Raw genomic sequence first — 55,224 nt, forward strand, 5'->3', positions numbered from 1 at the left:
CATCATGTTGCGGCCAGCTTGCCTTTTGCTCGCGAATCCTCTATGGGTCAAATCCCGTGGTGCTGCGGTTTTCGATGTCCGCAAAAGGCGCTTATTCGCGACTAGTCGCAGCCTAAACGACGGGGGACGCCAACCGATGGCACGTTATATTTTCATCACGGGTGGGGTTGTTTCGTCGCTGGGCAAGGGTCTGGCCTCGGCCGCCCTTGGCGCTTTGTTGCAGGCGCGTGGGTTTTCTGTGCGGTTGCGCAAGCTTGACCCCTATTTGAACGTCGATCCCGGCACGATGTCCCCGTTCGAGCATGGTGAGGTCTTCGTGACCGATGATGGCGCGGAAACCGATCTGGATCTGGGCCATTACGAGCGTTTCACAGGTGTGGCCGCGCGCAAGACCGACTCGGTCAGTTCGGGGCGCATCTATTCCAATGTGCTAGAGAAGGAACGGCGCGGCGATTATCTGGGCAAGACGATTCAGGTGATCCCCCACGTCACCAATGAGATCAAGGATTTCCTGGCCGTCGGGTCGGATGAGGTCGATTTCATGCTGTGCGAGATCGGCGGCACCGTCGGCGATATCGAAGGCCTGCCGTTCTTCGAGGCGATCCGCCAGTTTTCCCACGACCGCCCGCGCGGGCAGTGCATCTTCATGCATCTGACCCTGCTGCCCTATCTGGCGGCATCGGGCGAGTTGAAGACCAAACCGACGCAGCATTCGGTCAAGGAATTGCAAAGCATCGGTATCGCGCCCGATATCCTTGTGTGCCGGTCGGAACATCCGATCCCGGAAAAAGAGCGTGAGAAGATCGCGCTCTTCTGCAACGTCCGCAAGGAATCCGTGGTCGCTGCCTATGACCTCAATTCTATCTATGAAGCCCCGCTGGCCTATCACCGCGAAGGGCTGGATCAGGCCGTGCTGGACGCGTTCCAGATCAGCCCCGCCCCGCGCCCCGATCTGACCCGCTGGGAAGACGTGATGGATCGGCTGGAAAACGCCGAAGGCGAGGTGCGCGTCGCCATCGTCGGCAAATATACCCAGCTTGAAGACGCCTATAAGTCGATCGCCGAGGCGCTGACCCATGGCGGCATGGCCAACCGGGTGCGGGTGCGCGCCGAATGGATCGACGCCGAAATATTCGAACGCGAAGACCCCGCGCCCTGGCTGGAAGGCTTTCACGCCATTCTGGTGCCCGGCGGCTTTGGCGAACGCGGCACCGAGGGCAAGATCAAGGCCGCCGAATTTGCCCGCACCCGGCAGATCCCCTATCTGGGCATCTGTCTGGGCATGCAGATGGCCGTGATCGAGGCCGCGCGCAATCTGGGCGGTCTGGCCGATGCGGGGTCCGAGGAATTTGACCTTGAGGCAGGTAAAAAGCGTTTTACGCCCGTGGTTTACCACCTGAAGGAATGGGTGCAGGGCAACCACAAGGTGGCGCGCAAGCTGGAGGATGACAAGGGCGGCACCATGCGTCTGGGTGCCTATACCGCGCATCTGTCCGATGGATCGCATGTGGCGCAGATCTATGGATCAACGGTGATCGAGGAACGCCACCGGCATCGCTATGAGGTGGACGTGAAATACCGCGACAAGCTGGAAGCGACCGGCCTGTGCTTTTCCGGCATGTCGCCCGACGGTCGCCTGCCCGAGATCGTCGAATGGAAGAACCATCCCTGGTTCATCGGCGTGCAGTTCCACCCCGAACTGAAATCCAAACCCTTCGCCCCGCACCCGCTGTTTGCCGATTTCGTGCGCGCGGCGGTGGAGGTGAGCCGGTTGGTTTGAACTTCAAACCATCACCCTGACGGCAACGCTTGCCCAATTGCGGCAGGACATTCGCTAAGGGAAACACCCGCTTGTGCTCAGCCTGCAACTGTTTACCAATCTTTGTGGGAGGATGCTGCGTTGCGGCTAAATCTGGGTATGAGTGCGCTGAGCCCCGGCGCATTTCGCAAGGGGCGCGCATCTTTCCCTGGTCCATCCAATATCGGAGTCTCCATGTCCATGAAATCCATCCTACTGGCCCTCGGCACCACGATCTGCCTGTTCCCTGTTGCCGCCTCGGCGGTCGAACTGAGCGGCGCGTCGCTTGATCTGGGATATTCCGCCTTTTCCGACGATAACGATATTTCGCGCTTTGCCGCCAAAGGCGCGGTCGAGATCGGCTTTTCGTCCAGTTTCGCCACTCAGATTGATCTGAGCTTTTATTCCTATGGCTCGACCAGCGATAACGGGTCGACCGTAACCGCCCATGCCATCTATCGCGCCAGCGATGTATCGGCGTTCGGCGTGTTCTATGGCCAGGACGATCTGGCCGGCACCGCCGATTACTATGGGCTTGAGGCGGGCTATGATCTGGGCGGGTTCGATGCCGAAATCTATGTGGCGGCTTTCGACGATACCGGCTCTGAGGGCACGCTGTTCGGTCTGTCGGCCCGCACGGGTCTTGGGCAAGGTTTCGGGCTGGGCCTGTCGCTGGACGGGGCCAGCTATAACCTGGGTCTGGACCTGACACGCCTGGCGGTTCAGGCCGATTATACCCTGTCGCCCATGACCACGCTTTACGCGGAAATCGGCAATCTTGACGCCAATGCCTTTGGTCTGTCGGGGTCGGAAACCTTCTTTGGGATCGGCGCCAGGATCAACCTTGGCACCACGCGCGGCGCGACTTTCAGCAATCGTGGCCTGCTGGCGGTGCTGCCTGGCCTGTAACGCCTTCGCGCGCGGGGAACTGCATGTATCGGGCGGGTGGTGATGCCCGCCCGATTGCCGGTCACGCCATCCCCCGCGCGTTCACGGTTTTGAAACAGGCCGGGCCTGTGCCCTTGCCTTGCGCGGCGGTTCGCGCCATATCGGTTGCATGTTCGCCAGCCTGCTTTCCCGCCTGATTCAGCCCCAACCCGACCGGTTGCCTGATGCCGATGCGCGTCTGGCCCTGGCAGCACTGATGGTGCGCATTGCCCGTGCCGATGGCGATTATGCCCAGGCCGAGGCCGACCAGATCGACCGGATCCTGCGCGCCCGTTATGAGCTGTCGCCCTTCGAGGCCAGCGCCCTGCGCCGCGATGCCGAAACCCTGGAAACCGAGGCCCCCGACACCGTGCGCTTTACCCGCGCGATCAAGGATGCCGTGCCGTATGAAGACCGCGCCCGCGTGATAGAGGCCCTTTGGCATGTGGTGCTGGCCGATGGCGTGCGCGACCATGAGGAAGACGCCCAGTTGCGCCTGCTGGCCAATCTGCTGGGCATCAATGACCGCGACAGCGCGCTGGCCCGCCAGCGGGTCGAGGCACGCCGCTGATCCGATAGGCCTTGCCGCCGCCGCGCTGCGGGCTTACCGTCATCAAAACAATCACATGAGAGACCCGATGCTGATCGGCATTCTGGAAACCGGCCTTGTTTCGGATGTGCTGCGCCCCGAACACGGCAGCTATCCCGACATGATGGAACGCCTGCTGGCCGGTCGCGGCTTTGCGTTTCGCACATGGTCGGTGGTGAATATGGAATTCCCCGCCTCCGTCCATGACGCAGAGGGCTGGCTTATCACGGGATCGCGGCACGGGGTCTATGAAGACCATGCCTTCATCCCGCCGCTGGAGGATCTCATTCGCGCGGCCTATGGCGCGCATGTGCCGCTGGTCGGTATCTGTTTCGGTCATCAAATCATGGCGCAGGCCCTGGGCGGGCGGGTTGAAAAGTTCAGCGGCGGCTGGGTCGTGGGGCGCAGCGACTATGATATCGGCGGCCAGAAGCTGGCGCTGAATGCCTGGCACCAGGATCAGGTCGTTGACCTGCCCCCCGGCGCGCAGGTGATCGGCAGCGGCGACAAGTGCCGTTTTGCCGCCCTTGCCTATGATGATCGCGCGTTCAGCGTTCAGCCGCATCCCGAATTCGATGCGGGCTATGTGCGGGGTCTGATCGAAAAGCGCAGCAAGGGCATCGTGCCCGACGATATTCTGGCCCGCGCCACCGCCGCCCTGCCCGCGCCCACCGACAATGCAAAACTGGGCGACATGATCGCTGATTTCTTTCAACAACCCCGCAAGGTGCCCCATGGCTGACTGGACCGACAACATGCCTGACGCCGCCCGCGCGTTCATTGCCGAGCGCCGCCTGGACGAGGTCGAATGCATCGTCGCCGATATCGCGGGCGTCGCCCGAGGCAAGGCGATGCCCGCGCCGAAATTCAGCCGGCAGACCCATTTCTATCTGCCCAATTCGATCTTCCTGCAGACCATCACCGGTGAATGGGCCGAGATCGGCAATCAAGGCTTTACCGAGCCCGACATGATCCTGACGCCGGACATGACGACCGCCACCGCCGCCCCCTGGACGGCGGACTGGACCTTGCAGGTGATCCACGACATCCACGACCAGAATGGCGTGCCGGTGCCGGTCGCGCCGCGCAACGTTCTCAAGCGCGTGGTGCAGCTTTACAACGACCAAGGCTGGGAACCGATCGTTGCCCCCGAGATGGAGTTCTTTCTGGTCGCCCGCAATATCGACCCCACGCAGCCCGTGATCCCGCCAATGGGCCGGTCTGGCCGGCGGGCGGCGGCGCGGCAGGCCTATTCGATGTCGGCGGTCGATGAATATGGTCCCGTCATCGACGATATCTATGATTTCGCCGAATTGCAGGGGTTCGAGATCGACGGCATCCTGCAGGAAGGCGGCGCCGGTCAGGTCGAGATGAACCTGCGCCATGGCGACCCGGTGAAACTCGCCGACGAGATCTTTTTCTTCAAGCGCCTGATCCGCGAGGCGGCGCTGCGCCATGATTGCTATGCCACCTTCATGGCCAAACCGATCGAGGACGAACCGGGATCGGCCATGCATATCCACCATTCGGTGGTCGACATGAAGACCGGTGACAACATCTTTTCCCAGCCCGACGGCACCGAAAGCCACGCCTTTCTGCATTTCATCGCCGGGATGCAGACCCATCTGCCCGCCAGCATCGCGCTGATGGCACCTTATGTGAACAGCTATCGCCGCTATGTCCCCGACTTTGCCGCGCCGATCAATCTGGAATGGGGGCGTGACAACCGCACCACCGGGTTGCGGGTGCCTGTGTCGGATACGAAATCGCGGCGGCTGGAAAACCGGCTGGCGGGGATGGATTGCAACCCCTATCTGGGTATCGCGGCCTCGCTGGCCTGCGGCTATCTGGGGCTGATGGAAGGCAAATATCCCAAGGACGAATTCAAGGGCGATGCCTATGCGTCGGACGAAGGTATCCCGCGCAACGTGTCCGAGGCGCTGGACCTGTTCGACACCCCCAACCCCCTGCGCGAGATCCTGGGCGAGGAATTCTGCACCGTCTATTCCGCCGTCAAGGCACTGGAATACAAGGCCTTCCTTCAGGTCATCAGCCCATGGGAGCGTGAGCATCTTTTGCTGAACGTCTGACGCATGAGCCTGCTGTTCACCAATGACCGGCGCGGCCAATACCCCGACAGCTGGTATGCGGCCACGGCCGCCCCGCCGGGCCCCTATGCCCCGCTGCGCGGCGAGGCGCGCGCCGATGTCTGCGTGATCGGCGCGGGGTTTACCGGGCTGTCGGCGGCGCTGCATCTGGCGCAGCGCGGGCTGCGGGTGGTGGTGGTGGATGCGCACCGGGTTGGCTTTGGCGCATCGGGGCGCAATGGCGGGCAGGTTCACAGCGGACAGCGGCTGGACCAGATCGCGCTGGAACGCATGATGGGTGACGGGGATGCCGCCCGGCTGTGGCATCTGGCCGAAGACGCCAAGGCGCTGCTGGCGCGCCTGATCGCCGATCACGCCATCGCATGCGATTACCGCCCCGGTGTGGTTCATGCGCTGCGCCGCGCGGGCGATGTGGCCGCCGACCATGCCTATGCCGAAAAGCTGCGGCTCGATTATGAATATGATCTGGTCGAGCCGCTGACCCGCGACGAGATGCGCGCGCTGGTCGGATCGCCCGTCTATCACGGCGGATCGGTGGATTGGGGGGCCGGGCATCTGCATCCGCTGGCGCTGGTCTTTGGTTTGGCGCGCGCGGCGGTTGCGGCGGGCGCTGTCATTCATGAAATGTCGCATGTGCATCACATCGCGCATGGGGCCAAACCCGTGGTGCGCACCGATACGGGCCGGGTGGTGTGTGACCATGTGGTGCTGGCCACCAACGGCTATCTGTGCGGTCTGGAACGGGGCATCGGTGCGCGGGTGCTGCCGATCAACAATTTCATTGTGGCGACCGAACCGCTGGGCGCGCGGGCGGCACAGGTTCTGGCCAAAGATGTCGCCGTGGCCGACAGCAATTTCGTGGTCAATTATTTTCGGATGACGCCCGACGGGCGGTTGCTGTTTGGCGGCGGCGAAAGCTATGGTGACCGGTTTCCGACTGACATCGCCGCGACGGTGCGCAAGCCGATGGCGCAGGTTTTCCCGCAACTGGCCGATGTGCGCATCGACCACGCCTGGGGCGGCACGCTGGCCATCACCATGACCCGTCTGCCCCATTTCGCGCGCCCGGCCGCCAATATCCTGTCGGCGTCGGGCTATAGCGGCCATGGGGTTGCGCTGGCGGTGCTGGCGGGGCGGCTGATGGCCGATGCGATGGCCGGACAGGCCGAAGGGTTCGATCTGATGGCCCGCCTGCCCACGCCGCGCTTTCCCGGCGGGGGGGCGCTGCGCACGCCGCTGATGGGGCTGGCGATGCGCTGGTTTTCGATGCGTGACCGGCTGGGAATCTGAGACCGGGCCGCGTGTTACAAAAATTCCATTAGGCACCGGCGACGGAATACTTTAATTTTTCCTGAAAGAGCAGTTCAGGAAAGGTAACAAAATGCCCCTGCCCCCGAATGTCTATGACGCCGAACCGATCCCGGATGGCGCGCGCGCCGAAATAGACCGGCTGTTGGCGAGTGGCGACCTGTTCCGCTATACCGCCCCCGAAAACGCGCCCGTCGCCCTGCTGGAGCGTGAATTCGCCGATCTGATGGGGGCAAAATATGCGCTGGCGGTGTCATCCTGTTCGGCGGCGCTGTTTTTGTCGTTGCGGGCGCTGGACCTGCCGCGCGGGGCGCGGGTTCTGGTGCCGGGCTTTACCTTTGCCGCCGTGCCCTCGGCGGTGGTTCATGCCGATTGCCAGCCGGTGCTGGTCGAGGTGGGCGAAAACTATCGCATCGACATGGGTGACTTCGCCGCCAAGCTGGATGACAACATCGCCGCCGTGATGATCAGCCACATGCGCGGCCATACATCCGATATGGATGCGATCATGGCCCTGTGCGATGCGCGCGGCGTGCCGGTGATCGAGGACGCGGCCCATTCGCTGGGCACGCAGTGGAGCGGGCGCAAGATCGGCACGATTGGCAAGATCGGCTGTTTTTCTTTCCAGTCCTACAAGATGATCAATGCCGGCGAGGGCGGCATCCTGATCACCGATGATGCCGATCTGATTGCCCGGGCGATCATCATGTCGGGCGCCTATGAACATAATTGGAAAAAGCACCCCGTGCTGCAAGACCGGTTCGCCACATGGCAGAACCGCCTGCCGCTTTACAACATGCGCATGCAGAACCTGTCGGCCGCTGTCATCCGCCCGCAACTGGGCGAATTGGCCCGGCGCGTGCAGGACGGGCGCGCCAATCACGATTATGTGGCGGGGCTTCTGAATGAAACGCCCTGGCTGCACGTGCCGCCGCCCTTGGCGGCCGAACTGCGCGCGCCGGATTCGATCCAGTTCAATCTGATGGGGTTTGACAGCGATGCCGATGCGCTGGCCTTTCAGGATGCGGCGTCGGCGCGCGGGATCAGCGTTCAGATCTTCGGCCTGTCGCAGGACAATGCGCGCGCCTTCTGGAACTGGCAATTCATTCCCGGCGGGACGCCCGACCTGCCCCGGACCCGCGCGATGCTGATGCGCGCCTGCGATGTGCGCCTGCCCGCGCGGCTGCAAAAACCGGATCTGGATTTCATCGCCGATGCGCTGATTGGCGCGACCTTCGCGGTGATGGAGGATCTGCGCGCCTATGGCACCTGATCGCGCCCCGGCACCAGCCTGAGATCGGGCTTGAGCCACGGTATTTGCGCCGTGGCCGGAGCCACGATCATTTCCTCCAGCAGCAGGCGCAGGCGCGCGGCCACACGGTCGGGAATATCCTGCAACACGCCTGCGCGTGCGCATAACGATATCCGGCGCGACAAGGGCGCGACCGGCAGCGGCAAGACATCCACCCGGTCGCGGAACCGTTGTGCCCGCAAATAGCCCAGCGGCGTCAGGATCGTCCAACCCGCCCCGCCCGAGACCATCGCCAGAATGGCGTGATAGCTGTCCAGCTCGAACCGATGCGCCAGCGTCAGGTTCTGGCGCGCCAGATGATCGGCGATCTGCCGCCCCATATGGTGACGCTGGGTATACTGGATCAGCGGCAGCGCCGTAAGCTGGGCCAGCACATCGCCGCCCGCATCAACGCGCCCCTTGGGCACCGCCGCCACGAAGGGTTCGTCGATCAGCGGATGCACCTCCATCCAGTCGGCAGGCGCGCCCATATCGGCCGCGACGATCACATCCAGCGCACGGCTGTTCAACAGGTCGAACAGGCGGTGACTGGCCCCGGTTTCCAACAGGAACTGGCAGCCGGTCAGCTCGTCCGCCAGATCAGTCATCAGGCGCGGGGTTACATCGGCATCGAAATCCTCGATCATGCCCAGCCGGAATTCGGTCAGGGCAGACAGGTCATGGGCGGTCAGCTCGGCCCGGGCCTGCTGGGCCTCGGCCAGGATACGCTGGGCGCGGCGCAGAAAGATGCGGCCTTCGGGGGTCAGCGCGACGGGGCGCGACGAGCGATCCATCAGGCTGGTGGCCAGCGCAGCTTCCAGTGCCGATATCTGCTGACTGATGCCCGAGGGGCTGGCCCCCAGACGCCGGGCAGCGGCCGAAACCGACCCTTCCTGGGCCGTCACCACAAAGGCTTCGATGCCCCACAGGGTAAATCGGCCCGCGCCCTGAACCATGTTTCGACCTCGTTCCCGACGCAAGCCCGATGGGCGGTTCTAGTCCCCCAGGCGGGACAGTTTGGCCTGCAATTCGGCCAGCTGTTTCTTGATCTCGTCCAGGTCTTCGGTCTTGCCACCCTCGGCCCCGGCGCCGCCGGCCGGCCATTTGCCCGACATACCGCCGGTCATGGCCTTCAGAAACGCCTTTTGCTGTTTCTGCATCGCGTCAAAGCCGGGCATGCCCGCCATCGGCATCGGTATGGTGCCAAGGTTTTCCATCATCTTCGACTGGCTGTCGCGCAGCATGTCGAAGCTCATGGCCAGAAACTGCGGCACCACGCTTTGCGCCTGGTTGGTATAGCCGCGCACCAGATCGTTCAGCACATGAATGGGCAGCATGCTTTCGCCCTTGCTTTCATGTTCGGCGATGATCTGCAGCAGATATTGCCGGGTCAGGTCGTCGCCGCTTTTCAGATCGACGATCTGCACGTCGCGCCCGTCACGGATGAACCGCGCGATATCATCCAGCGTCACATAATCGCTGGTTTCGGTATTATACAGGCGCCGACTGGCATAGCGCTTGATCAACAGCGGTGTTGTTGTTTCGTCCGTCACCAGCATCCCCCCCGGATTGGTCATGTTGCAGTGCAGAGAAGTCTAGGCTCAAGCTGGAAAAAAAGAAAGGGTGGGCTTTGGGCCCACCCATACAACGTTACTGCACACAGTCACACCGGCCTTACTTGGAAGCGGCGGTGGCTTTCTTGGCGGCGGCGGTCGCTTCGTCAGTGGCTTTCTTGACGGCGGCGGTCGCGTCTTCGGTGATGTCCTTGCCTGCGGCCAGCATCAGTTCGACGGTATCCATCTGAACTTTCTTGGCAACCTCGGCGAAGGCGGCCATATGTTCGGCGGCCATTTCCGCAGCGGCCGACGCGAAATCGGTCATCGCCTTGGTGTAATCGGTGGGCTCTTTCTTGACAGCGGTCACATCGCTCAGCTTGGACAGGGTGTCCTTGGTCCATTTGGACGAAATGTCAGCCGATTTCTCGGCGGCGCTCAGCGCGACCTTCGAGAATTTCTCGCTGATCTCGGCGGTCGATTTGAAGCTGTCCTGCAATGCGGTGGTGTCGATCGGAAAGGATGCCATCATGTCCTGCATCATCTTGCCATAGTCTTGGGTGGTAGCCATGTCTTTTCTCCTGAATGCGCGCGTTCTCGTTCTGCGACTGCAAAGACATATACATGCTGCATCGCAGCATTTCAAGCCCCGTCGCTGCGCTGCAGCAAAAAACTTACCTAACGGCAGTCAGCCCTTTTTCGCGATGACATAAGTGCCCGGCGCCTTGGCCAGGGACGGGTGGTCGCCCTCGCCCGGAATGCGCGCCGGAACCTGCTTGCCGGATCTTTCTGCCAACCATTTGCCCCAGGTGGGCCACCACGACCCTTCGTTATACTGCGCCCCCGCCTTCCAGCCTGCCGCGTCGTCCAGCGGGCCTTCATTAGTGTAATGGCCGTATTTCTTTTTCGACGGCGGATTGATGATGCCGGCGATATGGCCGCTTTCACTGAGGATGAATGTCTTGTCCTTGCTGCCCATCTGCTTGACGCCGTTAAAGCTGGCCACCCAGGCGGCGATGTGATCCGTCTCGCAGGCCACCGCGCAAAGCGGAACCTTAACATTGTTCAGGCCCAGCCTTTCGCCGAACAGTTCCATCGTTCCTTTGGCCAACTTGTCGTTCTGGCACAGGTCGCGCAGATACTGGATGGCCATGCGCGCCGGCAGGTTGGTGCCGTCGCCATTCCAGAACAGCAGATCAAAGGCCGGCGGCGCCTCGCCCATCATGTAGCTGCGGATCGCGGGGCGATAGATCAGGTCATTGGCGCGCAGATAGGAAAAGGTGCGCGCCATGTAAAAGGATTCAAGTATTCCCTTGTCCAGAGCCTCCTGTTCGATGCCGTCGACAAAATCATTGCCCAGATAGGCAGAGAATTCACCCTGATCGGAAAAGTCGGTCATCGTCGTGAAGAAGGTCGCCGATTTCACCGATTTGTCGCCGCGTTTTTCCATCAGCCCCAGCGTCAGCGACAGGGTGGTGCCGGCGATGCAATAACCCACCGCGTTGATCTTGTTTTCACCTGTGATCTGCTTGACCTGCTCGATCGCGGTCAGGAAGCCTTCGCTGATGTAATCTTCCAGGCTGACATCGGCATAGCTGGCATCGGGGTTGACCCAGCTGACCACGAACAGCGTGTAGCCCTGATCGACGATCCATTTGATCAGCGAATTCTGGGGCTTCAGGTCCATGATATAGAATTTGTTGATCCAGGGCGGAAAGATCAGCAGTGGCGTTGCGTGAACAGTTTCCGTCGTGGGGGTGTATTGTATCAGTTCGATCATCCGATTCCGATACACCACCTCGCCAGGGGTGGTGCCAATATTCACCCCCACCTTGAAGGCATCCTTGTCGGCCAGCGTGACCAGCAATTCGCCGTCATTGGCCTCGATATCGCGCACGAGATTCTCCAGCCCCTGCACCAGCGATGCGCCCTCGGTCTCGACCGCGCGCTCCAGCGCATCGGGATTGGTGCCCAGAAAATTCGTAGGCGCCATCATGTCGATGATCTGCCGGGTAAAGTAATTCAGGCGATAGCGGTCCTTGTCATCCAGGCCTTCGATATTGGCGACCGCGGTCTCGATGGCCTGCGCCGACATCAGATATTGCTGTTTGACAAAGTTGAAATAAGGGTGCCTTTCCCATAATTCATTGGAAAATCTGGGGTCTGCGGGGGTGTCATCGCTGGGCGGCGTCAGCTTGCCCTTGGCAAGGGTTTCCTGCGTTTCGATGAAATGCTTCAGTGTGCGGCCCCAATAGGCGACCTGCTGTTCGAACATTTTCGACGGGTGGTGCAGCATCTCGGCCCAATAGGCGGCACCGGCCTTCATATACAGGTCGTCCCCCGGCCCCTGCAGCGGCGGCGGCACCTGACGCTTGTGCGACAGCGCGGCGATCAGACGTTCGGAAAGCTCCTCGACTTTGGCGACATTTGCATTCAGACGATCAATATTTGCCGTTTCCTTAATGTCTTCAGTTGTCATAAGCGAATTCCTTCCGTATCCTTCGCACTTGCAGCATCGCCATCCTGTGAGGCATATTATCGCACCAGGTGGACAGGGCTTCACCCACAAAGGAGCGACTCATGAAATCCATGGCGACATATGATCTGATGGAAAGCGCCCGAAACACGAACCAGTGGCTGGGGGCTACGGCACGTGCCTTTGGGTCGTATCCGATTACTGGTCTGTTGCCCATTCCGTATTTCCGAATGCTTGCCGCCTGGGGCGAGGTTGCCGAACGCAGCTTTGCAAGAATGATAGCGAAACCCGATTGGGACATAAAGACAATCGTTGGGGCCGACGGGCGTGATCATACGGTTTCGGTCAAGACCGAGATCGCCCGCCCCTTTGGCGATCTGATCCATTTCCATGTCAACGGTCGCAAGCCCAAACAGCGGCGGGTTCTGCTGGTCGCGCCGATGTCGGGCCATTACGCGACCCTGCTGCGTTCGACCGTGGCCAGCCTGCTGCCCGATTGCGAGGTCTATGTCACCGACTGGCATAACGCGCGCGGCATTCCGGTCTCCGAAGGCAAGTTCGATATCGAAGACTATACCCTCTACCTTGTCGATTTCATGAAACATCTGGGGTCCGACATCAACGTGATCGCGGTATGCCAGCCTGCGCCGCTGGCCCTGGCGGCCACGGCCTATCTGGCCGAAGAACACCCCGAGGCCCAGCCCCGCACCCTGACCCTGATCGGCGGGCCGATCGACCCCGATGCCGCCGATACCGACGTGACCGATTTCGGCAGCCGCGTGACCATGGGCCAGCTGGAGCAATTCGTCATTCAGCGCGTGGGCTTCAACCATGCCGGTGTCGGGCGGATGGTCTATCCGGGACTGCTGCAGCTGGCCTCGTTCATCTCGATGAATGCCGAAACCCATTCCACCGCCTTCCGCGAACAGATCATGCGCGTGGCCAAGGGCGAGGCCGGCGATTTCGACCGGCACAACACCTTTTACGATGAATATCTGGCGGTGATGGACATGACGGCGGAATTCTATCTGTCGACGGTCGATCGCATCTTCAAGAACCTCGAAATTGCCCAGAACCGCTTTGTCGTCGATGGCAAACAGGTGGATATCGGCAAGATCACCACTGTCGCCGTGAAAACCGTCGAAGGCGAAAACGATGATATTTCGGCCCCCGGTCAATGCGTGGCTGCGCTGCGTTTGCTGACCGGCCTGCCTGATGACAAGAAGGCCAGCCATCTGGAACCCGGCGCCGGACATTACGGCATTTTCGCCGGTAAAAGCTGGCGCAAGAATATCCGGCCGCTGGTTCTGGATTTCATCGACGCCCACAGCGATACCAAGGGCGACAAGATCACCCGGCTGAACGCGGTCTGATCCGGCGTGCGAGGCGCGACAACAGGGCGCGGCAGCGATGCCGCGCCCTTTGCGTGCGCGGCCCCTTACATCACCCGTGTCACAGACGGGCCAGCACCTGTTCGATGGCGGCCTGGATCATCGCCAGACAGTCGGGATCGGAAAAACGGTGGTCGGCGCCCTTGACCAGCGTCAGCCGGATATCGTCACCCTGTGCATGATCCAGCAGGCGCAGCGCCACCGTCATATCGACATCGGTATCGGCCGTGCCCTGCAACAGGCGCACCGGAAACGGCAGTGCCAGCGGGTCGCGCAATACCAGTTGGTTGCGACCATCCTCGATCATGCGGCGGGTGATGACATAGGGATCGCCGTAATCCGAGGGCTGTTCAACCCGTCCCACACTGGCAAGCTCGGCCTTCTGATCATCGGAAAAGCCCGCCCACATGCTGTCTTCGGTGAAATCGGGGGCCGCGGCGATGCCGACCAGCCCGGCGACCTTGGATGGCATGGCGCGCGCCACCAGCAGCGACACCCAACCGCCCATGGACGATCCCACCAGAACCTGCCGCCCGCGCGTCAGCGCCGATATGGCCGCCATTGCATCGGCCGCCCAGTCGCCGATACAGCCATCTTCGAACCGTTCCGAAGACTGGCCATGCCCGGAATAATCGAACCGCAGAAAGGCGCGCCCGCTGCGTTCGGCCCAGTCATCCAGGAACATCGCCTTGGTTCCGGTCATGTCCGATTGCAGCCCGCCCAGGAACACGATGCCCGGCTCGGTTCCGCCGCGGCGATGGAAGGCGATGTTGCGTCCCTGGTCTGTCAGCAGGTATTCCGGCTCTTCCATCAAGCTCTCCTTACGTTACGTCAACCTTATTGTGACGTGGTGACAGGCACCCGTCAATCGCTTGTCACAGGCAGGGTTTCAGGTTAGACCCCGGCCTTGTTCCACAGCGGCAGAAAGTGCCTATGTTCAACGCGATCAAGACCCGGCTGAACCAGGCCGAACGGAATCTGCGCCAATCCTTCGGCAACGATATTTCGACCCCGGCAGGCCGTCGCGCGGCGGTATGGCATTTTCATCTTATGGATCATGCCTTTTTACGGGTGCTTTGGTCAAATCTGGATCAGGTCGCGCCCGGCGTCTGGCGATCGAACCAGCCATCCCCGGCCCGTCTGGACCGCTATACCCGCATGGGGATCAAGGCGATCATCACCCTGCGCGGCAGCGCCCCGCAAAGCCATTACCTGCTGGAAAAAGAGGCCTGCGACCGGCTGGGCATCACCCTGCACGATGTCCCCATCTATGCGCGCAGCCTGGCCCCGGCGGCGGCGCTTCTGCGGCTTCTGGACCTGTTCGAAACCATCGAGCGCCCGTTCCTGCTGCATTGCAAATCGGGGGCTGATCGGGCCGGCCTGGCCTCGGCGCTGTATCTGATGCATATCGAAGGGGCCAGCATCGACGAGGCCCGCCGGCAGCTCAGCTTTCGCTATCTGCACCTGAAGAACGACAGCACCGGCATTCTGGATTTCATGCTGGAGACCTATGCCGCCGATACGGCCCGCGCCCCGATGCCGATCCGTGAATGGATCGAAACCCGATACGACCCGCAGACCATTACCGCCGCATTCCGCGCCAGCCGGGGCAAAACCCGTGGCTGATGTGCCCCCCCCTCGCCCGGCGACCCCCCACTCTCGCCCGGCGACCCCCGCCCCGCGGCTGATCGGATGGCTGTGGCAAGGCTATCTGCGGCGATATCTGCCGGTCATCATCCTGGCGCTGGTGTTGATGACAATCGAAGGCGGGATGCTGGGCGTTCTCAGCTATATGATCCGCCCGATGTTCGATGATGTCTTTATTTCGGGCAATCGGGGGGCGATTACCTTGGTCGCAGTTGGGATTTTTGCAATTTTTCTGGCGCGTGCCCTATCGGGATTCGGGCAGCGGGTGCTGATGGCGCGTGTCGGCCAGCGTGTCTCATCTGCGCTGCAAGGCGATCTGGTCAGCCATCTGATGACGCTGGACAGCCGCTATTTTCAGATCACCCCCCCCGGCAACTTGATCGAGCGCGTGCGCGGCGATACCCAGGCAGCGTCAACCATCTGGTCGACGGTTCTGGCGGCGGCCGGGCGCGATGTGGTGTCGATGCTGTCGCTGTTCGCCGTGGCCCTGTCGATCGACTGGCTTTGGACCCTGATCGCGGTGGCGGGCGTGCCCTTGCTGGTGCTGCCCATCCTGCTGCTGCAACGCTGGGTGCGCAATGCCAGCCGCGCCGCCCGCAGTGCCGCCGCCCTGATCGCCACGAGGCTGGACGAAATATTCCACGGCATAACCACCATCAAGCTGAACCGGATGGAGACCCGCGAAACCGCCCGTTTCGGCACCACGCTGAACGGTTTCGTGCGCGCCCAGATCAGGTCAGAGGCCGCGCAGGCCGGTATCCCCGCGCTGATCGACATCGTGGCCGGGATCGGTTTCATGGGCGTGCTGACCTATGGCGGGTTGCAGATCATCGACGGGCAGAAAACCGTCGGCGAATTCATGAGCTTCTTCACCGCCATGGCGCTGGTGTTTGAACCGCTGCGCCGCATCGGCAATGTCTCGGGTGCCTGGCAGGCGGCGCGCGCCAGTCTGGAACGGCTGCGCGCGGTGTTTGACGAACGGCCCACGATCGTGTCACCCCCCCGGCCCGCCGCGATCGCCGACCCCGCCCATGCCGATATCGCCCTGTCCGATATCCATCTGTCCTATGAGGACAGCCCCGTGCTGCACGGGCTGACCCTGACGGCGCGCGCGGGCCAGATGACCGCGCTGGTCGGCCCGTCGGGGGCGGGCAAAAGCACCGTGTTCAACCTGCTGACCCGGCTGGTTGACCCGCAATCGGGCCGCGTCAGCATTGGCGGCACGCCCGTCACCGCGCTGGCCCTGCCCGACCTGCGGCAGATGTTTTCGGTCGTCAGCCAGGACGCGCTGCTGTTTGATGAAACCCTGCGCGACAATATCACCCTGGGTGCCGAAGTGCCCGACGCGCGGCTGAACCAGATCCTGCGCGCCGCGCATATCGCCGACTTCCTGCCGGGCCTGCCCAACGGGCTGGACAGCCCCGCCGGCCCGCGCGGCAGCAACCTGTCGGGTGGCCAGCGCCAGCGCGTGGCCATCGCCCGCGCCCTGCTGCGCGACGCGCCGATCCTGCTGCTGGACGAGGCAACATCGGCCCTTGATGCGAAATCCGAACAGGTGGTGCAACAGGCGCTGGAACAGCTGGCACAGGGGCGCACCACGATTGTCATCGCCCACCGGCTTGCCACTGTGCGCAAGGCTGACCATATCATCGTGATGGACAAGGGCCGGGTGGTCGAACAGGGCACGCATGACGAATTGCTGGCCCGGGGCGGCACCTATAGCGGCCTGTACCGGCTGCAATTCGCGGATGGATCGACAACATGACAGGCGAAGCCGCAGATGACAGGACCGTGCTGGAACTGACCGGCGCCGATGCCCGGCCTTTTCTGCACAACCTGGTGACCAATGACATTGGCACCGGCCTGACCTATGCCGCGCTGCTGACGCCGCAGGGCAAGTATCTGGCGGATTTCTTCCTGCTGGAGCACGGCGATGCGATCTGGCTGGATGTGCAATCGGATCTGGCCCCGGCCCTGCAGCAACGGCTGGCAATGTACCGGCTGCGCGCCGATGTCGCCATTGCCCCCCTGCCCGTGCAGGTGCGGCGCGGGCTGGGCACGCCGCCGCCCGATGGCTGGCCCGATCCGCGCCATCCCGCCCTGGGCTGGCGCGCCTATGGCGATACGCCCGGCGCCGCCCCCGCCATCGACTGGGATGCGATTCGTGTGGCCCATTGCATTGCGCAAAGCGGGATAGAGCTGATCCCCAATGAAACCTATATTCTTGAGGCCGGGTTCGATCGCCTGCACGGGGTGGATTTCAAAAAGGGCTGTTATGTCGGGCAGGAAGTTACCGCCCGCATGAAACACAAGACCGAATTGCGCAAGGGGTTGATGACCGTCAATATCACCGGCAGCGCGCCTGTCGGCACCCCGATCATGGCCGGCGACAAAGAGGCGGGCACCCTGTTCACCCAGTCGGGCGGGCAGGCCATCGCCTGGCTGCGGTTTGAGCGGGCAACCGGCCCGATGGTGGCCGGTGCGGCCAGCGTGACCCTGCCCTGAACCGGGGCGCGGGCACGGCAGGATCAGGCCGGGCTGTTGTTGGCACCCGGCGGCGTCTGCAACCCCTGCGCCGCCCGCAGGGTCTGTGCCGAGCGGCGCACCACTTGCGCGATCTGCGTCAACTGGCGCGCCAGCGGGCTGGTTTCGCGCCAGACCATGCCAATGGTGCGCGACGGCTGCGGATCGGCAAAGCGGCTGACACAGACCGGGGCCGACCCGGCCAGCGCCGGCACCGCCATTTCCGGAATCAGCGTGACGCCGATTCCGACCCCCACCATCTGCACAAGCGTGGATAACGAGCTGCCATCCAGCCCCTCTTGCGGCTGGTTGGGCTGGATATCGCAAAACGACAGTGCCTGGTCGCGCAGGCAGTGCCCCTCTTCCAGCAGCAGCAGGCGCATGTCTCTCAGCGCGTCGCGGCTGGGGGGTGGCATATCGCAATCGGCCTGTGGCCGAACCAACAGGAAGTTTTCCGAAAACAGGGCGACCTCGGACAATCCGGGCTCTGAGACCGGCAGGGCGACGATCGCTGTATCCAGCCGCCCGTCCGCCAGTTCTTGTATCAGGCGCGGCGTCAGGGTCTCACGCACCCGGATATCCAGATCGGCGTTCAGCGCGGTCAGGTTGCTGATGATGGCGGGCAGCAGATAGGGCGCGATGGTCGGGATCACCCCGATGCGCAATCGGCCCACCAGCCCGCCCTGCGAGGCACGCGCCAGATCGCCCAGCTCGTCGACGGCGCGCAGGATATCGCGCACGCGCGGCGCGAATTCCTCGCCAAAGCCGGTCAGCCGGACCTGCCGCGCGCCACGGTCGAACAACAGGGTGCCCAGCGCCTGTTCAAGTTCGCGGATCTGGACCGACAGGGCCGGCTGCGAGATCGAACAGGATTCGGCCGCATGTCCGAAATGGCCATGCCGCGCCAGCGCCTCGAAATAGCGAAGCTGTTTGAAGGTCAGGTTTGTCATAAGACAAATTTATCGGCTCAATCAGTAAATGCAACTTAACCCGATGGCTTTGATTTGCTAAGCCTCGCGCAGGGATGACGAGGAGACCGAGGAATTTGCCCCAGCGCCGCGATCTGCGCCCCTGCCTTCGGGCAAGGGCGGCAATGATCGCCAAGCCGCTGACATGACGGCAAACCGAACCGAACCCTGTCCATGCCCACAGGAATTATTCAGCCACGATCGGAGAGAATTATGGACGGAAATGACAATGGCGCCGCAGGCAAATGCCCAGTGATGCACACGGCAACCGGGGCCAGATCGAACCGTGACTGGTGGCCGAACCAGCTGAACCTTAAAATCCTGCACCAGAATTCCGCCCTGTCCGATCCGATGGGCGAAAGCTTTGACTATGCACAGGAATTCAAGAAGCTCGACCTTCAGGCCATCAAACAGGACCTTTACGCACTGATGACAGACTCGCAGGACTGGTGGCCGGCCGATTACGGCCATTACGGGCCGCTGTTCATCCGCATGGCCTGGCACAGCGCGGGCACCTATCGCACCGGTGACGGGCGCGGCGGGGCCGGGTCGGGCACCCAGCGGTTTGCCCCGCTCAACAGCTGGCCCGATAACGGCAACCTGGACAAGGCGCGCCGCCTGCTGTGGCCGATCAAGCAGAAATACGGCAAGCAGATTTCCTGGGCCGACCTGATGATCCTGGCCGGCAACTGCGCTATCGAATCGATGGGCGGGCGGACATTCGGCTTTGGTGGCGGCCGCGCCGATGTGTGGGAACCCGAGGAAGACATCTATTGGGGCCGCGAAGACGAATGGCTGGCCAGAACCGACCACCAGCAAAGCCGCTATTCGGGTGATCGTGAACTGGAAGACCCGCTGGCCGCCGTGCAGATGGGCCTGATCTATGTGAATCCCGAAGGGCCGGACGGCAACCCCGATCCGCTGGCCTCGGCGCGCGATATCCGCGAAACCTTTGCGCGCATGGCGATGGATGATTACGAAACCGTCGCCCTGACCGCAGGCGGCCACACCTTCGGCAAGACGCATGGCGCGGGCGATGCCGCCCATGTCGGCCCCGAGCCCGAAGCCGCCCCGATCGAGGTGCAGGGCTTTGGCTGGCTGAGCACCCATGGCAGCGGCAAGGGTCGCGACACCATCACCAGCGGGCTGGAAGGTGCGTGGACGGCCAACCCCACCAAATGGGACATGGGCTATTTCGATGTGCTGTTCGGCTATGAATGGGAACTGACCAAAAGCCCTGCCGGTGCCGCGCAATGGACACCCAGGAACCTGCGCCCCGAAGACATGGCCCCCGATGCCGAAGATCCGTCGCGCAAGGTGCCAATCATGATGTCCACCGCCGATATGGCGATGCGCATGGATCCGGCCTATGAAAAGATCTCGCGCCATTTCCATGCCAATCCGGACGAATTCGCCGATGCCTTTGCCCGCGCCTGGTTCAAGCTGACCCATCGCGACATGGGCCCCAAATCGCGCTATCTGGGCCCCGAAGTTCCCGCCGAAGACCTGATCTGGCAGGATCCGATCCCGGCGCGGCATCATGCGCTGATCGAGGCGGGCGATATTGCCGATCTGAAGGCCAAAATCCTGGCCTCGGGCCTGACGGTGCCGGAACTGGTGGCGACCGCCTGGGCCTCGGCCGCGACCTTCCGCGGATCGGACAAGCGCGGCGGGGCCAATGGCGCCCGCATCCGCCTTGCCCCGCAAAAGGATTGGGAGGTCAACCAGCCCGCCCAACTGGCCAAGGTCCTGAAAACCCTGGAAGGCATTCAAAGCGCGTTCAACGGCGCCCAGTCGGGTGACAAGCGCGTTTCGCTGGCCGATCTGATCGTTCTGGGCGGCACCGCGGCGATCGAACAGGCCGCCAAGGCGGCCGGAACTGACCTGCAGGTGCCCTTTGCACCTGGCCGCACGGATGCCTCGCAAGAGGAAACCGATGTCGAGTCCTTCGCGGTGCTGGAGCCCGAGGCAGACGGTTTCCGCAACTACAGCAAGGCCGCCTATACCGTCTCGGCTGAAGCGATGCTGGTGGACCGGGCGCAGCTTCTGGGGCTGACCGCCCCCGAGATGACGGTGCTGGTGGGTGGTTTGCGCGTGCTGAACGCCAATGTCGGCCAGTCGCGGCATGGCGTCTTCACCAAAACGCCCGGCACCTTGACCACCGACTTTTTCACCAACCTGCTGGATATGGGCACCGAGTGGAAGGCCAGCTCTGCCTCGCAGGATCTGTTCGAGGGCCGCGAGCGGGCCAGCGGAACGGTAAAATGGACCGCCACACGGGTCGATCTGGTCTTCGGGTCCAATTCGCAATTGCGCGCATTGGCCGAAGTCTATGCCGAACGCGGCAACGAGCAGAAATTCCTGCACGATTTCGTCAGCGCCTGGACCAAGGTGATGAACGCCGACCGCTTCGATCTGGTCTGATCGCGGCGTCAATCCAACAATGGCGCCCGGGCCAGCGGCCCGGGCGTTTGCATGCGTGCGGCGCCTCAGATCCGCGCGATCAGAGCCTCTGTATCCAGCCCGGCAACTGCGCCGCTGACATGACCGCGCGCGCCGGCAACGCGCGTGGCGACAAAGCCATCGGCGACGGCGGCCGGTGCATGGCGGATCAGAACCGACGCGGTCAGCAAAACGGCCAGGCGTTCGGCAAACCAGCGGGCTTCGGCCTCGGGCGGCAGGGCGGGCCACTGGGCGGCATGGTCGCGCAGCGCGGCGTCATAGCGCGGATCGGCCCCGCTGGCGGCGTGCAATTCATCGCGCACCGCCTGCGCCGCGCCCTGATCGCGGGCCAGCGTGCGCAGGATATCCAGGCAGATCACATTGCCCGACCCCTCCCAGATGGAATTGAGCGGGCTCTCGCGAAACAGCATGGGCAGGGGCGTATCTTCGACATAGCCCATGCCGCCCAGCACCTCCATCGCCTCATAGATCACCACCGGACAGCGCTTGTTCGACAGGAATTTCGCCAGCGCCACCCCGATACGGGCAAAGGCGCGATCATGTTCGCCCGGGCCATCAAAGGCACGCGCCACATGCAGCCCCAGCGCCAGCGCGCCTTCCCAATCCAGCGCCAGATCGGCCAGAACCGCGCGCATCAACGGCTGGTCAATCAGCCGGCGCTGAAACACGCGGCGCCCTTCGCACCAATGCCTGGCCTCGACCAGGGCGGCGCGCATCAGCCCGGCGGGGGCCATGGCTGTATCCAGCCGCGTGTGATGCACCATCTGAATGATCGTGCGCACCCCGTCGCCCTCTGCACCCAGGCGCAGGGCATAGGTGTTGTGAAACTCTATCTCGGCGCTGGCGTTCGACCGGTTTCCCAGCTTGTCTTTCAGCCGCATCAGGTGGATGGCGTTGCGCGTGTCATCAGGCAGCCAGCGCGGCACCACGAAACAGGTCAGCCCGCCCGGTGCCTGGGCCAATGTCAGAAACCCGTCCGACATCGGCGCGGAACAAAACCATTTATGGCCCGTCAGACGATAACCGTCGCCATCGGCCACGGCGCGGGTGGTATTGGCGCGAACATCGGAGCCGCCCTGTTTCTCGGTCATCGCCATGCCCATCGTCGCCGCGCGCTTTCGCCCCAGCGGCACGGTGGCGGGGTCATAGGCGGCCATCGTCAGCTTGGGCCGCCACTGCGCCGACACGTCCGGATCGGCAACGAGCGCCGGCACCGCGGCATAGGTCATCGTCATGGGGCAGCACACGCCCGGCTCGACCTGCGTCATCAGATAGACCATCGCGGCATGGCTGACATGCCCGCCCCGCGCGCCCGACCAGGGCAACGCCGCATAGCCCGCACCAAGCCCCAGCGCCATCAGCGCGTGATAAGCCGGATGAAACGCGACCTCATCCAGCCTGCGCCCGGCGCGGTCGAATGTCACCAGCTCGGGCGGGTTGCGGCCAGCGGCCAGCCCCAGTTCACGCGTGCCCCCCTGCCCGAGCGCCGCGCCGAACCCGGCCAATGCGGCGTGATCGCCGGTGCGCGCATACAGGCGTAACGGTGCGTCATCATGCCAAAGATCGGCCTCCCCCGGCGCGCCGGGCTGATTTTCAACGATATGGCCGTCCAGCCTGTCGCGCGGGGGCATCATGATGCAACCCTCCCGCCTTCAGCATAGCCTGAAACCGGCCTGCGCGAAACGGTGTCAATAGGGCGTGCCATCCTTGTGGGTAAACAGCCATTTGCCATCCGGACCCATCACGGCGCGCAGATCGTCATGGGGATAGCTGCCCTCATCGCCCGCCGTCCGGTCGCCCATTTCCAGATAGACGACCTCGGATTCGCTGCGATTGACCAGCTGATGCGCCACGCCCCCCGCTGGGAACCCCGCACACATGCCGGGGGCCAGCTGTTCTTCGCCCTGATCGGTCACCAGTGTCGGGGTGCCTTGCAGGATATAGATGAATTCATCCTGCCGGCTGTGGCGGTGCAGCAGCGCCGATTCCGCGCCCGGCACCAGCACCGTCAGGTTCACACCGAAATTGCGCAGCCCGAACAGATCGCCCAGCGGCCGCTTGATCCGCCCGTTCATGCGCGAAAAGAACGGCTCGGGATAATTGGATGGTTTGGTGCGCGGCGCCATGTCCTGCGCGACCACCGCCAAGGGTACAGATTTCGTATTTTCCATGATCGCCACCTTGTTGCCGTGCCATTCACAGGTGATCGCATCGATACCACGCCCCCCGACGCGCGCCAATCCGCCACCCGCGCGCCGTTGACGAAAAAACCGCAGATCGGGGATTCACAACCCGATTCGCATATGCGATGATCGCTGCACCCGCCCGGAAAGAGGCGGCATGAGGCAGATGACATGAACACCCCGCGCACCCGCCCGACCCTGGGCACGATCATCTATTTCGCCATCAGCTTCCTGCTGTCGGTCTATTTCACCTTTGCCGCCGTGCAGGGTGATTACGGGTTGTTTCGCCGGGTTCAGGTGCAGGCCGAAACCCGGGCCCTGCAGGCCGAAAAGGCCGAGCTAGAGATCGCCCTGGCCGATCTGCGCAACCTGACCCGGCGGCTGTCGGATGACTATCTGGATATCGACCTGCTGGATCAGCAGGCGCGCGATGTCCTTGGCCTGTTGCGCGCTGACGAAATCGTCGTGCGCTAGCCAGAGATACGACACAGCCCTTACCCCCTTATCGCGCATATTTTCAAAGCCGCTGAAATTCGGCTCGAAATCCTCGGCCGGATTTGATATGATTAGTTTAACGTTAAACTAATTTTCAGACCAATCCGGGACCAGCACCATGGCAGCGCGAAAACCAGATGTGAAATCAAATACTTCCAAGGATGACCTTCTTAAGTTCTACCGCGACATGCTGATGATCCGGCGATTCGAGGAAAAAGCCGGCCAGCTTTACGGCATGGGTCTGATCGGCGGATTCTGCCATTTGTATATCGGGCAAGAGGCTGTCGTCGTCGGGCTGGAAGCCGCCGCATCCGAGGGCGACAAGCGCCTGACATCCTACCGCGATCACGGGCATATGCTGGCCTGCGGCATGGATCCCAAGGGCGTGATGGCCGAACTGACCGGCCGCGAAGGTGGATACAGCCGCGGCAAGGGCGGCTCGATGCACATGTTTTCCAAGGAAAAGCATTTCTACGGCGGCCATGGCATTGTCGGCGCACAGGTGCCCATCGGCGCCGGTCTGGCCCTGTCGGACAAATACAAGGGCAATGACCGCGTGACCTTCACCTATTTCGGCGATGGCGCGGCCAATCAGGGCCAAGTCTATGAAACCTATAACATGGCCGAATTGTGGGATCTGCCGGTGATCTTCGTGATCGAAAACAACCAATATGCGATGGGCACCAGCGTTCAGCGGTCGACCAAATCGCCGTCAATGTGGGAACGCGGCGCCGCCTATGGCATCCCCGGCGAGGCGGTGGACGGCATGGATGTTCTGGCCGTCAAAGCCGCCGGCGACAAAGCCGTCGCCCACTGCCGCGCCGGAAACGGCCCCTATATCCTGGAAATAAAGACCTATCGCTATCGCGGCCATTCCATGTCGGATCCCGCCAAGTACCGTTCCCGCGAAGAGGTCCAGAAAATGCGCGAGGAACGCGACGCCATCGACCATGTGCGCGACCTGCTGCTGACCGGCAAACACGCCACCGAGGACGAGCTGAAAGCCATCGACAAGGATATCAAGGCCGTGGTGAACGAAGCCGCCGAATTCGCCAAAGCCAGCCCCGAACCGGCGCTGGACCAGCTTTACACCGATATCTATGCCGCAGAAGTGCCGCAGGCCTGAGGGAGACACGAAATGGCAACCGAAATCCTGATGCCCGCGCTGTCGCCCACGATGGAGGAAGGCACCCTGGCCAAATGGATGGTCAAACCCGGCGATACCGTGTCATCGGGCGATATCCTGGCAGAAATCGAAACCGACAAGGCCACGATGGAGTTCGAGGCCGTCGATGACGGCGTGATCGGCGAATTGCTGGTGGCCGAGGGCACCGAAGCCATCAAGGTCAACACCGCCATCGCCACACTGCTGATGGATGGCGATGGCGCCGACAGCCCGGCCCCCAAGGCCGCCAAACCGGCCAGCGTGGAACCGGCCCCGGCATCCGCCGCGCCAAGCGCCCCCGCCCCCGAAATCGACATCCCCCCCGGCACCGCCGTGAAATCCATGACCGTGCGCGAAGCCCTGCGCGAAGCGATGGCCGAAGAAATGCGCGCCGATAATACCGTGTTCCTGATGGGCGAGGAGGTCGGCGAATATCAGGGCGCCTATAAGATCAGTCAGGGCCTGCTGGATGAATTCGGGCCCAAACGGGTGATCGACACGCCGATCACCGAACACGGCTTTGCCGGCATCGCTGTCGGCGCCGCCTTTGGCGGCCTGCGCCCCATCGTCGAATTCATGACCTTCAACTTTGCCATGCAGGCGATGGATCAGATCATCAACTCGGCCGCCAAGACGCTGTATATGTCCGGCGGCCAGATGGGCGCGCCGATGGTGTTTCGCGGCCCAAATGGTGCCGCCGCCCGCGTCGGCGCCCAGCATTCCCAGGATTACGCCGCCTGGTATGCCCATGTTCCGGGGCTGAAGGTCGTGATGCCCTTTGCCGCCGACGATGCCAAGGGCCTGCTGAAATCGGCCATTCGCGACCCCAACCCGGTGATCTTCCTGGAAAACGAAATCCTCTATGGCAAATCCTTCGACGTGCCGCAGATCGACGATTTCACCGTGCCCATCGGCAAGGCGCGCATCTGGCGCACAGGCACCGATGTCACCCTCATCAGCTTTGGCATCGGCATGACCTATGCGCTGGAAGCCGCTGATATCCTTGCCAAAGACGGTATATCAGCCGAGGTGATCGACCTGCGCTCGCTGCGCCCCATCGACTATGACACGCTGCTGACATCGGTGAAAAAGACCAACCGCTGCGTCACGGTCGAGGAAGGCTTTCCCGTCGGCGCCATCGGCAACCACCTGTCGGCCTATATCATGACCCACGCCTTCGATGATCTGGATGCGCCGGTCCTGAACTGCACCGGCAAGGACGTGCCAATGCCCTATGCCGCCAATCTGGAAAAACTGGCGCTGGTGACGACCGCCGAAGTGGTCGACGCCGTCCATCAGGTGACTTATCGGTAAGGAGAGACAGCCATGCCAACCGAAATTCTGATGCCCGCGCTGTCCCCCACGATGGAGGAAGGCACCCTGGCCAAATGGCTGGTCAAACCCGGCGATACGGTCAGTTCCGGCGATCTGCTCGCCGAGATCGAAACCGACAAGGCCACAATGGAGTTCGAGGCCGTCGATGACGGCACCATCGGCGAATTGCTGGTGGCCGAAGGCACCGAAGGCATTAAGGTCAACACCGCCATCGCCACCCTGCTGGTGGATGGCGAAAGCGCCGACAGCCCGGCCCCCAAAGCCAAGGCAGACCCCGCACCGGCCCAAAAACCGGCACCCGGTGCCGCACCCAAACCGGCCAAAATGGCCCCGCCAGCCCCGGTCGCTGCGAAATCAGGCAAACGCATCCTTGCCTCGCCGCTCGCCCGCCGTCTGGCCAAATCCAAAGGCATCGACCTGGCCAGCATCACCGGCACCGGCCCGCATGGCCGCATCGTCAAGGCCGATATCGAAGGCGCCAAACCCGGCCCCGCCCCGGCCAAAGCCGCAACCGTGGCCGCCGTCATGCCCACCGGCCCGGCCACCGATACCGTGCTGAAAATGTATGCCGACCGCGACGCTACCGAAATCAAGCTCGACGGCATGCGCAAGATCATCGCCGCCCGCCTGACCGAGGCCAAACAGACCATCCCGCATTTCTACCTGCGCCGCGATATCCGCATCGACGATCTGCTGGCCTTCCGCGCCCAGTTGAACAAGCAGCTTGAAAAGCGCGGCGTGAAACTCTCGGTCAACGATTTCATCATCAAGGCCTGCGCGCTGGCCCTGCAACAGGTGCCCGCCGCCAATGCCGTCTGGGCCGGCGACCGCATCCTGCAACTCAAACCCTCTGACGTGGCGGTGGCCGTCGCGGTCGAAGGCGGGCTCTTCACCCCCGTTCTGCGCGATTCCGACACCAAATCTCTGTCGCAACTTTCCACCGAAATGAAAGACCTCGCCGCCCGCGCCCGCACTCGCAAACTGGCCCCCCATGAATATCAGGGGGGCAGCTTTGCCGTCTCCAACCTGGGCATGTTCGGCATCGACAATTTCGACGCGGTCATCAACCCGCCGCATGGCGCGATCCTGGCCGTGGGCGCGGGCGTGAAAAAACCGGTGGTGGGCGCGGATGACCAGATCATGATCGCCACGGTAATGTCCGTCACCCTGTCGGTCGATCACCGCGTGATCGACGGCGCGCTGGGGGCCGAACTGTTGCAGGCCATCGTCGACAATCTGGAAAACCCGATGGCGATGCTCGCCTGAACAAAAAATGCGCCCCGCAAGGGGGGCGCATCCATCATCTTCTTGGTAAAAATACTCTCGCCGAAGGCGCGATTTTTCGCAGAAAAATCGTTCCCTCACCCGCCGCAGGGCAGCAACTGGTCCATCATCACCGATGGTTGGGCGCAACCCGCCTTGCCCACGACCTTGGCCGGCACCCCTGCCACCGTGGTATCGGGCGGCACATCCTCCAGCACAACCGATCCGGCGGCGATCCGCGAACAGCAGCCCACCGTTATATTACCCAGCACCTTGGCCCCGGCCCCGATCAGCACACCGTCGCCGATCTTGGGGTGGCGGTCCTGATCTTCCTTACCCGTCCCGCCCAGCGTCACCGCATGCAGCATCGACACATTGTCGCCGACCACCGCGGTTTCCCCGATCACGATCGAATGGGCATGGTCGATCATGATCCCCTTGCCAATCCGCGCGGCGGGATGAATATCGACCCCGAACATTTCCGACACCCGCATCTGGATGAAATAGGCCAGATCATGCCGGCCCTGTGTCCACATCCAGTGCCCGACCCGATAGGCCTGCATCGCCTGATAGCCTTTGAAATAAAGCAAGGGCTGCAGATACCGATGGCAGGCCGGATCACGGTCGAACACCGCCACCAGATCGGCGCGTGCCGCCTCGGCCAATGCCGGTTCGGCGGCATAGGCCCCGTCGGCGATCTCGCGCAGCAACTGGCCCGGCATCTCGCCCGATGACAGCTTCAGCGACAGCCGGTATGACAGCGCCGCTTCCAGCGTCTTGTGGTGCAGGATGCCCGAATGGATCAGCCCGCCCAGCAGCGGCTCGTCACGGATCGCCTGTTCGGCCTCGTCACAGATCCGGCCCCAGACCGGATCGATGCTTGCCAGTTTCACGCGGGTTTCGGCCATGATGGTTTCCTTTGATGTTCCGATCACGATACACCAGATAGGGCGCCAAGGGCAAATTGAACATCATTGCTGCCGCGATTGTGACATTGCCGGGCCTGATCGCCCCGCCTGCATCACCCGCCAGCGCACCAGCGCGTCAAAGACCAGCGCCAGACAGCGGCAATACTCCGCATCGTCGAGAAACGGCTCTGGCCCGCGCGGACGTGTCACAACCCCCATCAGCGATCCGTCCCCCCAGGCGGCATGCCGCCGCCCGAACCGCTTGCGATAGGCATCCGCCGCCCCGGCCATGTCCAGCATCTGGCGCAGCGCCTCGGCCCGCAGGAACGGCGGCAGGGGCAGCAGCGCCCGCGCCGCCGCCACCACATCGCCATGCAGCACAGGCCGCATCGCCTAGACCCCCGGCAGCGTCAGTTCCAGGTAATGCACCGCCAGCCGCACCTGCCCGCCTGCGAAACTGCCGCCCTCGGCGCTCAGATCCAGCGGCAGCGGCGCATAGCCGGTCAACGGCGTGCCCAGCACCCCCCTGGCATAAGATCCCGCCGTCAGGCCCAGCCCCTGCCCGAACCGGTTATCCGATCCATCCGCGCCCAGGCGCCAGCCGCTCAGACTGCCGGTGATGGTCGTGACCACCCGCGCCGTCACCCCGAACACCATCGCATGCGACGGGATCGTGATCGCGGTTGCGTTGGTTGCTCCGGACACCAGATCATGCGTGAATTCCAGCACCCGAAACAGCGTGCCTGCCCCCTTGGGTGACAATGCCGCAGCCCCGGCAATCCATGCCGTGCCGTCGAACACCACCTCTTCGTGCAGCGTGACATCCCAGCCGCGCCAGCCGATCTGCGGCGTGGCAAAGACCCAGCCGCCCCCGGCAAAAATCGCCACCTCGCCCTCATGCCCGGCCCATTGATTGACCGCGCCGGGCGGCACGGCATAACAATCGCCCTCCTGCGCGGTCACAGGGGGCAGGGTCACATCCAGCCCGCGCAACCGCAGTTGCACCATCCCGTCAAGCCGCAGCAGCGCCTCGTTCACGGTCACATGTTTCTGCGCCTGTGCGGGTTGCACCAGCGGCAGTTGCAATACGCCTGTCTCATCCATTGAACGTGATCCTTTCAAACAATCCCGGGCCAAAGCGCTCTGATATCTGCGCAACTTCTATAACGAATGGAACAATTGCCCCGTCTGCCGCCTGCATCGCGGCATCATAGGTCCATCCCGGTGCGCCAACCGTCACCTCGCGCAGCAATGCGCCGCCCCCGTCGCGCAGCCGCAGCAGATATTGTTCAGACGCCTCGCCCAGCGGCACGTCCAGCCCGGCCCAGCTGTCGCCATCAATCCGCGTGCGCCGCACCCAGCTGATGCCGATATCGCCGCCCGATGCGCGCGCCCGCAAATGGCACGGAGAAAGCGGGCGCAGCCCGATCCCGTCAAAGGCATCGACACGGTGGATATAGGACGCATCGTCATAGGCCCGCCCCGCCGGCCCGATCCGGTAATGCCGCGCCAACCCCCGGTCGCCCTGCGCCAGCGCCACCTGCGCCGGCCCGCCATCCAACAGCACGAAATGGCTGCCCACCGGCCAGGCATCGGGCATCGCGCCATCGCTGCCCGCCTGCCCGCGCAACAGCATCCGCAACTCATAGGTGCCCGGCGCCACCAGAACCGCATCCGCGAACTGCACCAGTTCCCAGCCCGCTGCCGACCCGTCGCCGATCGCCGCCAGATTGGCCCCGTTCAACACCATATCGGGATCGGCCGCCGCCAGGGCACCGCCGTAAACCCGCACCCGCAACACGCTGCCACGATCCCAGCGGCCGGGTTCGGCGCGCAGCAACGGCGTTTGCGTCAGCCCGATCACCGATCGGCGTGTAATGGTGGTGTTCAGCGCATAACCATTGTCTTGCGCCGCCGAATACACCGCCACCGATCCGGGCCATGGCGTGGCCGTCACCGCCAGATGCGGCGCATGGTCCACCTCGGCCCCGGTCAACAGCGGCAGGTCCAGAAACACCGGATAAACCGGCACCGGCGCAACAAAAGGTTGCAATGGCACCCGTTCCTCGACCGCGTCTGACGGCACATATATGCCCGGCTCCACGCGCACCGCCTCGATCATGCGCGCACTGCCCTGTTCCACCCGGTCCAGCCGATACAATGCGGATCCCGCGCCCATATCCACGCGCACCACATCCCCCGCACCCAGGTCGATGCGCGACAGCGGCAGCGCAAACCGGGCCCGGTCCCGTGCCACGCGGGCCTCGGCCAGCCAACGCTCGGCGATGCGCCGACCCTCGGATGCCGTCAGCACCAGCGGCAGTTCCGATACCGATACCGCCTGGCTGACCTCGTCCGGGAAGATCGCCTCGGCGGCGCGTGTCTCATACTCGCCTTCGGCCTCGATGAAGTTCAGCCGGACCCGTCCGGCTGTTTCGGCTTGCGGCGCGCGGATGGTCTCGAAATCGCCGCCCTCACCGGTGACCGCCAGCCGCGCAAGGTCGACATCGCGGGCCATACCGCCCGTCCGGTTCTGAAACCGCAGCATGCCATCGCGCTCCACCGCATCGAACCCATAGGCCAGCATCAGCGGCTGCAAGGCCGCCCGCGCACCCTCGACCTCGGTCAGGGAATAGCCGCGCACCAGCCCGAACAAGCGGCTCACATCAACATCAACCACCCCGGCCTGGGCGCAAATCTCGGCCACCACGGCGGCCAAAGTTTGCGCCATGACCCGCCCGTTCAGCCAGTGCCCGCGGGCGTAATTCGCCGCATCCGCCCACAGCGTGGCATTGCCCGGAAAATGCGGGAAAGGCCGGGTATCCCAGGCCCAGACATGCGCCCGGCCCATATCGATCATCGGCCCGCCATAGATATCAGACACCGGGTTGCGCGCAGGATCACCCCAATAGGCGTTGACCGCCCGCAGGTATTGCCCCTGTATCAGGTCGTCGCGCACGCCCGAAGACCAGGCCGGCAATCCCGATTCCGACGATTTGGCATCCAGAAACCGGTTGGGCTGATTGGTGCCCTTGTCGATGGCCGCACAGCCGTATTCGGTGAACCACACCGGTTTCGATTGCGGCACCCAAGGCGTCGGCGCGGCCTGCCGCACCCCGCCGATACGTTCATGATGGTCGTTCAGCCACCAGTTGCGGATATCCTTGAACCGGAACACCCAGTCTTCGCCATGGGCCCCGTCGCTGATCGGCACGCGCCGCTGGGCGGCGGCGGCGGCATCGGACGGGTAATACCAGTCATAGCCCTCGCCGCCCTCGATATTGGCCTGCAGATAGTCCAGCGCATAAATCGCCCCCCATCCCGCATCGGCGTGATCCTCGCCATCGCGCCAGTCCGACAGCGGCATGTAATTGTCGATGCCGATACAGTCGATATTGGGATCGGCCCACAGCGGGTCCAGATGAAAATACACATCCCCCGATCCGTCGGCCGGCTGATATCCGAAATATTCAGACCAGTCGGCGGCATAGGTGATCCTGACCCCTGCCCCCAGAATGGCGCGCACATCGGCGGCCAGGGCGCGCAACGCATCCACCGCCGGAAAACTGCCATTCGCGCCGCGCAACTGTGTCAGCCCGCGCATCTCTGACCCGATGCAGAACGCATCAACCCCGCCAGCGGCCACGCACAGATGCGCATAATGCAAAATGAACCGCCGGAACGACCATTCCGCAGGGCCAGTATAGACCACCGTGCCGCCCTGCGCGCTGAAATCGCCCGGGGCCGCCGCGCCGAAAAACGCCGCCACCTCGGCTGCGGCCTGCGCGCTGCCATCGGGCGATCCGGCCACACCGGGCGCGAATGACGCCGTGATCCGCCCGCGCCAGGGCAGAACCGGCTGATCGGTTGCCCCGGTCCAGGGGTCGGTCAGCCCGTTGCCCGCCAGCTGATCCATCAGGATGAAGGGGTAAAATACCACCTCTTTTCCCGCCGCGCGCAGGGCCGCGATTGCCTCGATCACCGACGCATCCGCCGGTGTGCCGCCGTAAACCACATTGCCGCCATCCTGCGGCACCACCGCCGCGCCGCCGCGCCCGATGCCCGATACGACCCAGGGCATGGGCGCGCCATCGACGCCCGCCTGTTCCACCTTGGGCTGCACCTGGCAACTGCCACAGCGCAGATCATCGCCAAACCAGCTGACCACCAGCAAACCGGAACCCGCGCGCGGCAATTCCTCATCCAGCATCTCCAGCGATGTTGCGAAATCCGTCTTGCCCGATGGCGTATTCACATTCGCCGATCCGCCCGCGCCCAACCCCGTGCCATATTGCACCGGCGTTGTGGCCAGCGCATATTCCCCGGTGCCGGGGATCAGCGCGACACCCTGCACGACCTCGCTCAGGCTTTGGTTGGCCGGGTCATCCGATGGCACCGCCCGGAACACCTCGAACGAAAACTGCGGCACGCGGTTGCCGAACGGCGCCAGATCCAGATCTTCGATCACCACATAGGCCAGCCCGCGATAGGCCGGTGCCATTCCCGCCCCTTCGATGGCCTCGATGCGCGGATCGGGCAACTGGTCTTCGGTCCCGGTGTAAACCCGCATCACGATCTGATCGGGCGGCAGCTCCATTCCATCTGCCCAGATCCGCCCGACCCGCGTGATCGGCCCCTGGCCCAGCGCCACCGCCAGGCTGACCGAATAGCTATAGCTTGTCACACGTGGCCCCGAGGTCTTGCCGCCCCCGCTCACGCTTGTGCTTTCCCTGAACCGTGACGACCAGATCACCTGGCCGCCCAGCCGCACCCGACCCACGACGCGCTCTACCGGCGCGCCCTCGCTGGCGCTGGCCAGCCGGAACCGGTCGATCCGCCGGGTTTCCACCGCCCCCGATCCCGCCCCCAGCAGCTTCTGGTCGATCACCTGGCCCAGGGTGGCCCCGATCGCGCGCCCGATCACAACGCTGGACAAGCCCGCGACCGAGCCGCCAATCGACGCCCCCACAGCCGCTCCGACCGCCGACAGAACAATCGTCGCCATGCTTCAGCCCCTTTCCGAAAATTCAAATCGCGCCACGATGCGCCGCGCCCAGGGGCGGCTCAGGGGGCTTTCCACCACCCCATGCCCGCCATAGGCATGCACGAAACTGGCCTTTGCCCCGACATGTCCCTGAACACCCAGATGCTTGGCCACGCCCCTGTCGCGCATCCGAAACAGGATCACATCGCCCGGCGCGCCACTCTCCAGTGGCTTGTCGCGCATCCGTGCGGCCAGCGCGCGCCATAACACCTCATCCGCGCCCGTCTCGGCCCAGTCAGGCCCATAGGCCGGCAAGGGCGCGGGTTCGGCGCCATATATCACCCGCCACACGCCACGCAGCAGACCCAGGCAATCGGCCCCGCCCCCCCGGCACGAGGCCCGATGCACGAAGGGCGTGCCGATCCATCCGCGCGCCTCGCTCAGGGCAAGGATGGCCAGATCGCTCATCCGTTCATGCTCCCGCCGTCATTGGCGCCGCCCGACACCGGATAGCTGGCGATCCAACCCTCGCCCGGAACATGCGGAAACCCACGAAAATTGTTGAAATTGCTGAACTTTATCCGACATGTCTCGGCGCGCTTGTCACAGCCTGCCTCCAGCCGCAGATCATCGCCCGCCACCAGCCCCGCACGCAGGCCTTCCCATAGCTCGACCACACGCGCACCATTGTCATAGCGGTCGTTCTTGATGATCCCGACCAATCCGGCCGCCGCCCCGCCCAGCACACGCAACCGCCCGCCTTCAAACCAGCGTGGCGCAAACCCGTCCAGAGCGGCAAAGCGCAGGACGCGCTCGTCTTCGATCTGCTCTGCCGCGATCTGAACCGCAAAGCCAGGTTGCTCCAGATCGAAGCCGCAGCGCTCATCGCCCAGAACCGCCGAACACGCCTTCTGATAGACAAAGCCCTGCGGCTGGTTCAACGCCTCGGTCAGCCCGCGCAGCTCCGCCTGGAAGGTGCCCTCCACCCGCGTGATCTCGCCCAGCGATCCGGCAAACTGCAACATCCGCTGCGCCGGGTCGGCCCAGTTGACCAGCCAGGCGCGCACCTGCGCCCCGTCAAAGCGGCCCGCCAGAATATCGGCCTCGCGCAGTCCCGCGTCGCTCAGCGCGCCAATCGCCTCGGTATTGTCGACCGACAGACCGCTGGTCTGGCTCAGCGCGCGGGCGGTCATGCCGGTATCGGCACGAAACCGGATACCGTCGAACAGCAGATCGGTATCATGGTCGGTAAACCCCATCTGCGTTCCATCCGTTCGCACCACCAGCCAGCACCGGCACAGCGTCGTGACCCCGCCCGCCAGATGCCCCATCAGGGCCGCCGCATCCGCGCTCATACCCGCACCTCGACAACCGGCACCCGCGGCGCATCGCCCGCCCGGAACGACGCGACCGAGGTCTGGATACTGTCGGTGTCAAACCGCACCGGCACATCAAATTCAAACCCCGCACTCACCACCGCTCCCATATCGGGCGCATCGCTCAGCGTGATCAGCCCTGTCATGGTATCAACTGTGAAATGAATGCTTTCCACCTGCGGATCACCCTCAACCCCCAGGCGCACCGTGCCCGCCACCGGCTTGGTGATGGGCCGCACATAATCGACACCGCCCGAGGCATAGGTCTTGGTCAGCTGAAACACCCTGGTCACGCCATCACCCACCGCGATCCGCTGGTCGTCAAAGGCCACGTCATCCAGCGGCAATCCCGATTTGAAATCCGACCAGTCCTTCCAGCGAAAGCCGTAAAGCTGCCCGCGCCGCGCCTCGAAAAACGAAATCAGCGCCTCGACATCGTTCAGCGATCGCATGCCCACACCCGCATCATAGCGCCGGCGCGCGTGTTCCCAGGGCGTGTTGCGCTCTTCATACCCGTTGGCTAGCGTCACGATCTCGGTCCGCCGCTCCGGCCCGCCGACCGAGCCAAAGCTCAGATTGGCCGGAAACCGCACCTCATGAAAATTCATCGCTCATGCCTCCTGTGTCGAAACGATCACCCACAAACACATGCCGGGTGCTTCCCGCTCTTCTTGGCCAAAATACTCTCGGGGGGAGATGCCGCAGGCATCCGGGGGGCAGACAGCCCCCCGCCCCGCCTCAGCCGTTACGCTGTCCGCGCCCCAGCGCGCGCGCCATCTGCGCCGCGATCTGGGATTGCGACCGCGCAAACCCCTGCACATCGGGCGTCGTGATATTCATCACCACCTGCACGGGCCGCGCCCCGCCCGCGCTGCGCACGCCCAGCCGCCCGTCAGCGCCGCGCGACAGCGGCATGATCGCCTCTGGCCCGGCCTCGCCCATCAGACCGGCACCGCCGCGCATCGGGAAATAGGTCGGACCGCCGACCACACCGCCACTGGCAAAGGGCATCACCCGCCCTTGGGTGAACCCCGCCCCGGCGGCAAACGGCACCAGGCCGCCCACGATGCCCTCGATCCCCCTGGCGATCAGGTCGCCGAAATGGTTCTGCACCGGGGTGATCGCCGCATTATAGGCCGCCGCACTGATCGACTGGCCGACCTGGCGCAGCGCGTCGGACAGTTTCAGCCCGTCAAAAACCAGCCCGTCAAACGCGCCCCGCAGCCCCCGGCCAATGGCGCGTGACAGCGTGCCGACCTCGCGGCTGGTCAGCGTGACGCTGTCGCGCATCCGCACCAGCTCCAGATCAAACGCCGCCGTGACCGCGCGCGCATTGCCCAGGCTTTCGCCCAGCGCCGTCACGCCGTCCTCGAAACTGCCCAGATCGCCCAGATCCGCCATCATTCATCCTCCGATATGTCAGGAAAGGCCGCCGCCAGCTCGTCCAGCCGCGCCCGGTTCAGCGCCGCCGACCCGCGCCCGTGACCCAGCATCATCAGCAATTCCGCCGGGCTCAGCGCCCAGAATTGCGCCGGCGTCAGGCGCAGCCCCACCAGCCCGGCCCGCATCAGGCCGGGCCAGTCAAACCGCGTCATCGCCCGGCACCGTAAAGGCGCGCGACAGCAGTTGTGCCGCCACCTGCGCCGCCCCCACCGGCCCGCCCGCGATCTCGGCGCGGGCCAGATCGGCGGGCGAGCCTGTCCAGCCGCCGCCGCGCAGCCCCGCCAGCAACAGCGCCAGCACATCGCGGCTGGCATAGCGCCCGCCCTCGAACCGCTCGATCAGCGCGATCAGACTGTCCGCGCCCAGCGCCGTTTCCAGTTCCGCCAACGCCCCCAGCGTCAGCTTCAGCACATGGCGCTGGCCATCCAGCACCAGCGCCACCTCGCCCGCATAAGGGTTCGCCATCAGATCGCCGTGAAATTCAGCGCGCCCGCCGATGCCATCGACAGCTCATAGGTCGCCTCGCCGTTATGGCTGCCGGCATATTCGATCGACCCGATCTGAAACGCGCCCTCGACGATACCGAAATCGGGGATGATCACCTGAAAATTCGGGGTCTGGCCGCCGAAAAAGATCTGGCGCGCGCGCTCGTCTGTCGCGTCATCCTTGAACACGCCCGATCCCGAAATGGACGCGGATTTCACCCCCGCGCCCCCCAGCAATTCACGCCAGCCCCCCTGGCTTTCCAGGCTGGTCACATCCACCTGTTCGGCGTTGAAGCTGATGCGCGTGGCGCGCAGCCCCGCCATCGTGGTGAACTGTCCGCCGCCGGTCAGGTCGATCTTGATCAAAAGGTCTTTGCCATTCTGCGCTGTCATCACGCTCACTCCGCTTTGGGGTTATTGGTCGTCAATGCGCGCACGAAACGTCAGGTCGATCCGGCGCACATCGCCGTCTTCCACCCGCCGCGCCCGCGCACGGTCGAAATTCAGGCTCACCAGCACGCCGCGCGCCAATACCAGGCCCGCATTGTCCAGCGCGTCCGACACCGCCACCGCGGCCGCCTTGGCGCCGGAAAATCCGGCCGCCGCCGTCACCACGCTGACCGTGAACACATGCAACGCACCGCGGCCCGTCTTGTCGGCGCGCTCGCGCACCTCTTCGGGGCCCAGGCTGATATAAAGGTCCGGCAAGGGCCCCGGCGGTGGCGCGTCATAGATCGCGGCCCCCACCAGCGCGCCCAGCACCGGATCATTCGCCAATTGCTGATAAACCGCCGCCTGCAAGGCGGCCGATGCGCCATAGCTCATGCGGCATCCTCCTCTTCGGCGAAACAGGTCAGATAGCGGCCCAGAACATCGCGTTCGGCCACCGCCAGAATGCGAAACACCCGCGCGCCGTCGCGAAACCGCTGATCGGGCTTGGGCCGCGATGGCGCGCCCACCGGCGCACCGCGCACGGTGATGCGCCAGGTCACGCGGCTCAGCGCGGCGAACTCGCCCGCGCGTTCACGCCCCGCGCCCGGTTTGATCTCGGCCCAAAGCCGCCCCAGCACGGCCCAGCTTTCAACAAAGCCGCCCGCGCCGTCGGCCACCCGCTGGGGGGCCTCCAGCACCAACTGGCGTGCCAGTTTGGGTGCCGCCCTCATGCCGCACCCCCACCCAGCATCCGCACCGTGCGCCAGCGTTCCAGCAGGGCCAGAACGCCAAAGGGCATCCCGCCCGCGCCAAAGGCGGCCTCGGTCCGGTGTTCGTGGTAATGACCGGCCAGCAGCAACACTGCCTGCGCCAGATCCTCGGGCACCTGATCCCAGGCCGCCCCAAACCCGGCCTCGAACCCGATCTCGACACGCCCGCCCAGCGGGATCACCGGCAGACTGCCATCGGTGGCCAGTCGCGGGCGATGCGTGTCTTTCTCCAGCCGGTATGCCGTGGGGTCGATCACGATCGGGGCCCCCTGCCGGTCATATATCGTGACCGCCGAAATCAGCGTCACCGGTGCCACCGGCAATGCCTGCCGCCCCAGGTCACGCCAGGCCCGCAGCGACCACAAAAAGCCGCGCGTTATCAACACCTTGCCAGTGCGCCCTTCGATCGCGGCAGTCGCCGCCCGCAGGATCGCCTCTAGCAGCGCATCGCTGGCCCCGTCATCGGCAAAGCCGGTGCCCAACCGCAGATGATCGCGCAATTGTGCAACCGGCAGCGCCGTGCCCGGCACTGTCGTCAGCTCGGTCAACATCATGTGCATTCTCCGAAAATCGCCCCTGCCGCTCAGATTGGCGCGCGCCCCGGCATGTTGCTCGGACGGAGGGAGCAGCTAGACAACATGCAGGTTCCCGGCGCGCGCCAGGGCCGCCCGGTTCCCCGAACGACCCATCCCAAACGCTTACGAGATGCTGAATTTCAGCAGCTTGATCGCCGCGAAATCGCTGACATCGCCGCCCACCCGCTTGGTCGCATAGAACAGCACATGCGGCTTGGCGCTGAACGGATCGCGCAGCACGCGCAGATCGGGGCGTTCGGCGACCGTGTAACCGGCATGGAAATCGCCAAACGCCATCGCAACGGCACCCGACGCGATATCGGGCATGTCTTCGGCGATCAGCACCGGATAGCCCAGCAGACGCGCGGGTTCACCGGCGGCCAGACCGTCGGACCACAAGAAGCGGCCATCGGCATCCTTCATCTTGCGAACCGCACCAGCGGTGCGCGAATTCATCACGAAAGACGCCCCCGCCCGGTATTCCGCGCCCAGCGCATAGACCAGGTCAAGGATCGCATCCGACGGCGCCAGCGCATCGAAATCGCCATCCGTGCCGGTGGGGATATACCCCATATTGCCCCAGGCCCAGACCGCGTCATCCACCATCGGATGCGCCAAAAACCCCTTGGGCTTGTCGATACCGTCGCCGCTGATGAACGCGGTCGCCTCGGCGCGCGAAAACCGGTCGGCGATGCGTTCCGCCAGCCAGGTTTCGATATCGAACGCGCTGTCATCCAGCAGGCGCTGGCTGACCTTGGGCATCGCCGACAGCTCATGCAGCGGAATGGTCACGCGGTCGATCTGCGGCGTGGCGGTTTCGATCTGGTTGGCGGTTTCCGTGGCCCAGCCAGACCCGATATCGGTATGGTCCACCAGCACGTCAAAGGACGTGGCCTGAACCTGGACCACCTGCGCGATCGACCGGATCGAGGCGGTCGAATTCAGCACGCCCTTGATCGTGGCCGCCGTCTGCGGATCGACCAGAAAGCCGCCATCGCTGGCAACGGTCGTGGTCATGCCCTTGCCTTCGATTTCCAGCCCGCGCAGGCCATCGTCATCGCCCGACCGCAGATAGGCGGCAAAGGCCTTTTGATGCGGCGCGGCGATCTCGGTCGCGGTCGAAAGGGCGGGACGCCCGGTGATATGGGATTTTCGATCCAGCATGGTCAGTCGCTCTTCCTGTTGTTGAAGTCTGGTCTTGATATCACCCTGAAAGGTCTTGAATTCGCTCAAGAACCCACCAAGGGCTGCCGTCACCTCGGCCGCGGGTGTCGTGCCGCCCGCGGATTTGGTCTCGCTCTTTGTCATGTGATTGATCCTGTCAAAACGTCGGTCACACCGGCCCTTGATTGCCGGCCAACACCCGGCGGGCGCCGTCAAAGGCCTCCGCCATCTCGCGCAGCAAGGCCTCGGCGGGATCATCCGCCTTGGCCGCCACCCGCGCCTCGGGAAGCATCGGGAACGTCACCAGCGACACTTCCCAAAGCTCCAGCTCGCTCAGCAGGCGGCGTCCGCCCGCGTCCTTTTCGGCCCGTTTGGTGCGGTATCCGATCGACAGCCCGTCAATCGCCCCCGCCGCGATCAGTGCCGCCGCCTCGCGGCCCCGCGCCACATCGGTCAACAGGCGGCCCCTGACGAACAACCCGCGCCCGTCCTCGCGCACCTCGTCCCAGATGCCGATGGGTTGGGCGGGGTCGTGCTGCCACAGCATCTTGACGCTGCGCCCGGCCCGTTTCAGCGCCGCCAGCGATGCGGCATAGGCCCCGGCCTGCACGATATCGCCGCCCTGGTCGGGCTTGCCGAACAGCGACGCATATCCTTCGACCACTGCATCATCCGTGACCGTCAATATACTGTCCGTGCTGCAGAATTTCATCTCCAGCCCTTGATCGTAATCCATCTGCCTCTCCTTCATGGCACCACAGCCAACAGCGATGTGACGCCCTGCGACAGCACCACCGCCACCACGCCGTAAACCGCCAGCCACAGCCGCCGTTCGACCCGTTCCTGGCTGGCCTCGATCAGGCCCAGCCGGTATTCCAGCGCGGCCCAGCGTTCCTGCAAGACCCGCTCATTCGCGTCGATCCGGGCGTTGGCGACCTCGAACGGGGCATAGAGATAGCGCGACCCGCTGCGCGCGCCGTCCCCGCTCATGCATCCTCTGCCAGCTTTGGCAGTCCCAGCAGGGCGCGTTTTTCGGCCTGGGTCAGGAAATCGGCCTCGCTGATCCGGCGCCAATGCGAATCGCGTTCGGCGGCCAGTGCGGGCACCTGATCCAGATCGGGCCGCAATTCGACCAGTTCACCGGCAAAGCGGCTCAGGAAATCCGACACTGATGCGGCAACCTTGGTCGCCAGCGGCAGCACGGTCAGACGGTAGAACGCCCGGTTGGCTTCCTGATAATTGGCATAGGTCGCGTCCCCGGGGATGCCCAGCAGCATCGGCGGCACTCCGAACGCGACGGCGATTTCACGCGCCGCCGATTCCTTGGTCTTCTGAAACTCCATGTCGCTGGGGCTGAACCCCATCGGTTTCCAGTCCAGCCCGCCTTCCAGCAGCATCGGCCGCCCCGCATTCGCCGCGCCCTGATGATAGGACAGCATCTCGTCCTGCAGGCGGGCATATTGTTCCTCGGTCAGGCTGCCCTGCCCGTCCGCGCCGCGATAGATGATCGCGCCCGATGGCCGTGCGGCATTGTCCAGCAGCGCCTTGGACCAGCGGCTGGCGGCGTTATGCACATCAAGCGCGGTCGCCGCCGCCTGCATCGGCGACAGGCCATAGTGATCGTCCTGCGGATGAAAGGTCTTGATATGGCAGATCGGCGGCACCGCCCCGGTCATGTCGAACCGGTGCTTGCGCGCGCCGACGGTATAATCATACGCCACCGGCCAGCCATCGGCACCCGGGATCAGGCTGAGCCGGTCCGAGCGCAGCACATGCAGCTCGGACGGCAATCCTGCCTCACCGCCCACGGCCTCCAGATAGGCATTGCCCGACAGCAAAAGCTGGCCGAACAGCGCCTCAAGCAGTTCCGCCCGGCCCTGCGCGGCATTGGGACGGCGGATCAGTTCCATCACCGGGTGAACGTCATAGCGCCGGTCGCTGTCCTGACAGACCAGCGGCAGCGCCGCCGCCGCCTCGGCGATCAGCTTGACCGACCGGAACCCGACCGGATTGCCCGCGAACCCGGATCTGGTCAGCGAAACCGTGTCGCGCGGCGACCATGCCACCCGCCCGGCACCCGCCCAGGCGATCACCGGTCCGGTGGCGCTGGCCTTTTGTTCCGGCGCCTGGATGGGCGCGCGGCGAAAGATATTGATACCCATAGAGTGCTCCTTGATACCGTTTCGCGGCCACAGCCCGGCCGGACGGGGGGCCAGCCCCCCGAACCCCCCGGGGTATTTCCGTCAAGAATAAGCCTGTCAGAGGCTGCGGATGCCCGGCCTGCGCCAATGGGCCGCCGGTTCGATCATCAGCTCGTGGATCGCCCAGACCAGCGCATCGACCCGGTCCGGACTGCCCCGCCCGCGAAAGCCCTGCGCCGTCATCTGGCACATCTGGTCTTCCAGCTTGCCCAAGCCGCGCAGATGCGCCACGCGCCCCTGTTCGTAAAGCGCGGCCACCGGTTCGGCGCGCGCGGTCTTGCCGCGCGTTGCGCGCAGTGCGCGGAACGGCACCAGCGGGTCGATCTGGCGGATCACGCTTTCGACCAGATCGCCGCCCTGATTGACCTCGGCCACCAGCCGTTCGGCCCCGTGGCGCGCCATCGCGTCGATCGCGGCGCGCGCCCAGGTGGTGGGCGATGCGGCAGCGACACTGGCATCTTCCAGCACCACCGCCCGCCAGTCGGCCGGGTTGCCCTGAACCCGCGCGCCCACCACCAAAATACCGCATTCGTCCGACCCGGCATGGCCCGTCACCGGCGGGTCCACCGCCACCACGATCCGGTCGAGCAGCGGGCAGGTATCAAGCCGCCCGGCATCGAGCGCGCCCTGGGTCCACAGCGCGCCTTCGGCATCTTCCAATAATTCGCCCTGCAATTCCTGCCGCCCCTGCCGGGTTCCGGCATATCGGCGGCGGACCTCGTCCAGGAACGAGGCCGCCAGATTGGCGCGGTTCGCCTCGGTCGGGGCATGGGTCACTGCCGTCGACGGGCTGGCCAGCAGCGATTTCAGAACGGCGACGTTTTTCGGCGTCGTCGTCACGCAGACCCGCGGATTGACCCCCAGCCGCAGCCCGAATTGCAGCATGTCCCAGGCCTCTTCGCCCTTTTTCCATTTTGCCAGCTCATCGACCCAGGCCGCATCGAATTGCGGCCCGCGCAGGCTGTCGGGATCATGGGCGGAAAACACCTGTGCCACCGCCCCGTTCGGCCAGACCAGCCGGCGGCGCGTGGCCTCCCATTGCGGGCGGCGATCGGGGGGCGAGCAGGCCAGGATGCCGCTGTCGCCAAAGATCATCACCTCGCGCGCCTGGTCGATGGTTTCCCCCACCAGCGCCACGCGCCGCGCCGCGCCCGGATCGCCCGGGCGTGATCCTTCGACCTGGGCGCGCACCCATTCGGCCCCGGCGCGTGTCTTGCCCGCCCCGAGCCCGCCCAGGATCACCCAGGCCCGCCAGTTGCCCTCGGGCGGAATCTGATGCGGCATCGCCCAGAAATCGAACAGCCAGGGCAGTGACATCAGCGCGTTTTCATCCAGGCTGTTCAGGAAGTCCTGTTGCACCTGCGGCGGCGCGCAAGCGATCCAGTTTGCCCCCGATCTCAGCCCTTGCGGCTGCAAAATCGAAGGCATATCCGGCTGCTCCGCCGCCTTCTGTTTCCAACTGCTTTTCAAGTTTCTTCCTTTCGTCAAAGGCTGTCTGCAGCGCCCTGGTCATATCGGCCATGGCCCCTTTGAGCTCTTTCGCGCGCGCCGGTTCGGTTGCGCAGACCTGATCAATCAGCCCGTCCAGCGACAGGATCGCGCGCTGGAAATGCTTCTCTGCCACCTCGAGCACCGCCCGAGCCGTCTGATCCCCCTGGGGAAAAATTGCCGTCATATGGTTTTTGCCCGCCTCTCATGCACTCCGCACGAGCGAAATGAAAAAGCGGCGCCGGGGGTGCCCCCCGTGCCGCTTGCCCACTTCATCTAGCATGCCCCAAGATGTATCCGGGACCGTCCGCAAAGTCAAGAAGTTTATTATTACCAATGGGTTAACGTATCGTTACGGTCGTCACCCCTTATTCTTGGCACAAATACCCGCGCCGCAGGCCCCGGCCAAAACGGATCTGCGGCCGGGCATTGTGGCACTATTGCGCGTTGCGCTCGGCCTCGATCTTGCGCCAGCGCGCGACGTTCTGGTTATGCTCTGCCAGGGTGGTGGCAAAGGCATGGCCCCCGGTGCCATCAGCCACGAAATACAGATAGGGCGTGTTGTCGGGGTTCAGCGCCGCCTCGATCGCCGCCCGCCCCGGATTGGCGATCGGCGTCGGCGGCAAACCATTGATGACATAAGTGTTATAGGGGGTTTCACGGCGCAGTTCACTTTGCCGCAACCCGCGCCCCAACGCGCCCTTCCCAAGGGTGATCCCGTAAATCACCGCCGGATCGGTCTGCAGCGCGATCCCCTCGCGCAGCCGGTTTACAAAGACGCTGGCCACCTGCCCGCGCTCCTCGGGCACGCCGGTTTCCTTTTCCACGATCGACGCCAGAACCAGCGCCTGCTCGGGCGTCTCCAGCGGCAGACCTTCGGTCCGCCCCTGCCAAAGCTCGGCCAGCACCGCGGCCTGATTGGCCTGCATCCGGCCGATCAGTTCAGCCCGATCCGCCCCGCGCACCACCTCATAACTTTCAGGCGACAGGCTGCCCTCGGCCGGCGTCTCCTCCACTGTCCCGCTCAGGAATTCGGCCTGCTTCAGCTCCTCGACCACCTGCCAGCTGGTCACGCCCTCGGCCAACGTCACGCGATAGCGGGTGCCGGCATCGGCAACGACGGCCTGGTAGGGTTCGGGAAGCTCGCCCGTGCCGGGGTCAAAGGCGACCACCTCGACAAAGCGATTGCTTGTCGGGTCCAGCTCGCGCACCTGAATCTCGGCCGTCAGAATGCCGATGCGGAAATTCACCTCTGTGCCGCAGGTCGACCGGCCGCCACGCGTGACCTGATCGACAATCTGGTCCATCGACGCGCCCGGCGCCACCAGATAGCTGCCCGCCTTCAGCAATCCGCTTTTCTTGCTGTAATCAGCGCCCGCGCCGAAAATGACCTTGCTGGAAATCGCGCCCTGCGCCGCCAGATCATCCGATACCCGTCGCATCGTGGCGCCCTGCGGCACCCGCAGGCAGATTGCCTCTTCCAGCGGCCCGGGGCCGGTATATTGCCCCTTGGCCCAGATCACCGCGCCGCCAGCGATCAGCAGCAGCACGACAAACAGCGTCAGCGCGTTCGAGGCAATGCTGCGCCACATCAGCCCTCGACCCGCCCCATCACAAGCGAGGCATTGGTGCCCCCGAACCCAAAGGAATTGGACAGCGCCACGTTGATTTCACGCTTGACCGGCGCATTCGCGGCCAGGTCAAGAACCGGCTCCACCGCCGGATTGTCCAGGTTGATCGTCGGCGGCGCGATCTGGTCGCGGATCGCCAGGATCGAAAAGATCGCCTCAACCGCGCCCGCGGCCCCCAGCAGATGCCCGATCGACGATTTCGTCGATGACATTGTGGCCTTGGCCGCCGCATTGCCCAGCATCCGCTCGACCGCGGCCAGTTCAATCACATCGGCCATGGTCGATGTGCCATGCGCATTGATGTAGTCCACCGCCGAGGGCTGCAACCCCGCCCGCTTCAGCGCCGCCCGCATCGACCGCTCGGCGCCCTCGCCGCTCTCGCTGGGTGCGGTGATGTGATAGGCATCGCCCGACAGGCCATAGCCCAGGATCTCGGCATAAATCTTGGCGCCGCGCGCCTTGGCATGTTCGTATTCCTCCAGCACGACCACGCCCGCGCCCTCACCCATCACGAACCCGTCGCGATCGGCGTCATAGGGGCGGCTGGCCTTGGTCGGGTCATCCTCGCGCTTGGTCGACAGGGCCTTGCAGGCATTGAACCCGGCAATGCCAATCTCAGATATCGGGCTTTCCGCACCGCCCGCGATCATCACATCGGCATCTTCCCACTGGATCAGCCGGGCAGCATCGCCAATGGCATGCGCCCCGGTCGAACAGGCGGTGACCACTGCATGGTTCGGCCCCTTGAACCCATAGCGGATGCTGACCTGGCCGGAAATCAGGTTGATCAGCGCGCCGGGAATGAAAAACGGCGAAACCCGCTTGGGCCCGCGTTCCTTGATCAGAACGGCCGTCTCGGCGATGGAATTCAGCCCGCCGATCCCCGCCCCGATCATCACGCCGGTGCGTTCGCGATCATGCGCACCTTCGGGCATCCAGCCGGAATCCTCGATGGCCTGCTGGGCTGCGGCCATGCCATACAGGATGAAATCATCCACCTTGCGCCGCTCTTTCGGCTCCATCCAGTCATCGGGGTTGAAAGTGCCGTCGCTGCCATCGCCATAGGGGATTTCACAGGCATATTTGGTCACGACATTGCTGGCGTCAAAACGCGTGATCAGCCCGGCGCCCGACTGTCCGGCAAGCAGGCGCTTCCAGGTTTCATCCACACCGCATGCCAATGGGGAAACCATCCCCAGCCCCGTGACCACCACACGCCGCATCTGCCGCTCCTCCTGCCGTCTTCTGACCCTGCCGTGATACCGTGGTTTTGCCAAGAGGGGCAAGAGCATGCAAAACCGCCGGCGGTTTTTGCGCCTGCCCCAATCTCAGACCGACGCACCGAACCGCTCCGCCCCATCTTCTTGGCGCAAATACTCTCGCCGAAGGCTTCCGTCAGCCAGGGCCAGGCGATCGGCCAAATAAAAACGGCACCCTTTTCACAGGGCGCCGTTTTAAATTCAAACCAGGAAGGGTCGTTTACGACGCTTCCGTGATGAACTTCACCGCATCACCAAAGGTCTGGATGGTTTCGGCGGCGTCATCGGGAATTTCGATCCCGAATTCTTCCTCGAAAGCCATGACCAGTTCGACTGTGTCCAGGCTGTCTGCGCCCAGATCGTCGATGAAGGAAGCGTTTTCAACGACCTTGTCTTCGTCCACACCCAGGTGCTCGACAACGATCTTTTTAACGCGATCTGCGATGTCGCTCATATCAAATCCTCATTAATGCCGGGCTCTGGCCCGTTCTTGCTGCTGGTCCCTCGGACCTCTTCATGCCGGGCCCGCGGGCAGCTCGGCGGCGAAATCTCCGCCGCCTATAGCATATCGCCAAGCCAAGGCAAACGCTTTCGCCGCAGTTGCCGCATCTGGTCAGATCATCGCCATTCCGCCGTTCACATGCAGCGTGGTCCCGGTGACATAGGCGGCCTCGGTGCTGGCCAGATAGGCAACCGCGCCGCCGATCTCTTCGGGCATGCCCATGCGGCCTGCGGGCACCTGCGTCAGGATCCTGGCCTTCTGGTCCTCGGTCAGCTTGTCGGTCATCGCCGTGGTGATGAAACCGGGCGCCACGCAGTTCACGGTGATGCCCCGGCTGGCGACCTCATAGGCCAATGATTTCGACATGCCGACCAGCCCTGCCTTGGCGGCGGCATAATTGCCCTGACCGGGATTTCCGGTCGCGCCCACGACAGAGGTGATATTCACGATCCGGCCCCAGCGCGCCTTCATCATGCCGCGCAATACACCTCGACACAGCCGCATCGCGGCGGTCAGGTTCACGTCGATCACGCTGTCCCATTCGTCATCCGACATGCGCATGAACAGGTTGTCGCGCGTGATCCCGGCATTGTTGACCAGAATATCGACCGCGCCCATCGCGGCGGCGGCCTGTTTGGGCAGTTCGGCCAGTGCCGCTGCGTCGCCCAGATCGCAGGGCAGCACATGCACCCGTTCGCCCAGATCGGCGGCCAGGTCCGCCAGCGGCGCCTCGCGCGTGCCCGACAGGCCCACGGTTGCGCCCTGGGCGTGCAGCGCGCGGGCGATCGCCCCGCCAATGCCGCCCGATGCGCCGGTGATCAGCGCAGACTTTCCGGTAAGTTCAAACATTTACAACCCCTATTGCATGCTTTGCGCGGCGGCGCGCACTTCTTCAGGCGTGCCGATGGCGACACAGGTCGCCGCTTTCTCGATGCGCCGGATCATGCCTGACAGCGCCTTGCCCGCCCCGATTTCCCAGAATTCGTCGACACCGTGACCGACCATCCATTGCACCGATTCCCGCCAGCGCACGGCGCCTGTGACCTGTTCGACCAACAGCGACCGGATCAGCCCCGCATCGCTGACCGCACTGGCGCGCACATTGGCCACCAGCGGCACAACAGGTTCGCGAATATTCACGTCATCCAGGGCCTCGGCCATAACACGCGCGGCGGGTTCCATCAGCGCGCAATGGAACGGGGCCGAGACCGGCAGCAACAGCGCGCGCTTGGCCCCGGCCTCTTTCGCCAGCTCGGCGGCCTTTTCCACGGCGGCCTTGTGACCCGACACCACGACTTGCGCGGGATCATTGTCATTGGCAGCCTGACAGACCTGCCCCGTGGCCCGGGCGGCGCGTTCGGCCACATCCTGCACCGCGGCCAGATCCAGCCCCAGCACGGCGGCCATCGCCCCCACCCCGACCGGCACGGCGGCCTGCATCGCGGCCCCCCGGATGCGCAACAGGCGGGCAGCGTCGGATATGCTCAGCGCCCCGGCGGCGGCCAGTGCCGAATATTCGCCCAGCGAATGGCCCGCCACATAAGATGCCGCCGAGATTGACACGCCTTCAGAATCCAGCGCCCGCAACGCGGCCAGCGACGTGGCCATAAGCGCAGGCTGGGCATTGGCGGTCAGCGTCAGCTCATCCTGCGCGCCCTCCCAGATCAGCGCCGACAGGTTTTCGCCAAGGGCGGCGTCCACTTCGTCGAACACGGCCCTGGCCGCAGGATAGGCCAGCGCCAGATCGCGGCCCATGCCGATCGTCTGCGCGCCTTGCCCCGGAAATACGAATGCCCGTGTCATGATGCCCCCCGGTTGGTTTTGTGCTTTCCCATCGTCTAAACGCAGACAGGTTAGCACACAAGACCAAGGCAGGGCCGGCTGGGATCGGGATCAGTCGCCCTTGCCCTTGTTGCCCCATTTCCAGAACTTATTCTTGCCGGACTTGGCAGCGTCATTGTCGGATTTCACCTTGTCCGACTTGCCCTTGTCCGACTGCCCGCCGCCATCGGACGTATCGGATATGCCGCTGCCGCCGTCATCATCGCCGCCTTGTGCGGTGCTCTCGTCGCCAGATGTATCCGATGTATCCGCGCCGGAATTGCCCTGCCCGCCCGGCCCCGGGGCCGAGGTGCCGGAAAATCCCGCGCCCGACGACCCGCCATTGCCCTGCGACGAAACCGTGATCGCGCCAAGCTCGCCCGAGGTCTTGTTCGACAGATCGGCCGCGCCAAGGCTGACGGTGCTGCCCACGGCAATACCCAGCGCCACCGCGCCGGCCATAAGAACAACCATGTCGGCCGTCACCGCCCCGTCTTCCGATACCACAAAAGCGGGCAGCCTGATTGGCCGTGTCATTCTTGACTTGAACATCCTGTGTCGCTCCTTCCAAGCCACAGGGGATATTATCGTGCAGAATTGTCCGCAAATTGCGGCGACAAAAAGCGCAGCATGTGCCGTTTCAGGGACGTTTCATCCCTGATGCTGCGCGATTCGGCGGATGAATTCCTGCGCGCTGCGGTCTTCGACGGTGTCGGCCTCGATATTGGCGACGTTCCGGCGCACGCGGGCGGCGTGGCGCGCGGCCTGGACCGTCTGGTTCGACCCGCGCGCGATCTTGGTGGCCAATTCCTGTTCCGAGCGGCTGTAGTAATGATTCAACTGCACATGATCGGCCGAATAGAAGGCCCGCGTCGCGCGATCCTTCAGCGTGCCCGCCTGCCCCCTGTCGTTCCAGGTGACGGGCTGGCCGTCGATCTCATAGCTGTGCACCTTGACCGACGTCACCCGCGTGGGGTCGACGATGGTCTTGAAATTCGTCACCCCCCGCGCCCCGCTGACCGGATCGGCCGCGCGCAGGGTATAATTGTCGATCACGCCGCCCGGCGGGATCATCTGATGACCGCAACGCCCGAAATTGTGCCAGGGCAGCGACACCGACCCGCAGCCCTCCAGATGGGCCAGCGCCTGATCCAGGCTGTCGGCCTGCTTTGGCACCAGAAATTCATCGGCGTCTATACAGGCCATCCAGCGGAACCGCCCGCCGAAATTGCGGATCGCATGGGCATAGGCCAGAACCTGATTGTGCAATTCGCGCCCGGTGCTGGCATCATACAGCTTCTGATCCCAGGGCAGAACCGTCAGCGCATCGCCCAGCGCACCGCGCAGAACCGAAATCGTGTCATCGGTGCAGCCATTGTCATAGACGATGACATGGGCCACGCCCGCCGCCCGGTGAAACGCCGCCCATTCCCCGATATGACGCGCCTCGTTGCGCACGATCAGCACCAGCGCCAGCCCCGCCCGCCCCGGCTGTGCCTGCGGCGGGGTCATTGTCAGCCTAGTGATGGGCTTGCGCCCCAGAATTGCGCGGATCAGCATGAATGCCCCCTGTCACTGCGCCCGTTCATACAGGCGGATCACCGGCCCCGCCACCATTTGCACAACGCAAAAGCCCGGACCGACCGGCCCGGGCTGTCATGTATGATGATATGGTCAGGTCAGGCCGGATGGCCGGCGGGTTGCAGCCGGCGGCCGACGCGCTCCCATCCTTCCATCTGGGTTGGCATCGGTCGCAATTCACGTGACAGGCGTTCATGCAGCACCCGCAATGTTACCTCGCGGCCGCTGGCGATATGCAGGGCGGTATTGTCGCCCGCCAGGCGCACATATAGTTGCGCCGCATCGCCCACGTTCTGGCCACGCTTGATATAGGCGCTGGCGATCTTGTCAAAAGGCATCTGGCGCAGCACCCGGCATTTGCCCTTGCGGTTGCACACCGTCAGGCGCAGGCAGCTTTTGACCACATCGACCTGCACTTCATGGGTCATGCCGCGTTCTGAAATCCACAGGAACAGCAAGGCGGGAATCGCCAGCCCGAAAAAGGCGGCTACGCGGGCCGATGTGCCCGATGTCATTTCCCCCCCGAATCCGGGAAACAGCCAGCTGGCCAGCGCAGTGACAAGCAATGTCAGACCGGACAGGGCAGAGACCTGTTCGATCAGGACGGCACGGTTGGCCAGTTGCGTGTCAGAGCTGATGATATAGCCCCAGGTGGTTTCACAAATACTTACCCATGGGGAATTCCCCGCACTCGTCACGCTGTCAATCTTCGTCGCCGCTTGCGTCTGCATGGCGCGGTCTCCCAAACGTGTATCGTCGATCCACCCCGGCCCAAAGGCGATACTGGCGGCCAATCATGTCCAGATTGGGACTGCGAGCGTCCCTTTTGGGGGCAATGTCGCGGTCTTTATTCGCCCAAAGGTTGCATAACGGCGCAACCATGCAAGCCTTGCCCCGCCCGTGTGATTGTGTATAAGGGCGCGTCCTTCCGCGACTTTGCGAAACCGGTGCAGCCTCTCGTGAGCGGGGCGGAAGGATTGACCCGCTCTATGAAGTGCACCCGAACAGACTGGAGTTCACATGCCGCTGTATGAGCATGTCTTTATTGCGCGTCAGGATCTTTCCAACACGCAGGCCGAAGGCCTTGTCGAACAGTTTTCCACGGTATTGGCTGAAAATGGCGGAAACGTCGTTGAAAGCGAATATTGGGGCGTCAAGACGATGGCCTACAAGATCAACAAGAACCGCAAGGGCCATTACGCCTTTCTGAAAACCGATGCACCGGCCGCCGCCGTTCAGGAAATGGAACGTCTGATGCGCCTGCATGATGATGTGATGCGCGTGCTGACCATCAAGGTCGATGCCCATGAAGATGGTCCGTCGGTCCAGATGCAGAAACGTGACGAACGTGGTGACCGCGGGGATCGCGGCGACCGCCCGGATCGTGGCGAACGCCGCGAACGTCGCTGAAACCCTGGCTCAGGAAAGGATTGTAACTCATGGCTACCAAACCGTTTTTCCGTCGCCGCAAGGTCTGCCCCTTCTCGGGTGATAACGCCCCTGCGATCGACTATAAAGATACACGCACCCTGCAGCGCTATATATCCGAGCGCGGCAAGATCGTGCCGTCCCGCATCACCGCCGTATCGGCCAAGAAGCAGCGCGAGCTGGCCCGCGCCATCAAGCGCGCCCGCTTTCTGGCGCTGCTGCCCTATGCCGTGAAATAAGGAGAGACTGACATGCAAGTTATCCTTCTGGAACGCGTGGCCAAGCTTGGCCAGATGGGCGAAGTGGTTTCCGTCAAGGACGGTTATGCCCGCAACTTCCTGCTGCCCCAGGGCAAGGCCCTGCGCGCAAGCCAGGACAATATCGCCCGCTTCCAAACCGAGAAGTCGCAGCTGGAAGCCCGCAACCTGGAAACCAGGCGCGAAGCCGCGGCGCTGGCCGAAAAACTGGACGGCCAGCAATTCGTCGTGATTCGCTCTGCCTCTGACGGCGGGTCGCTTTACGGTTCGGTCACGCCGCGCGACGTATCCGATGCGGCAACCGCAGGTGGTTTCGCCGTCGATCGCCGCCAGATCGTTCTGACCGGCCCGATCAAGGAACTGGGCCTGCACAAGGTATCGGTCGTGCTGCATCCCGAGGTTGACGTGACAATCACGCTCAACGTCGCGCGTTCGGCTGAAGAAGCAGAACTGCAGGCCGCCGGCAAGTCCATCCAGGAACTGGCCGCCGAGGCCGAAGCCGAAGCCGAATTCGAGATCGCGGAACTGTTCGAGGATATCGGCTCTGCCGCCTCCGATGACGACGACAACCGCGCCGAACCGGCCCGCGACGAAGAATAAGCGGCGCCACAGCCGCGACGTTCAGGGGGCCGCATCCATCGGGTGCGGCCCTTTTCATTGCCCGGCGCCCTTTCATTCTGGCGGCAAAACCGCTAGCCATGTTCCGCCCCAGACCGGAGACAGCGATGCCCCAGCCCCTGACCCGCCGCCATGCCCTTGGCCTGATCGCGCTTGGCGCGGTATCGGCCTGCGCGACCCGCGACGAAATGGATGCCGGGCGGGCGCATCGTGGCCTCTATCCCAACGAAACCCCGCAACTGCGGGCGCGGATCGAATATTGGGCACGCCGGTATGACGTGCCGGTCGATCTGGTGCAGCGGGTGATCCTGCGCGAGAGCAGCCACCGCCCCGGCGCCCGCAACGGCCCCTATTACGGGCTGATGCAGATCCTGCCGCAGACCGCACGCACGATGGGCCATCGCGGCCCGCCCGAGGAATTGCTGCAGGCCGATATCAACCTGCAATATGGCGTGAAATACCTGCGCGGGGCCTGGATCGTGGCGCGGGGCGACCGCGATGCGGCGGTGGGCTGGTATGCGCGCGGCTATTATTACGAAGCCAAGCGCCTGGGCCTTCTGAAAGAAACCGGCCTGCGCAGCTAGGCTGGCAGGCCGGATCGGATATCTGGCCGGGTTATCCCGGCGGTATCGCTGTTCAGTCTTCGTTCAGCGCGTCGATCGCCGTTTGCAGATCGTCCTTGCTGGCATTCTTGTCGGCGATTTCCGCCAGTTCGAACAGGTAATCCACCACCTTGTCTTCAAACAGCGGGGCGCGCAGTTGCTGCTGCATCTGCGGGTTCTGCTGGACGAATTCAAAGAACTGGCGTTCCTGGCCCGGATATTGGCGGGCCTGGTTCATCAGCGCCTGGGTCAGTTCGGCATCGGTCACTTCGATCTCGGCCTTGCGGCCCAGTTCGGCCAGCAGCAGGCCCAGACGCACGCGGCGTTCTGCCAGCTTGGTGTGTTCGTCCGTCACCTCGGTTTCGCCGTGGTTGTGGTCGTGCACCTCGGGATGTTCCTCGTGCCACAGCTGATGGGCGATCTGCTTGGCCTCGGCCTCGACCAGGCTGGGCGGCAGATCAAAGCTGACGCGGGTGTCCAGCGCATCCAGCAGGGCGCGCTTCATGATCTGGCGCGCGGCGCCGGTATATTCGCCTTCCATGCGTTCGGCGACCTGGGCCTTCAGCGCGGCCAGATCGTCGGCCCCGTATTGCTTGGCCAGCTCGTCGTTGATTTCAGCGGCCTGCGGGGCCTTGACGGCCTTGATCTTGCATTCGAACACGGCATCCTTGCCGGCAAGGTTCTCTGCGCCGTAATCGGCCGGAAAGGCAACCTTTACATCCACGGCATCGCCCGCCTTGACGCCGACCAGCTGTTCCTCGAAGCCGGGAATAAAGCTGTTCGATCCCAGGATCAGCGGGTAATCATCGGCCGCGCCGCCGTCGAAGGCTTCGCCGTCGATCTTGCCCAGAAAATCAATCACAACCTGATCGCCGTTTTCGGCGGCCGCCCCGGCATCGCGGTCGGCAAAGGTCTGGGACGATTTGGCCAGGCTTTGCAGGGCTTCGTCGATATCAGAGTCGGCGGCCTTGACCACCAGGCGCTCCAGCACCACGCCCTTCATATCCAGTTCGGGAATTTCGGGCAGCGCTTCATAGGTCATGTCCACGACCACGTCATCGCCTTCCTTCCAGTCCTGATTGGTCATCTTGACCTCGGGCTGCATGGCGGGGCGATCGCCGGTCGCTTCGAAATGCCTGGCCATCGCATCGTCGATGGTTTCCTGCATCGCTTCGCCCAACAGGCGCGGGCCGAACTGCTTTTTCAGCAGCGCCATGGGCACCTTGCCCTTGCGAAAGCCCTTCATTTCGATCTCGGGCTGGGCTTCGACCAGCTTTTCATTCACCTTGGCGTCAAGGTCTGACGCCGCAACGGTGATCTGATAGCCACGCTTCAGACCCTCGTTCAGGGTTTCGCTCACCTGCATTTCATCGTCCTTCTTGTTCATCCTTGGTGCGGGTGGAGGGACTTGAACCCCCACGCCGTGAGGCGCCAGAACCTAAATCTGGTGCGTCTACCAATTTCGCCACACCCGCAAAAACCACCGGGGCAGCCCCAGCTTCGGGACCGCCCCTGAAATTCGCGCCCTTCTAACAAAGCCCGGGGCCGGATGCGAGAGGAAAAAGCATTGCAGAAACCCCTCGCGGTTAACGCATTTTTGCCATATTGTGGGTCAAAACATAATGGCAGGTAACGAGCAGGTTCACCCATGCCACACCCGATGAACCATCAGGCAGGCCCTGATGACGATATTCTTGCAGGCGGCATCGCCGCGGGCAGCATCGTTCTGACCATGGATGGCGCGCTGCCGGTCGAATTTCTGTCACCCGGCGACCGGGTGATAACCCGTGCCGGGGCGCGCGAATTGCATTCGGTATCGGCGCGGATGCTGGCAGGGCACCCTTACCGCATCGCGCCCGGCGCGCTGGGGCATGACCGACCCGACGGGGCGGTTCTGATGGCACCGGGGCAACGGGTTCTGATCCGAGACTGGCGCGCGCGGGCACTGTATGGACAGGATCAGGCACTGGTGCCGATCGAACGACTGGCCGATGGCGCATATGTGGCCCAGGCCCGCGATATCACGGGGCTGCGGATTTTTACGCTGGCATTTGGCGCACCAGCGATTTTTTATGCCGATGGGTTGGAACTGGCCGCGGCAGTGCGGGTGACGGCGACAGTCTGATCGCCAGCCCCGCGCCGCCACCGGCACCGCATCACAGGCCCAGATCGCGGAAGACTTGCGGCAGGATTTCTGGCAGATCCTCGGCGATCAG

At 63.9% G+C, this 55,224-nt stretch carries 59 protein-coding genes and 1 tRNA gene (1 of these 60 only partly in view); 21 read left to right on the forward strand and 39 right to left on the reverse strand.

Annotation, left to right across the window (positions count from 1 at the left end; genetic code table 11):
• Positions 1–136 precede the first annotated feature (136 nt).
• From ACTCHC_RS10865 to ACTCHC_RS10895, 7 genes are all read left to right on the forward strand, one after another.
• Positions 137–1,780 (forward strand): CTP synthase, encoded by a 1,644-nt coding sequence (locus ACTCHC_RS10865; RefSeq protein WP_463022514.1) that lies wholly within the window; start codon positions 137–139, stop codon positions 1,778–1,780.
• 213 nt (positions 1,781–1,993) lie between these two features.
• On the forward strand, positions 1,994–2,707 hold the full coding sequence (locus ACTCHC_RS10870; protein ID WP_463022515.1) for a porin: 714 nt from the start codon (positions 1,994–1,996) through the stop codon (positions 2,705–2,707).
• Positions 2,708–2,855: 148 nt separating this feature from the next.
• Positions 2,856–3,296 carry a tellurite resistance TerB family protein gene (locus ACTCHC_RS10875; protein WP_463022516.1) on the forward strand — a complete coding sequence of 147 codons (441 nt, stop codon included), beginning with the start codon at positions 2,856–2,858 and terminating at the stop codon, positions 3,294–3,296.
• 67 nt (positions 3,297–3,363) lie between these two features.
• Positions 3,364–4,056: a type 1 glutamine amidotransferase gene (locus ACTCHC_RS10880; RefSeq protein WP_463022581.1), complete on the forward strand. Its 693-nt coding sequence runs from the start codon at positions 3,364–3,366 to the stop codon at positions 4,054–4,056.
• Entirely contained in the window at positions 4,049–5,404 is a 1,356-nt protein-coding gene (locus tag ACTCHC_RS10885; protein ID WP_463022517.1) for a glutamine synthetase family protein, read from the forward strand. Before ACTCHC_RS10880 ends, ACTCHC_RS10885 begins: the two co-directional genes overlap by 8 nt.
• A 3-nt stretch (positions 5,405–5,407) precedes the next feature.
• Positions 5,408–6,712, forward strand: a complete 1,305-nt coding sequence (locus ACTCHC_RS10890; RefSeq protein WP_463022518.1) for an NAD(P)/FAD-dependent oxidoreductase — start codon at positions 5,408–5,410, stop codon at positions 6,710–6,712.
• Between the two features lie 91 nt (positions 6,713–6,803).
• The gene (locus ACTCHC_RS10895; RefSeq protein WP_463022519.1) at positions 6,804–8,003 is read left to right on the forward strand and encodes a DegT/DnrJ/EryC1/StrS family aminotransferase; all 1,200 of its coding nucleotides are present in this window, start codon (positions 6,804–6,806) and stop codon (positions 8,001–8,003) included.
• Here the strand turns inward: ACTCHC_RS10895 and ACTCHC_RS10900 are convergent.
• The 4 genes from ACTCHC_RS10900 to ACTCHC_RS10915 all read right to left on the reverse strand — a co-directional run bounded on the left by ACTCHC_RS10900 (position 7,991) and on the right by ACTCHC_RS10915 (position 12,053).
• Complete coding sequence (locus ACTCHC_RS10900) at positions 7,991–8,977, reverse strand: LysR family transcriptional regulator (RefSeq protein ID WP_463022520.1); 987 nt, start codon at positions 8,975–8,977, stop codon at positions 7,991–7,993. The genes ACTCHC_RS10895 and ACTCHC_RS10900 overlap by 13 nt on opposite strands.
• A gap of 39 nt (positions 8,978–9,016) precedes the next feature.
• Positions 9,017–9,580 carry a polyhydroxyalkanoate synthesis repressor PhaR gene (phaR, locus tag ACTCHC_RS10905; RefSeq protein ID WP_463022582.1) on the reverse strand — a complete coding sequence of 188 codons (564 nt, stop codon included), beginning with the start codon at positions 9,578–9,580 and terminating at the stop codon, positions 9,017–9,019.
• A gap of 115 nt (positions 9,581–9,695) precedes the next feature.
• Positions 9,696–10,145, reverse strand: a complete 450-nt coding sequence (locus ACTCHC_RS10910; protein WP_463022521.1) for a phasin family protein — start codon at positions 10,143–10,145, stop codon at positions 9,696–9,698.
• 117 nt (positions 10,146–10,262) lie between these two features.
• Complete coding sequence (locus ACTCHC_RS10915) at positions 10,263–12,053, reverse strand: PHA/PHB synthase family protein (RefSeq protein WP_463022522.1); 1,791 nt, start codon at positions 12,051–12,053, stop codon at positions 10,263–10,265.
• 101 nt (positions 12,054–12,154) lie between these two features.
• Between ACTCHC_RS10915 and phaZ the strand changes: the two genes are divergently transcribed.
• Positions 12,155–13,423 carry a polyhydroxyalkanoate depolymerase gene (gene phaZ / locus ACTCHC_RS10920; RefSeq protein WP_463022523.1) on the forward strand — a complete coding sequence of 423 codons (1,269 nt, stop codon included), beginning with the start codon at positions 12,155–12,157 and terminating at the stop codon, positions 13,421–13,423.
• 79 nt (positions 13,424–13,502) lie between these two features.
• On the opposite strand, the gene ACTCHC_RS10925 is transcribed toward phaZ, so the two are convergent.
• Positions 13,503–14,252 (reverse strand): alpha/beta hydrolase, encoded by a 750-nt coding sequence (locus ACTCHC_RS10925; protein ID WP_463022524.1) that lies wholly within the window; start codon positions 14,250–14,252, stop codon positions 13,503–13,505.
• Between the two features lie 122 nt (positions 14,253–14,374).
• Here ACTCHC_RS10925 and ACTCHC_RS10930 point away from each other — a divergent pair, with 122 nt between their 5' ends.
• Genes ACTCHC_RS10930 through ygfZ form a run of 3 tightly spaced genes read left to right on the forward strand, consistent with a single transcriptional unit; the run spans position 14,375 to position 17,593 of the window.
• Positions 14,375–15,067 (forward strand): phosphatase domain-containing protein, encoded by a 693-nt coding sequence (locus tag ACTCHC_RS10930; RefSeq protein WP_463022525.1) that lies wholly within the window; start codon positions 14,375–14,377, stop codon positions 15,065–15,067.
• Position 15,068: 1 nt separating this feature from the next.
• On the forward strand, positions 15,069–16,853 hold the full coding sequence (locus ACTCHC_RS10935; protein WP_463022583.1) for an ABC transporter ATP-binding protein: 1,785 nt from the start codon (positions 15,069–15,071) through the stop codon (positions 16,851–16,853).
• The gene (ygfZ, locus tag ACTCHC_RS10940) at positions 16,850–17,593 is read left to right on the forward strand and encodes a CAF17-like 4Fe-4S cluster assembly/insertion protein YgfZ (RefSeq protein WP_463022526.1); all 744 of its coding nucleotides are present in this window, start codon (positions 16,850–16,852) and stop codon (positions 17,591–17,593) included. The genes ACTCHC_RS10935 and ygfZ overlap by 4 nt, the downstream gene beginning before the upstream one ends.
• A 23-nt stretch (positions 17,594–17,616) precedes the next feature.
• On the opposite strand, the gene ACTCHC_RS10945 is transcribed toward ygfZ, so the two are convergent.
• Positions 17,617–18,561, reverse strand: coding sequence for a LysR substrate-binding domain-containing protein (locus ACTCHC_RS10945; RefSeq protein ID WP_463022527.1), 945 nt, complete (start codon positions 18,559–18,561; stop codon positions 17,617–17,619).
• A 231-nt stretch (positions 18,562–18,792) separates the two neighbouring features.
• Between ACTCHC_RS10945 and katG the strand changes: the two genes are divergently transcribed.
• On the forward strand, positions 18,793–21,003 hold the full coding sequence (gene katG, locus ACTCHC_RS10950) for a catalase/peroxidase HPI (RefSeq protein ID WP_463022528.1): 2,211 nt from the start codon (positions 18,793–18,795) through the stop codon (positions 21,001–21,003).
• A gap of 65 nt (positions 21,004–21,068) precedes the next feature.
• On the opposite strand, the gene ACTCHC_RS10955 is transcribed toward katG, so the two are convergent.
• On the reverse strand, positions 21,069–22,676 hold the full coding sequence (locus ACTCHC_RS10955; RefSeq protein ID WP_463022529.1) for an acyl-CoA dehydrogenase family protein: 1,608 nt from the start codon (positions 22,674–22,676) through the stop codon (positions 21,069–21,071).
• A gap of 54 nt (positions 22,677–22,730) precedes the next feature.
• Entirely contained in the window at positions 22,731–23,213 is a 483-nt protein-coding gene (locus tag ACTCHC_RS10960; protein ID WP_463022530.1) for a cupin domain-containing protein, read from the reverse strand.
• 183 nt (positions 23,214–23,396) lie between these two features.
• Here ACTCHC_RS10960 and ACTCHC_RS10965 point away from each other — a divergent pair, with 183 nt between their 5' ends.
• The 4 genes from ACTCHC_RS10965 (at position 23,397) to ACTCHC_RS10980 (ending at position 27,486) form a co-directional block, all read left to right on the forward strand.
• A complete protein-coding gene (locus ACTCHC_RS10965; RefSeq protein WP_463022531.1) occupies positions 23,397–23,699 on the forward strand; it encodes an FtsB family cell division protein in 303 nt (100 codons plus the stop codon).
• Positions 23,700–23,838: 139 nt separating this feature from the next.
• Positions 23,839–24,846 (forward strand): pyruvate dehydrogenase (acetyl-transferring) E1 component subunit alpha, encoded by a 1,008-nt coding sequence (pdhA, locus tag ACTCHC_RS10970; RefSeq protein ID WP_463022532.1) that lies wholly within the window; start codon positions 23,839–23,841, stop codon positions 24,844–24,846.
• A 12-nt stretch (positions 24,847–24,858) separates the two neighbouring features.
• Positions 24,859–26,199 (forward strand): pyruvate dehydrogenase complex E1 component subunit beta, encoded by a 1,341-nt coding sequence (locus ACTCHC_RS10975; protein ID WP_463022533.1) that lies wholly within the window; start codon positions 24,859–24,861, stop codon positions 26,197–26,199.
• A gap of 12 nt (positions 26,200–26,211) precedes the next feature.
• A complete protein-coding gene (locus ACTCHC_RS10980) occupies positions 26,212–27,486 on the forward strand; it encodes a pyruvate dehydrogenase complex dihydrolipoamide acetyltransferase (protein WP_463022534.1) in 1,275 nt (424 codons plus the stop codon).
• A 95-nt stretch (positions 27,487–27,581) separates the two neighbouring features.
• Here ACTCHC_RS10980 and cysE read toward each other — a convergent pair whose 3' ends face one another.
• The 28 genes from cysE to ACTCHC_RS11120 all read right to left on the reverse strand — a co-directional run bounded on the left by cysE (position 27,582) and on the right by ACTCHC_RS11120 (position 50,834).
• Complete coding sequence (gene cysE, locus ACTCHC_RS10985) at positions 27,582–28,391, reverse strand: serine O-acetyltransferase (protein WP_463022535.1); 810 nt, start codon at positions 28,389–28,391, stop codon at positions 27,582–27,584.
• 63 nt (positions 28,392–28,454) lie between these two features.
• Positions 28,455–28,781, reverse strand: a complete 327-nt coding sequence (locus ACTCHC_RS10990) for a DUF7742 family protein (protein WP_463022536.1) — start codon at positions 28,779–28,781, stop codon at positions 28,455–28,457.
• A gap of 3 nt (positions 28,782–28,784) precedes the next feature.
• Positions 28,785–29,495 carry a DUF2793 domain-containing protein gene (locus ACTCHC_RS10995; protein WP_463022537.1) on the reverse strand — a complete coding sequence of 237 codons (711 nt, stop codon included), beginning with the start codon at positions 29,493–29,495 and terminating at the stop codon, positions 28,785–28,787.
• The gene (locus tag ACTCHC_RS11000) at positions 29,488–33,396 is read right to left on the reverse strand and encodes a baseplate multidomain protein megatron (RefSeq protein WP_463022538.1); all 3,909 of its coding nucleotides are present in this window, start codon (positions 33,394–33,396) and stop codon (positions 29,488–29,490) included. Before ACTCHC_RS11000 ends, ACTCHC_RS10995 begins: the two co-directional genes overlap by 8 nt.
• 3 nt (positions 33,397–33,399) lie before the next feature.
• Positions 33,400–33,843: a C40 family peptidase gene (locus tag ACTCHC_RS11005; protein WP_463022539.1), complete on the reverse strand. Its 444-nt coding sequence runs from the start codon at positions 33,841–33,843 to the stop codon at positions 33,400–33,402.
• Positions 33,840–34,730, reverse strand: coding sequence for a DUF2163 domain-containing protein (locus ACTCHC_RS11010; RefSeq protein WP_463022540.1), 891 nt, complete (start codon positions 34,728–34,730; stop codon positions 33,840–33,842). Before ACTCHC_RS11010 ends, ACTCHC_RS11005 begins: the two co-directional genes overlap by 4 nt.
• Positions 34,727–35,359, reverse strand: a complete 633-nt coding sequence (locus ACTCHC_RS11015) for a phage distal tail protein, Rcc01695 family (RefSeq protein WP_463022541.1) — start codon at positions 35,357–35,359, stop codon at positions 34,727–34,729. The genes ACTCHC_RS11010 and ACTCHC_RS11015 overlap by 4 nt, the downstream gene beginning before the upstream one ends.
• A gap of 130 nt (positions 35,360–35,489) precedes the next feature.
• Entirely contained in the window at positions 35,490–36,152 is a 663-nt protein-coding gene (locus ACTCHC_RS11020) for a phage tail tape measure protein (RefSeq protein WP_463022584.1), read from the reverse strand.
• Complete coding sequence (locus ACTCHC_RS11025) at positions 36,152–36,346, reverse strand: rcc01693 family protein (RefSeq protein WP_463022542.1); 195 nt, start codon at positions 36,344–36,346, stop codon at positions 36,152–36,154. The genes ACTCHC_RS11020 and ACTCHC_RS11025 overlap by 1 nt, the downstream gene beginning before the upstream one ends.
• Positions 36,333–36,659, reverse strand: a complete 327-nt coding sequence (locus ACTCHC_RS11030; RefSeq protein ID WP_463022543.1) for a gene transfer agent family protein — start codon at positions 36,657–36,659, stop codon at positions 36,333–36,335. The genes ACTCHC_RS11025 and ACTCHC_RS11030 overlap by 14 nt, the downstream gene beginning before the upstream one ends.
• The gene (locus ACTCHC_RS11035) at positions 36,659–37,072 is read right to left on the reverse strand and encodes a phage major tail protein, TP901-1 family (RefSeq protein WP_463022544.1); all 414 of its coding nucleotides are present in this window, start codon (positions 37,070–37,072) and stop codon (positions 36,659–36,661) included. The genes ACTCHC_RS11030 and ACTCHC_RS11035 overlap by 1 nt, the downstream gene beginning before the upstream one ends.
• Before the next feature lie 21 nt (positions 37,073–37,093).
• The gene (locus tag ACTCHC_RS11040) at positions 37,094–37,504 is read right to left on the reverse strand and encodes a DUF3168 domain-containing protein (RefSeq protein ID WP_463022545.1); all 411 of its coding nucleotides are present in this window, start codon (positions 37,502–37,504) and stop codon (positions 37,094–37,096) included.
• Entirely contained in the window at positions 37,501–37,842 is a 342-nt protein-coding gene (locus ACTCHC_RS11045) for a head-tail adaptor protein (protein ID WP_463022546.1), read from the reverse strand. The genes ACTCHC_RS11040 and ACTCHC_RS11045 overlap by 4 nt, the downstream gene beginning before the upstream one ends.
• Positions 37,839–38,435 (reverse strand): head-tail connector protein, encoded by a 597-nt coding sequence (locus tag ACTCHC_RS11050; RefSeq protein WP_463022547.1) that lies wholly within the window; start codon positions 38,433–38,435, stop codon positions 37,839–37,841. The genes ACTCHC_RS11045 and ACTCHC_RS11050 overlap by 4 nt, the downstream gene beginning before the upstream one ends.
• Positions 38,436–38,579: 144 nt before the next feature.
• Entirely contained in the window at positions 38,580–39,764 is a 1,185-nt protein-coding gene (locus ACTCHC_RS11055) for a phage major capsid protein (RefSeq protein ID WP_463022548.1), read from the reverse strand.
• Between the two features lie 25 nt (positions 39,765–39,789).
• A complete protein-coding gene (locus ACTCHC_RS11060) occupies positions 39,790–40,356 on the reverse strand; it encodes an HK97 family phage prohead protease (protein ID WP_463022549.1) in 567 nt (188 codons plus the stop codon).
• An 11-nt stretch (positions 40,357–40,367) separates the two neighbouring features.
• Positions 40,368–40,610 (reverse strand): GTA head formation protein, RCAP_rcc01685 family, encoded by a 243-nt coding sequence (locus ACTCHC_RS11065; protein WP_463022550.1) that lies wholly within the window; start codon positions 40,608–40,610, stop codon positions 40,368–40,370.
• The gene (locus tag ACTCHC_RS11070; RefSeq protein WP_463022551.1) at positions 40,607–41,782 is read right to left on the reverse strand and encodes a phage portal protein; all 1,176 of its coding nucleotides are present in this window, start codon (positions 41,780–41,782) and stop codon (positions 40,607–40,609) included. Before ACTCHC_RS11070 ends, ACTCHC_RS11065 begins: the two co-directional genes overlap by 4 nt.
• Positions 41,783–41,878: 96 nt before the next feature.
• Complete coding sequence (locus tag ACTCHC_RS11075; RefSeq protein WP_463022585.1) at positions 41,879–43,222, reverse strand: DNA-packaging protein; 1,344 nt, start codon at positions 43,220–43,222, stop codon at positions 41,879–41,881.
• Positions 43,149–43,343: a hypothetical protein gene (locus tag ACTCHC_RS11080; protein ID WP_463022588.1), complete on the reverse strand. Its 195-nt coding sequence runs from the start codon at positions 43,341–43,343 to the stop codon at positions 43,149–43,151. The genes ACTCHC_RS11075 and ACTCHC_RS11080 overlap by 74 nt, the downstream gene beginning before the upstream one ends.
• A gap of 403 nt (positions 43,344–43,746) precedes the next feature.
• Positions 43,747–44,901 carry an endolytic transglycosylase MltG gene (gene mltG, locus ACTCHC_RS11085; RefSeq protein ID WP_463022552.1) on the reverse strand — a complete coding sequence of 385 codons (1,155 nt, stop codon included), beginning with the start codon at positions 44,899–44,901 and terminating at the stop codon, positions 43,747–43,749.
• Complete coding sequence (gene fabF / locus ACTCHC_RS11090; RefSeq protein ID WP_463022553.1) at positions 44,901–46,163, reverse strand: beta-ketoacyl-ACP synthase II; 1,263 nt, start codon at positions 46,161–46,163, stop codon at positions 44,901–44,903. Before fabF ends, mltG begins: the two co-directional genes overlap by 1 nt.
• A gap of 256 nt (positions 46,164–46,419) precedes the next feature.
• A complete protein-coding gene (locus ACTCHC_RS11095) occupies positions 46,420–46,653 on the reverse strand; it encodes an acyl carrier protein (RefSeq protein WP_463022554.1) in 234 nt (77 codons plus the stop codon).
• A 159-nt stretch (positions 46,654–46,812) separates the two neighbouring features.
• The gene (gene fabG / locus ACTCHC_RS11100; RefSeq protein ID WP_463022555.1) at positions 46,813–47,550 is read right to left on the reverse strand and encodes a 3-oxoacyl-[acyl-carrier-protein] reductase; all 738 of its coding nucleotides are present in this window, start codon (positions 47,548–47,550) and stop codon (positions 46,813–46,815) included.
• A gap of 9 nt (positions 47,551–47,559) precedes the next feature.
• The gene (gene fabD / locus ACTCHC_RS11105) at positions 47,560–48,504 is read right to left on the reverse strand and encodes an ACP S-malonyltransferase (RefSeq protein ID WP_463022556.1); all 945 of its coding nucleotides are present in this window, start codon (positions 48,502–48,504) and stop codon (positions 47,560–47,562) included.
• A 90-nt stretch (positions 48,505–48,594) separates the two neighbouring features.
• Positions 48,595–49,059, reverse strand: coding sequence for a hypothetical protein (locus ACTCHC_RS11110; protein WP_463022557.1), 465 nt, complete (start codon positions 49,057–49,059; stop codon positions 48,595–48,597).
• A 114-nt stretch (positions 49,060–49,173) separates the two neighbouring features.
• Positions 49,174–50,082 (reverse strand): glycosyltransferase family 92 protein, encoded by a 909-nt coding sequence (locus tag ACTCHC_RS11115; protein WP_463022558.1) that lies wholly within the window; start codon positions 50,080–50,082, stop codon positions 49,174–49,176.
• Between the two features lie 119 nt (positions 50,083–50,201).
• Positions 50,202–50,834, reverse strand: a complete 633-nt coding sequence (locus ACTCHC_RS11120; protein ID WP_463022559.1) for a hypothetical protein — start codon at positions 50,832–50,834, stop codon at positions 50,202–50,204.
• A gap of 289 nt (positions 50,835–51,123) precedes the next feature.
• On the opposite strand from ACTCHC_RS11120, the gene rpsF reads away from it, so the two are divergent.
• From rpsF to ACTCHC_RS11140, 4 genes are all read left to right on the forward strand, one after another.
• A complete protein-coding gene (gene rpsF / locus ACTCHC_RS11125) occupies positions 51,124–51,513 on the forward strand; it encodes a 30S ribosomal protein S6 (protein WP_463022560.1) in 390 nt (129 codons plus the stop codon).
• 29 nt (positions 51,514–51,542) lie between these two features.
• The gene (gene rpsR / locus ACTCHC_RS11130) at positions 51,543–51,770 is read left to right on the forward strand and encodes a 30S ribosomal protein S18 (RefSeq protein WP_463022561.1); all 228 of its coding nucleotides are present in this window, start codon (positions 51,543–51,545) and stop codon (positions 51,768–51,770) included.
• 12 nt (positions 51,771–51,782) lie between these two features.
• Positions 51,783–52,388: a 50S ribosomal protein L9 gene (gene rplI, locus ACTCHC_RS11135; RefSeq protein ID WP_463022562.1), complete on the forward strand. Its 606-nt coding sequence runs from the start codon at positions 51,783–51,785 to the stop codon at positions 52,386–52,388.
• A 125-nt stretch (positions 52,389–52,513) separates the two neighbouring features.
• The gene (locus ACTCHC_RS11140) at positions 52,514–52,990 is read left to right on the forward strand and encodes a transglycosylase SLT domain-containing protein (RefSeq protein ID WP_463022563.1); all 477 of its coding nucleotides are present in this window, start codon (positions 52,514–52,516) and stop codon (positions 52,988–52,990) included.
• 52 nt (positions 52,991–53,042) lie between these two features.
• On the opposite strand, the gene tig is transcribed toward ACTCHC_RS11140, so the two are convergent.
• On the reverse strand, positions 53,043–54,374 hold the full coding sequence (gene tig, locus ACTCHC_RS11145) for a trigger factor (protein ID WP_463022586.1): 1,332 nt from the start codon (positions 54,372–54,374) through the stop codon (positions 53,043–53,045).
• A gap of 24 nt (positions 54,375–54,398) precedes the next feature.
• Positions 54,399–54,483 (reverse strand) — tRNA-Leu (locus ACTCHC_RS11150).
• 173 nt (positions 54,484–54,656) lie between these two features.
• Here ACTCHC_RS11150 and ACTCHC_RS11155 point away from each other — a divergent pair.
• Positions 54,657–55,133 (forward strand): Hint domain-containing protein, encoded by a 477-nt coding sequence (locus ACTCHC_RS11155; RefSeq protein ID WP_463022564.1) that lies wholly within the window; start codon positions 54,657–54,659, stop codon positions 55,131–55,133.
• 31 nt (positions 55,134–55,164) lie between these two features.
• On the opposite strand, the gene ACTCHC_RS11160 is transcribed toward ACTCHC_RS11155, so the two are convergent.
• On the reverse strand, positions 55,165–55,224 hold the final stretch of the coding sequence (locus ACTCHC_RS11160; protein ID WP_463022565.1) for an NAD(P)H-hydrate dehydratase. 1,581 nt of this gene lie beyond the right edge of the window; 60 of the gene's 1,641 nt are visible here — the last part of the coding sequence; its start codon lies off the right edge, out of view; its stop codon occupies positions 55,165–55,167.

Source organism: Actibacterium sp. (assembly GCF_055134745.1).

Excerpts from the sequence above, each read along its gene's own strand:
- ACTCHC_RS10865 (WP_463022514.1), top strand. The coding sequence starts at position 137 with ATGGCACGTTATATTTTCATCACGGGTGGGGTTGTTTCGTCGCTGGGC.
- ACTCHC_RS10870 (WP_463022515.1), top strand. The coding sequence starts at position 1,994 with ATGTCCATGAAATCCATCCTACTGGCCCTCGGCACCACGATCTGCCTG.
- ACTCHC_RS10875 (WP_463022516.1), top strand. The coding sequence starts at position 2,856 with ATGTTCGCCAGCCTGCTTTCCCGCCTGATTCAGCCCCAACCCGACCGG.
- ACTCHC_RS10880 (WP_463022581.1), top strand. The coding sequence starts at position 3,364 with ATGCTGATCGGCATTCTGGAAACCGGCCTTGTTTCGGATGTGCTGCGC.
- ACTCHC_RS10885 (WP_463022517.1), top strand. The coding sequence starts at position 4,049 with ATGGCTGACTGGACCGACAACATGCCTGACGCCGCCCGCGCGTTCATT.
- ACTCHC_RS10890 (WP_463022518.1), top strand. The coding sequence starts at position 5,408 with ATGAGCCTGCTGTTCACCAATGACCGGCGCGGCCAATACCCCGACAGC.
- ACTCHC_RS10895 (WP_463022519.1), top strand. The coding sequence starts at position 6,804 with ATGCCCCTGCCCCCGAATGTCTATGACGCCGAACCGATCCCGGATGGC.
- ACTCHC_RS10900 (WP_463022520.1), bottom strand. The coding sequence starts at position 8,977 with ATGGTTCAGGGCGCGGGCCGATTTACCCTGTGGGGCATCGAAGCCTTT.
- phaR (WP_463022582.1), bottom strand. The coding sequence starts at position 9,580 with ATGCTGGTGACGGACGAAACAACAACACCGCTGTTGATCAAGCGCTAT.
- ACTCHC_RS10910 (WP_463022521.1), bottom strand. The coding sequence starts at position 10,145 with ATGGCTACCACCCAAGACTATGGCAAGATGATGCAGGACATGATGGCA.
- ACTCHC_RS10915 (WP_463022522.1), bottom strand. The coding sequence starts at position 12,053 with ATGACAACTGAAGACATTAAGGAAACGGCAAATATTGATCGTCTGAAT.
- phaZ (WP_463022523.1), top strand. The coding sequence starts at position 12,155 with ATGAAATCCATGGCGACATATGATCTGATGGAAAGCGCCCGAAACACG.
- ACTCHC_RS10925 (WP_463022524.1), bottom strand. The coding sequence starts at position 14,252 with ATGGAAGAGCCGGAATACCTGCTGACAGACCAGGGACGCAACATCGCC.
- ACTCHC_RS10930 (WP_463022525.1), top strand. The coding sequence starts at position 14,375 with ATGTTCAACGCGATCAAGACCCGGCTGAACCAGGCCGAACGGAATCTG.
- ygfZ (WP_463022526.1), top strand. The coding sequence starts at position 16,850 with ATGACAGGCGAAGCCGCAGATGACAGGACCGTGCTGGAACTGACCGGC.
- ACTCHC_RS10945 (WP_463022527.1), bottom strand. The coding sequence starts at position 18,561 with ATGACAAACCTGACCTTCAAACAGCTTCGCTATTTCGAGGCGCTGGCG.
- katG (WP_463022528.1), top strand. The coding sequence starts at position 18,793 with ATGGACGGAAATGACAATGGCGCCGCAGGCAAATGCCCAGTGATGCAC.
- ACTCHC_RS10955 (WP_463022529.1), bottom strand. The coding sequence starts at position 22,676 with ATGATGCCCCCGCGCGACAGGCTGGACGGCCATATCGTTGAAAATCAG.
- ACTCHC_RS10960 (WP_463022530.1), bottom strand. The coding sequence starts at position 23,213 with ATGGAAAATACGAAATCTGTACCCTTGGCGGTGGTCGCGCAGGACATG.
- ACTCHC_RS10965 (WP_463022531.1), top strand. The coding sequence starts at position 23,397 with ATGAACACCCCGCGCACCCGCCCGACCCTGGGCACGATCATCTATTTC.
- pdhA (WP_463022532.1), top strand. The coding sequence starts at position 23,839 with ATGGCAGCGCGAAAACCAGATGTGAAATCAAATACTTCCAAGGATGAC.
- ACTCHC_RS10975 (WP_463022533.1), top strand. The coding sequence starts at position 24,859 with ATGGCAACCGAAATCCTGATGCCCGCGCTGTCGCCCACGATGGAGGAA.
- ACTCHC_RS10980 (WP_463022534.1), top strand. The coding sequence starts at position 26,212 with ATGCCAACCGAAATTCTGATGCCCGCGCTGTCCCCCACGATGGAGGAA.
- cysE (WP_463022535.1), bottom strand. The coding sequence starts at position 28,391 with ATGGCCGAAACCCGCGTGAAACTGGCAAGCATCGATCCGGTCTGGGGC.
- ACTCHC_RS10990 (WP_463022536.1), bottom strand. The coding sequence starts at position 28,781 with ATGCGGCCTGTGCTGCATGGCGATGTGGTGGCGGCGGCGCGGGCGCTG.
- ACTCHC_RS10995 (WP_463022537.1), bottom strand. The coding sequence starts at position 29,495 with ATGGATGAGACAGGCGTATTGCAACTGCCGCTGGTGCAACCCGCACAG.
- ACTCHC_RS11000 (WP_463022538.1), bottom strand. The coding sequence starts at position 33,396 with ATGGCGACGATTGTTCTGTCGGCGGTCGGAGCGGCTGTGGGGGCGTCG.
- ACTCHC_RS11005 (WP_463022539.1), bottom strand. The coding sequence starts at position 33,843 with ATGAGCGATCTGGCCATCCTTGCCCTGAGCGAGGCGCGCGGATGGATC.
- ACTCHC_RS11010 (WP_463022540.1), bottom strand. The coding sequence starts at position 34,730 with ATGAGCGCGGATGCGGCGGCCCTGATGGGGCATCTGGCGGGCGGGGTC.
- ACTCHC_RS11015 (WP_463022541.1), bottom strand. The coding sequence starts at position 35,359 with ATGAATTTTCATGAGGTGCGGTTTCCGGCCAATCTGAGCTTTGGCTCG.
- ACTCHC_RS11020 (WP_463022584.1), bottom strand. The coding sequence starts at position 36,152 with ATGGCGGATCTGGGCGATCTGGGCAGTTTCGAGGACGGCGTGACGGCG.
- ACTCHC_RS11025 (WP_463022542.1), bottom strand. The coding sequence starts at position 36,346 with ATGACGCGGTTTGACTGGCCCGGCCTGATGCGGGCCGGGCTGGTGGGG.
- ACTCHC_RS11030 (WP_463022543.1), bottom strand. The coding sequence starts at position 36,659 with ATGGCGAACCCTTATGCGGGCGAGGTGGCGCTGGTGCTGGATGGCCAG.
- ACTCHC_RS11035 (WP_463022544.1), bottom strand. The coding sequence starts at position 37,072 with ATGACAGCGCAGAATGGCAAAGACCTTTTGATCAAGATCGACCTGACC.
- ACTCHC_RS11040 (WP_463022545.1), bottom strand. The coding sequence starts at position 37,504 with ATGAGCTATGGCGCATCGGCCGCCTTGCAGGCGGCGGTTTATCAGCAA.
- ACTCHC_RS11045 (WP_463022546.1), bottom strand. The coding sequence starts at position 37,842 with ATGAGGGCGGCACCCAAACTGGCACGCCAGTTGGTGCTGGAGGCCCCC.
- ACTCHC_RS11050 (WP_463022547.1), bottom strand. The coding sequence starts at position 38,435 with ATGATGTTGACCGAGCTGACGACAGTGCCGGGCACGGCGCTGCCGGTT.
- ACTCHC_RS11055 (WP_463022548.1), bottom strand. The coding sequence starts at position 39,764 with ATGACAAAGAGCGAGACCAAATCCGCGGGCGGCACGACACCCGCGGCC.
- ACTCHC_RS11060 (WP_463022549.1), bottom strand. The coding sequence starts at position 40,356 with ATGGATTACGATCAAGGGCTGGAGATGAAATTCTGCAGCACGGACAGT.
- ACTCHC_RS11065 (WP_463022550.1), bottom strand. The coding sequence starts at position 40,610 with ATGAGCGGGGACGGCGCGCGCAGCGGGTCGCGCTATCTCTATGCCCCG.
- ACTCHC_RS11070 (WP_463022551.1), bottom strand. The coding sequence starts at position 41,782 with ATGGGTATCAATATCTTTCGCCGCGCGCCCATCCAGGCGCCGGAACAA.
- ACTCHC_RS11080 (WP_463022588.1), bottom strand. The coding sequence starts at position 43,343 with ATGGCCGATATGACCAGGGCGCTGCAGACAGCCTTTGACGAAAGGAAG.
- mltG (WP_463022552.1), bottom strand. The coding sequence starts at position 44,901 with ATGTGGCGCAGCATTGCCTCGAACGCGCTGACGCTGTTTGTCGTGCTG.
- fabF (WP_463022553.1), bottom strand. The coding sequence starts at position 46,163 with ATGCGGCGTGTGGTGGTCACGGGGCTGGGGATGGTTTCCCCATTGGCA.
- ACTCHC_RS11095 (WP_463022554.1), bottom strand. The coding sequence starts at position 46,653 with ATGAGCGACATCGCAGATCGCGTTAAAAAGATCGTTGTCGAGCACCTG.
- fabG (WP_463022555.1), bottom strand. The coding sequence starts at position 47,550 with ATGTTTGAACTTACCGGAAAGTCTGCGCTGATCACCGGCGCATCGGGC.
- fabD (WP_463022556.1), bottom strand. The coding sequence starts at position 48,504 with ATGACACGGGCATTCGTATTTCCGGGGCAAGGCGCGCAGACGATCGGC.
- ACTCHC_RS11110 (WP_463022557.1), bottom strand. The coding sequence starts at position 49,059 with ATGACACGGCCAATCAGGCTGCCCGCTTTTGTGGTATCGGAAGACGGG.
- ACTCHC_RS11115 (WP_463022558.1), bottom strand. The coding sequence starts at position 50,082 with ATGCTGATCCGCGCAATTCTGGGGCGCAAGCCCATCACTAGGCTGACA.
- ACTCHC_RS11120 (WP_463022559.1), bottom strand. The coding sequence starts at position 50,834 with ATGCAGACGCAAGCGGCGACGAAGATTGACAGCGTGACGAGTGCGGGG.
- rpsF (WP_463022560.1), top strand. The coding sequence starts at position 51,124 with ATGCCGCTGTATGAGCATGTCTTTATTGCGCGTCAGGATCTTTCCAAC.
- rpsR (WP_463022561.1), top strand. The coding sequence starts at position 51,543 with ATGGCTACCAAACCGTTTTTCCGTCGCCGCAAGGTCTGCCCCTTCTCG.
- rplI (WP_463022562.1), top strand. The coding sequence starts at position 51,783 with ATGCAAGTTATCCTTCTGGAACGCGTGGCCAAGCTTGGCCAGATGGGC.
- ACTCHC_RS11140 (WP_463022563.1), top strand. The coding sequence starts at position 52,514 with ATGCCCCAGCCCCTGACCCGCCGCCATGCCCTTGGCCTGATCGCGCTT.
- tig (WP_463022586.1), bottom strand. The coding sequence starts at position 54,374 with ATGCAGGTGAGCGAAACCCTGAACGAGGGTCTGAAGCGTGGCTATCAG.
- ACTCHC_RS11155 (WP_463022564.1), top strand. The coding sequence starts at position 54,657 with ATGCCACACCCGATGAACCATCAGGCAGGCCCTGATGACGATATTCTT.